Genomic DNA, 54,418 nt, shown 5'->3' on the forward strand with positions numbered 1-54,418 from the left:
CTGAAGTCACACACCGCTGTACGAGGTACCTGAAGGCGCACAAAAGAGACAGAGGGGTTTACAACGGCACCATAGGTGGCATGTCGAATTCGCCGACGTGCGAATCCCCGAGCGCACACTGAGCGAAAGGCCCTGGCGCTTATGAACACCACGGTCAGCTGCGAGCTGCACCTGCGCCTCGTTGTATCGAGCGAGTCCTCACTGCCTGTACCTGCGGGCCTGCGGTATGACACGGCCGATCCTTATGCCGTGCACGCCACCTTCCACACCGGAGCCGAGGAGACGGTCGAGTGGGTTTTCGCCCGCGACCTTCTCGCCGAGGGGCTGCACAGGCCCACCGGCACGGGCGACGTCCGGGTCTGGCCGTCCCGCAGTCACGGTCAGGGCGTCGTCTGCATTGCTCTGAGCTCCCCGGAGGGAGAAGCGTTGCTCGAGGCCCCGGCGCGGGCCCTGGAGTCGTTCCTCAAAAGGACCGACGCCGCGGTGCCGCCGGGCACCGAGCATCGTCATTTCGACCTCGATACGGAGCTCTCACACATCCTGGCCGAGAGCTGAGCCAGGCAGAGGGCTGCTCGGCGCCGTCCGACTCGGGGAGACGGCGCCGCGCGGACAATCGCATACAGGGAGGACACCGGCGCCGACGCCGCGGAACCCACCGCGACGCCGGCGCCGGTGCGTTCCGGCCGTGTTCCATCGCGTACACGCTCCATTGCCGTACAAGCTCCATTGCCGACACGTTCCCCGCCCGGCCGCCCGGGGCAGCGGCTAAAGTCAGCGGGATTCGGCGGGCACCGGCCCGCGGCAGGCCAGGGAGCGGATCGTGCTGATTCCCCACGACACCAGGATCGCCCTCGACACCGTGGTCGATCTGGTGAACACCGCGCCGGAGGACGGTACGGGCGGTGCGCGGAACGGCACACCCGACGGCCTCGCGGACATCGAGGCGCTGTACGGCTTCGTACGGAGCCACAGCCTCAGCGGAGTGGGCGACCTCGGCCGGCGCGATCTGCGGGCCGTGCTGGAGGTACGGGCGCGTTTCGCGGAGGTGTTCGCGGCACCGGACGCGCGCGCCGCGGCCGATCTGATCAACCGGCTGGTCGCCGCCGCGGGGACGACGCCGCAGCTCACCGACCACGACGGCTATGACTGGCATGTGCACTACTTCGCGCCCGGGGCCTCGGTCGCCGATCATCTCGCCGCCGACTGCGGGATGGCGCTGGCGTTCATGGTCGTGGCCGGTGAGCAGGAGCGGCTGCGCCGCTGCGAGGCCCCGGACTGCGGGCACGCGTTCGTCGACCTGTCGCGCAACCGCTCTCGCCGCTACTGCGACAGCCGCACCTGCGGCAACCGGCTGCATGTGGCCGCGTACCGGGCTCGCCGCAAGGAAGCGGCCGGCTGAGCCTCACAGCAGGAACAGATCGTGCACCGCTGCCATCAGCAGCAGCGAGCCGATCACCGTCAGAAAGATCATCAACGGCGGCTGAGACAGCGCGAAAAGGCAACCGCGCTGCTCATCGGTGGGTACGGGGGTCTCACCCCGGGAGGTATCGAGCATCTCGGGGCGATCATGACGTACCCCGGACCATGCCAATGACCAACACGCGTTTTCGGCGCGGGAGTTCATCATATTCCGTGGACAAATCACTGGAACCGCCGCCGGAACGGCGCTCACCTGCGATCCTTCCGCGAATACGCGATGGGAAGCCGGTCAGATGCCGTGCTTCTTGAGGATGGCCTCGATGTCGCTGAAGTCGTCGGCGGGCTGTGCCGCGCGCTCCTTGGCCTTCGGCTGTACGGCCGGAGCGCTGCCGGGACCGAGCGAGGGCACGGACGCCGCGGGCTCCACCGCTCCCTGCCGTGCCGCCTTGGCGGCCTCCTTGCGCTGCTTACGGGTCCGGCCGCCGCGCCGCTCGATCGCGCGTGTCGTCATGAAGAGCAGCCACGCCACGGCGAGCACGCCGAAGCCCAGCCAGGCCATCGGGCTGAAGGCCGTGTTGGCGGCCCATTTCACGATGCCCGTCATCACCAGGGCCACCGGGACCAGCGCGTACGCCAGAATCCGCGTCGCGGCGAGGAACCGCTTGCGGTAGGCCGTGATCGCGGCGATGCCCACGCCCGCCGCTGACACCGCAGAGCAAATGGTCTCGGCAATCATCGGTTCCTCCAGGCTGAGCGCGTCGTCGGCCGAACACCTTTCCGTACTCCATCCTGCACCTGACCACCTGCTCGGGGCCACGGTGGAGAACGGCGTCCGGCGGATCTCGGGGAGAACTGGGGGACGTCATCCTCCCCAGGTCCCGGTTTTGGGCCCGGGTGCCGCGTCCGGGAGACTGGCCTCCATGAGCGACTTCACCAGCGCCGGATCCGTCGGACCCGTCGTCCTCGATGTCTGGTTCGATCTCCAGTGCCCGGACTGCCACACCGCCCTGGCGGATCTGAGCGCGCTGCGTGCCCGCTACGGCGACCGGCTGGAGACACGGCTGCGGCACTTCCCGCTGGAGCGGCACAAGCACGCGTACGCCGCCGCCCAGGCCATGGAGGAGGCCGCCGAGCAGAGCAAGGGCCGGGCCTACGCGGAAGCCCTGCTCGCCAGGACCGCGGAGCTGAGCGCCGGAGGCGAGCCCGTACTGCTGGAGATCGCGCGCGAGCTGGGCCTGGACGCGGAGGAGTTCGACACCGCCCTGATCGACGGCCGTCATCTGCTGGCCGTCGACGCCGACCAGGCCGAGGGCAAAGCGATCGGCGTGACCGGCACACCGACCTATGTCATCGACGGCGGCAAGAGCCAGGAGGGACTGCGCGCCCGGATCGAGGAGATCGCCGACCGGCTGCTGGCGCGCGAGAGCGCGTAGGCCCGGATCCGCCGCGCTGGCCCCGGCGCGGGCGCGCTGGCCCCGGCGCGGCGACGGGAGCGCTGGGAGCAGGCGGGCGCTCAGAGGAGTGGCTTGAAGAAGTTGCGCTGGGTCGTCCTGTATCCGAGCGATTCATACAGCCGGATCGCCGGTGTGTTGCCCGCGAAGACATGGAGCCCGAGCAGTTCGGAACCGGCTTCCAGGGCGATCCGCTCGGCGTGCAGCATCAGCGCCCTGCCGTATCCCTTGCCGCGCAGGTCCGCCTGCACGGCCACGTCGTACACATACGATCCGGGCCTGCCGGCGCGTACCTCACGAGAGGCGACCCAGACATGGCCGACGGCGCTTCCGTCATGGACCAGGACATGCAGTGCGGCGCCGGGAGTGGCGAGCCCGTCGGGCAGCAGCTCCCGGTGGCTGGCCTCCGACTTGGCGCGGGCCTGCTCGGGCGGTGTGCCTCGGTCGATCCAGCTCTGGGCGTAGTTCTCGACGGCCTGCGCCTCCCACGCCGCGTACTCCGACTCGTTCATGGGACGGCCTGACACGCCCTCCGAGAGTACGGGCGGTTCCGGCGGGAGTTCTTTGTCCATGTTGCGCCCGCGTTCGACATAGCCGAGGGACTCCAGCATGCGCAGCGCGGCCACGGCGTCGGGCGGTACGGAGGCCATCACCTGGCCGCAGCCCCAGCCGCGCAGCACCTCTTCGGCCGCGAGCGCGGCGACGGTGGCCCGGCCGCGCCGCCGGTCGGGTTCGTCGATATGGAGCGCGCGGATGGTCCCGGCCTTGTGGCCGAAGCCGGGATCCGTGGCGATCTCTACCGTTCCGACGGGACGGCTGTTCACGCAGACCTCGTAGGAGCGTGACTTTCCGCCGTCGTCGGTCTGCCGGAGCGGCCCGGTCGGCCGCAGGGTGGTGGTCATCAGGGGAGTTGTACCCGTCGCGCGCGGTGGAGTCATCCGGTTTACGGACCGGAACGGCCCGAGAGTGTCCAGGCCCTGTCCGGCCGGCCGGACGGACCTAGGGATCCAGGTCCGCAGCGGCGCGCTCCTCGAAGAGGCGCATCGCCTTGCTGGTCACCGGGCCCGGCGCGGTGGGGAGTTGGCGGTCGTCCACGCGGTGGACGGCCTGTACATCGCGCAGCGTCGAGGTCAGGAAGATCTCGTCCGCGCGCTCCAGGACGTCCAGCGGCAGATCGGTCTCCCGGGCGCCCGCCCACTCGGCGGCCAGGGCGCGGGTGATACCGGCGAGACAGCCGGAGGCGAGAGGCGGAGTGTGCAGCTCACCGTCGAGTACGACGAAGACATTGGAGCCCGTGCCCTCGCAGAGCGCTCCGACGGTGTTGGCGAAGAGCGCCTCGGAGGCTCCGTGTTCGTGCGCGCGGGCGAGCGCGACGACATTCTCGGCGTACGAGGTGGTCTTGAGCCCGGTCACCGCGCCGCGTTCGTTCCGTGTCCAGGGAACGGTGATGACGGCGGTGGTGTCGGGACGGCGCTTTGTCGCGCTCGCCGCGACGACCAGGGTCGGGCCCTCGTCGCCGCGGTCGGAGCCGAGCGGGGAGAGCCCGCCGGTATAGGTGATCCTGAGCCGTCCCAGCTCCATGGGATTGGCGTCGAGCACGGCCGTACAGGCGTGCCGTATCTCGTCCAGGTCTGGTTCCGCCAGCCCGAGACCACGGGCCGAGCGGGCCAGCCGGCCGAGATGGCGGGTGAGGGCGAAGGGCCTGCCCTGGACGGCCTTGACCGTCTCGAAGATTCCGTCGCCCACGGTCAGGCCGTGATCGAACACGGACACCCGGGCGGCTTCGGCCGTCAGCAGTCCGCCGTTGACCCAGATCCTCATGACGCGGTCCTTCCGGTCGCCTCGTGCCCGCCCGACTCGTACACGCCCGACGCTATCGCGAGCAGTCTGGACGCCTTCAGTTCGGTCTCCTCCCATTCCCCCTCGGGATCCGAGCCCCAGGTGATCCCGGCGCCCGCGCCGAAGCGCAGCACGGGTCCCGCCTCGGTGGCGCGGTCGATCCAGAACGTACGGATCCCGACGGCCAGGGCGCCGGTGCCGCGGTCCGCGTCGACCCAGCCGATGCCTCCGCAGTAGGGACCGCGCGGTGCCGTCTCCAGCTCCTCGATGATCTTCAGGGCGCTGGACTTGGGCGCGCCGGTGACCGAGCCGGGCGGGAAGGCGGCCGGAAGCAGATCCGGCCAGCCGGCCTTCTCGGTGAGTTCGCCGCTCACGGTCGAGACGAGATGGACCAGTCCCGGGTGGGACTCCACCGCGCAGAGCGCCGGGACGGTGACGGAGCCGGTGGCGCAGACACGGCCGAGGTCGTTGCGGACGAGGTCCACGATCATCACATTCTCGGCGTAGTCCTTCGCCAGCAGATCGGCGGCGGTACGGCCGGTGCCCTTGATCGGGCCCGACTCGACGGTACGGCCGTCACGCCGCAGAAACAGCTCGGGCGAGGCGGTGGCGATCTCCACACCGTGGCCGGGCAGCCGGATCGTTCCGGCGTAGGGAGCCGGATTGTCGCGCGCGAGCAGCGACGTCAGCGCGTCGACGTCGGAGGCGGCCGGGTCGGGCAGCGGCGCGGAGAGGACGCGGCAGAGATTGACCTGATAGACATCGCCGGCCGCGATGTGCTCACGGATGCGCCGTACGCCCTCCGTGTACGCGGTGCGATCGAGGGACGACGTCCAGTCACCGGGACCAGGTCCGAGCCACTGGCCCGGTACGGGGATGGGCACGGGCTCGGCCCGTACATCATCGAACCTGGCACAGGTGAGCCGGCCCTCGAAGTCCGCGGCGACGGCCCAAAAGCCGGCGGATTCGAGCGCCTCCGGATCATGGGTGACATCCCGCAGGTCGGTGGCGACGAGGGCGCCGAAGCGGGCCAAAGGAGCGAGATCGTGCACGGTTGCGAGTCTAGAACAGCCTCTGTTGGGCCGCTCCGGGCTGAACGCACGGCGAACGCACCGCAGCACGCTGCGCAAACGCGTTTTTGTGCTGGCCCCGGAATCCGCTAGAGTTCAACACGTCGCCGGGCCGTCCAGACGGGCCGGGAAACGACAGGCGGACGTGGCTCAGTTGGTAGAGCATCACCTTGCCAAGGTGAGGGTCGCGAGTTCGAATCTCGTCGTCCGCTCGATATGGGGGATCCATCCCGTCCCCATGCTCCTGGTGGAGTGGCCGAGAGGCGAGGCAACGGCCTGCAAAGCCGTCTACACGGGTTCAAATCCCGTCTCCACCTCCAAGGACGATTAGCTCAGCGGGAGAGCGCTTCCCTGACACGGAAGAGGTCACTGGTTCAATCCCAGTATCGTCCACTGGATCCTTCTGGATTCCCGCGCGATTAGCTCAGCGGGAGAGCGCTTCCCTGACACGGAAGAGGTCACTGGTTCAATCCCAGTATCGCGCACGCAGTTCGCACGCGGCAGGACCGCAAGATCGCGGGAAATGTCGCGGCATCGCAGGAAACGCAGGTTGACCTGCGCGATTAGCTCAGCGGGAGAGCGCTTCCCTGACACGGAAGAGGTCACTGGTTCAATCCCAGTATCGCGCACCGTCCAAAGCCCCCGGTTGTCTTGACGACCGGGGGCTTTGTCATGGTGTCTCCGGGTCATGGTGTCTCCGGAGGGCTCCAAGCCTTCCGGAGGGCTCCGGGCCTCAGGAGGAGAAGAGCATCCGTCCGAAGCTCTTCTGGCGGTGGTGCCCGCCGTGGTGCGGAGCGCCCCAGGCGGGCGCGGGAGCGGCCGGATAGGCCTGCGGGGCCGGCGGCACGGGCGGCGCCGGCTGCGCCCACTGGGACTCCAGACGGGTCAGGGACTCCAGCTCGCCGTAGTCGAGGAAGATCCCCCGGCAGCCGCTGCACTGCTCTATCTGAACACCGTTGCGGTTGTACGTATGCATCGCTGCGTGGCACTTGGGACACTGCATCGTCGGCTCAGCTCCTCGCCGTTCGTCCGGCATCGCCGGAACATATGCCCGGCGACGGTCGGTTCAGCCTACGACGAGCGCGGGGGCTCCAACTCGGGCGGGAGCGAAGCTATTCGGCCACAGGCGTCGATCATCAGCTGCTCGACCTCGTCGGGATCCCGGTTCTCCGCAACGGACTTGGCGATCGCGAGGGCGGCGGTCTGGACGGTGAGGGCACGGGCCGGGACATCGAGCCGGGGCCAGGGATCGGGGTACGCGGCGGGGTCCGGACCGGGATCCAGGCCGGCGGTGGTGGGTACGGCCGGGCCGCGCGCGGTGCGGTAGGCGCCGAGGAAGCGCTGCCAGATCTCCGGCGGCAGCAACCCGGCCGCGTACCAGGCGGCAGGGCGGGCCAAGTCCCAGGCCGGGTCGCCGATTCCGAGATCGTCCACATCGATGAGCAGCCAGGGACCGTCGGGTGCGGGATGGCGTACGAGCTGGCCGAGGTGCAGGTCGCCGTGGCAGAGAGCGCCCGGCCCCGGCGCGGGCGCCTCGTCACGTGCCCAGGCGGGCAGCCGCTCCCAGGCGCGCAGGACGAGACCGGCGGCGGGATGCGGTCCGGCGGCCCGCATCCGCGCGACGGCGCGGGCGGCCTTGGCAGGCCCGCGCATGGGCGGCAGCCCTCCGGCCGTCCCTCCGGCCGTACGGACGGCCGCGCGGACGGTCTCCAGCGGTACGGAGTGCAGCCGGGCGACCAGGGTGCCCGCCTGCTCCCAGGGCGCGCCGTCGGGATCGGCGGGATCGACAGGGCTTCCGTAGGGCCATGCGGTGACCGGGCGTCCGTGTACCGTCCCGGCTGTCTCGAGCGTCCTGGCCGTCCCGGCGTCTGTCCCGGCGTCCGCGGGAAGCGGCAGCGAGGGCGGCAACGGAGGCAGCGGCGGCAGCAGAATCCCGGCGAGGCGCGGGTGCGCGGCGACGGCGAGCCTGGCGCGGTGGCCCGCCAGGTCCGTACCGTCCGCGTGCGCCTTGGCGACGGCCTTTCCGTGCCGTACGACAACGCCTTCGCCGCGCTCGGCGAGCACGGTCTCCGTATGCCCGCAGGCCCGGCAGCGCGCCAGGTCTGCCAACGGATCCGGCACCGGATCCGCCGCGTGGGCGGCCCGGCGGGCGACGAGCCCGAGCGCACGGACGACGGATACGGTCATGGCCCCCCTGTGCGGTGAATTCCCACGATGCGGCGAATTCCCACGAGAACCTTACGATCCGTACGATCCGCGCGGACAGCGGTCCGGAAGGGCTGACGCGGCGCGCGTGGTGGGCGTACCGTGGGCCGGACAGCGCGATGGCCGGTCAGCTCCCCAGCTGACCGGCCAAACGCTGCCGTCCGCCGCACCCCCGTCCCCACGGGGTTGTTGGCCGGATGTCCCCGACCCGGGCCGCTCTCCCGGGTCCGGGGCGCCGCTCAGCGCCCCAGCATCACGCCCACGGACGACGCTTGTGTGACCACCGCGTCCCAGCCGCCGAAGACGACCACGAGCAGTGTCGCCAGAGGAAGGACCATGGCCGTCGCCACCAGCGGGTGGCGCGGGCCGGACCGGTGTCCGCCGAACGCGGCGAACGCCCTGCGTCCCTGCGTGCGGATCATTGCCCGCGGTGCCGTGCCCGCCATGGTCCCTCTCCTGTCTGTCCGACAGCGGCGAGTGTCGACCTCGGGGGACGAGTGCTGCACCCGCCGCTTGATCTCAACATTAGGGACGCGACAAGCCCGGGTCGTCATGCCCGCGTACCCATTACCGGGCCTCCCGGAGGATGAGCCTCCTGCCGCTGGAGTACTCCCCTGGGTGGAGAGGACGCTTCAGGACTGGGGGTCTTCCCGGAGAGCGCGCTCCGAGGAGTCCTGCCGTGGCATCGGCTGCTCGACCAGCGCGAGCACGCGCGTGGCCATGAACCGGGCCGTCCGCACCACCGAGCCGTTCCGGGTGACTTCGCTCACTTCCACCACGCCCCGGCGTACCGCCGTCTCCACCCGACGGCCCGCTCTGCTCGCCACCACTTCATACGTACGAGTCGTGTCGCCCGCGTCCACGACTATCTCCACCCGGTCACCCTTCACGATCCAATCCCCCTTCTGCGACGGACCTTTGGGATCTCGCACGGGCCAGGAGGACTTGGGATCCGCCGTCCTCTGACCACTCCTCAAGTTTCCCACCCCGCACTGACAATCGGTCGGTCCACGAGGGCGCGGCCTATGAGCGCGCCGGGGCGCGGGTACGTAAGCTGTGCCACGTCACACGGACGACCGGGCAGCGGGGATGGACATGGCGATGATGCGGCTCCGGCGCGAGGACCCGCGTGTCGTCGGTTCGTTCCGGCTCCACCGGCGGCTGGGCGCCGGCGGGATGGGCGTCGTCTATCTGGGTTCCGACCGGCGCGGCCAGCGGGTCGCGCTGAAGGTGATCCGGCCGGATCTGGCGGAGGATCAGGAGTTCCGGTCGCGGTTCGCCCGCGAGGTCTCGGCGGCGCGCCGGATCCGCGGCGGCTGTACGGCCCGGCTGGTGGCCGCGGACCTGGAGGCGGACCGGCCGTGGTTCGCCACGCAGTATGTGCCTGGGCCCTCGCTGCACGACAAGGTCGCCGAGGAGGGCCCGCTGCCGGCCGCCGAGGTGGCCTCCGTCGGCGCCGCGCTCTCCGAGGGCCTGGTGGCCGTGCACGAGGCCGGAGTCGTCCACCGCGATCTCAAGCCGTCGAACATCCTGCTCTCGCCCAAGGGCCCTCGCATCATCGACTTCGGTATCGCCTGGGCGACCGGTGCGAGCACGCTGACGCATGTCGGTACGGCGGTCGGTTCGCCCGGCTTCCTCGCGCCGGAACAGGTGCGTGGCGCGGCGGTGACTCCGGCGACGGACGTGTTCTCGCTGGGTGCGACGCTCGCGTACGCCTCGACCTCCGACTCGCCCTTCGGGCACGGCAGTTCGGAGGTCATGCTCTACCGGGTGGTCCATGAGGAGGCGCATCTCCACGGAGTGCCCGACGCGCTCGCGCCGCTGCTGCGCGCCTGTCTGGCCAAGGACCCGGACGAGCGTCCCAGTACGCTCCAACTGTCGATGCGGCTCAAGGAGATCGCGGCCAGGGAGGCCCAGGGACTCTCGGACAGCCGGCCGCCCGTGCAGCGGGTGCGCGAGCGTGAGGCGCGGGAGCTGCCGACGGGACGGCTGACGGAGCGGTACACGGAGCGCCTGGTCGAGCGCGGCTCCGTGGGCGAGCGCGGTTCGCAGGGCCGTACGGCGAGTGGCTCCGGTGTCGGTTCAGGTGCTGGTTCAGGCGGCGGTTCCGGTTCGTCCGCGTCCCGTTCCGGATCCCCGAGATCCACGGGATCGTCGTCGCGTACGGGCGGCTCCTCGTCCCGTAACGGGAGCTCTCCGTCCCGTACCGGCGGCTCGCGCCCGCAGCAGTCGCGCGGCACCGGGCGTACGGGCGGCGGCAGCCGTCAGCCGACCGGCGGGCGCACGACCTCGGCCGGGCGGCGGCCCGCGAATCCGCGGCTGCTGCGGCAGCGGCTGATCGTCTTTGTCGTCGTGACGCTGATCGTCGCGCTCGGGATCGCGGCGGCGCAGCAGCTCTGAGGCGGCGCGGTGGCTGTGACGCGGCGCGCGGCAGCCGTGATCCGGTGGGTCGCGTGCTTCGGTCCCGCGTCAGTTCGCCGGGCGGCCCGTCGTCACCGCGTAGAACGCGACCGCCGCCGCGGCGCCGACATTCAGCGAGTCCACGCCATGCGCCATCGGGATACGGACCCACTCGTCGGCGGTGTCGAGCGCACGCGCGGAGAGTCCTTCGCCCTCCGCGCCGAGCATCAGCGCGACACGTTCCAGCCGGTGCGGTGCGGCCTCGTCCATCGCGGAGGCCCGCTCGTCGGGAGTGAGCGCCAGCAGCCTGAAGCCCGCTTCCCGTACGGTGTCCAGCGCCCGGGGCCAGCCGTCGAGCCGGGCGTACGGCACGGAGAACACCGCTCCCATGGAGACCTTCACCGAGCGCCGGTAGAGCGGATCGGCGCAGTCCGGCGAGAGCAGTACGGCGTCCATGCCGAGAGCCGCCGCGCTGCGGAAGATCGCGCCGATGTTGGTGTGGTCGTTGACCGCCTCCATGACGGCGACGCGACGGGCCGTACGCAGGACCTCGGCCACGGCCGGCAGCGGCTTGCGCGCCATGGAGGCGAGGGCGCCGCGGTGGACGTGGTAGCCGGTGACGCGCTCGGCGAGGTCCGGGCTCACCGTGTACACCGGAGCGGTGGTCTGCTCGATGACGTCCCGCATGGTGTCGAGCCACTTGGCCGACAGCAGCATCGACCGCATCGTGTATCCGGCCTGCGCGGCCCGGCGGATGACCTTCTCGCCCTCGGCGATGAAGAGACCTTCGGCGGGCTCGCGTCTGCGGCGCAGTTCGACGTCGGTCAGATCGGTGTAGTCGTGCAGGCGCGGGTCGTCGGGATCGTCGATGGTGATGGGTTCAGCCACGGGATGACACTGCCTTGTCCGATCGGGTCCGGGCGGGATGACGGGGCGCTGCGCTGCCGGGGCAGGGGGCTGCGCGCCGCCGAGGGCGGCGGGCCGCGCCACCGGCGGCGGGTGGCCTGGGCGACAGCCTTCAGCGGCCGTCGCCGAGGGCCACAGCCTCGCCGAGGGCCACGACCTCGCCGATGACGATGACGGCGGGAGGCCGTACCTGTTCGGCCCGTACGGCGTCCGCCACGGTCGCGAGCGTGGCGTCCACCCGTCGCTGGGCGGCCGTGGTGCCCTCCTGGATCAGGGCGACGGGTGTGTCGGGTGCCTTGCCGTGTGCGACGAGCGCCTCGGCGATGGCGCCGATCTTGTCGACGGCCATCAGCAGCACGAGCGTGCCGTGGAGCCGGGCGAGCGCGGCCCAGTCGACCAGTGAACGGTCGTCGTCGGGAGCGACATGGCCGCTGACGACGGTGAACTCATGGGCGACGCCACGGTGGGTGACAGGGATGCCCACGGCGCTGGGCACGCTGATGGAGCTGGAGATCCCGGGCACGACCGTGCACGGGATGCCGGCCTCGGCGAGCGCCTGGACCTCCTCCATGCCACGGCCGAAGACGAACGGGTCGCCGCCCTTGAGCCGGACCACGGCCTTGCCCGCCTTGGCGTGCTCGATCAGCGCGTCGTTGATGGCCTCCTGGGCCATGGCGCGGCCGTACGGGATCTTCGCCGCGTCTATCACCTCGACGTGCGGCGGGAGTTCGTTCAGCAGGTCGCGAGGGCCGAGGCGGTCGGCGATGACCACGTCCGCCTCGGCGAGCAGTCTGCGTCCGCGCACGGTGATCAGATCGGGGTCGCCGGGACCGCCGCCGACGAGGGCGACGCCGGGCGTACGGCTGCGGTGGTGAGGCGCGGCGAGGGTGCCGTCGCGCAGGCCCTCGACGATGGCGTCCCGTACGGCGGCGGAACGGCGCGGATCGCGTCCGGTCAGCACGGCGACGGTGACGCCCTCGCTGCGGCCGGTGGCGGGCGTCCAGGCGGTGGCGGCCTCGGCGTCGTCGCTGCGTACGCACCAGACGCGGTGGCGTTCGGCCTCGGCGGAGGCGGTGCGGTTGGCGACGGGATCGCTGGAGGCGATGAGGGCGTACCACGCTCCGGTGAGATCGCCCTCCTCGTAGCGGCGGCGCTCCCAGCGGATCTCGCCGGCCTCGGCCATGGCCTCGACGGACGCCTTCGCGGAGGGCGAGACGAGCACGATGTCGGCGCCGGCCGCGATGAGCGCGGGCAGCCGGCGCTGCGCGACCTGCCCGCCGCCGACGACAACGACGCGCCGCCCGGACAGGCGGAGTCCGACGGGATAGGCGGGGTGCTCGGCGTGCGGCTCGACGTGCGGCGCGTGCTCGGCCATGTCGGTAGGGACTCCTCGGGCGGGCGGGGCGGTGCTGTACTGCCACGGTGGCAGTGGCGGGTGAAGCGGCTGGTGGGACGGGGTACGGTCCCGGCGACCACCTTACGGGGAGGGGACGCGTGGGTCACGGTCGGAGCGGGCCCGCGACAACGGGACCTGTCCCCCACCCCGCCCCTTCCCGAAACCGGGGCAAGCCCCGGACCCCGGGCCTGCGTCGACTGCGCGGCACGAGCAACTCCGGCAGAAGCCACCACACGCCACCGGGCCGCTCACGGCCCGAACCTCCGGCCCCATGGCGGCGGCCACGCCGGCCGCACGGCACAAAAAGCTGAAACACCCCAGCGGGCAGCTCCGGTACGAGCAGTGGGAACGCCCGGAAGGCCGGTACGCACCGCCAGGCGCCACCGCACGGCGCCGGGCCGTTCCACCCGAGCCACCGGCCCCGTGGCGGTGGCCGCGTCCGCTGCGCGGCGCGAGAAGCTCAAACGCCCCTTCGGGACAGCTCCGGCAGAAGCCGCCACACATCGCCGGGCCGCTCACAGCCCGAACCTCCGGCCCCATGGCGGCGGCCACGCCGGCCGCGCGCCACAAGAGGCTGAAACACCCCGTCGGACAGCTCCGGTACGAACGATGGGAACGCCCGGAAGACCGGTACGCACCGCCAGGCAGTCCGGTCGGTCTCTGTCGCCGACGTGGCCGCCCGGCTGGGCTGGAGGCCCGGTTACGGACAGCCTCCGCGCCGACGCCGGCCGCAGCGGCTGGTGCCTCGGGATACGCAGCCTCGTGTCGGCCGTGCGGCACCGTTTTCCCGGAGTGTCCGGCGCGGGGATCCGGGTCGCCCGGTCGGGTGGCCTTCTGCGCCGAGACGGCCACCGCTGCGGGCCTGGCCCGGAACGTGGACGGGCTGCGCCGCGCGCCCGTGCCCGTTGGGCCCCTGGGCCTGGGGGCAATCCGGTCGGATGGGCTCCGGTGCCGACGTGGCCACCGCTGCGGGGTTGGTGGCCCGGGGCGCGAACCCACACCGAGCACCCGACCCAGCGGCGCGCGGCACAGGGCCCGCGTCCCGGGCGAGACCGGCCGACCAGGCACGCACAAGCAGGAGCTGACGCCCGCTGGGCGCCCGGCCCAGGCAGCGCGCGCCGAAGCGCGCGTACCAGCGGCGTCGCCGACGGGCGGCAGCCCCTACCGGGCCCCGGCGCCGACGTGGCTACCGCCACAGGGCCGGTGGCTCGGGTGGAACGGCCCGTCGCCGTACGGCGACGCCTGTCCCCGGGCTGGAGGCCCGATGCGTGGCGCAGCCCGTCCGAGTTCCGGGCCGTAGGCTCGCAGCGGTGGCCGTCTCGGCGCAGAAGGCCGCCCGACCGGGCGGCCCGGATACCCGCGCCGGACAGTCTGGGAAAACGGTGCCGCACGGCGCGAGGCTGCGCGTATCCCGAGCCACCAGCCCAGCAACTCCGTGCCGGATGTACCCGACGCGCGCGGAGGCTGTTCGTAACCCGGGCCTCAGCCGGGCGGCCACGTCGGCGCCGGAGACCGACCGACCGGACTGCCCTGCCCCCGGGCCGGAGGCTCGATGCGTGGCGCAAGCCGTCTGCGTGCCGGGGCACCGGGCCCCACCGGACCGGCGAAGCCGTACGCCGGCCCGGCGCTACTTCTCTGTTACTCCCGCCGAGTCGAACGTCGCCACCTCGTGCATCGCCCGGGCCGCGCTCTGTACCACCGGGAGGGCCAGGAGGGCGCCTGTGCCCTCGCCCAGGCGGAGGTCCAGGTCGACCAGCGGGCGGAGGCCGAGTTTGTTGAGGGCTGCCACATGGCCCGGTTCGGCGCTGCGGTGGCCGGCGATGCAGGCGGCCAGGGCCTCCGGGGCGATCGCTCGGGCGACCAGGGCCGCCGCGCCCGCGCTGACGCCGTCGAGGATCACCGGCGTACGCAGGGACGCGCCGCCGAGCAGGAAACCGACCAGTGCCGCGTGCTCCAGGCCGCCCACCGCGGCGAGGACGCCGACCGGGTCGGCCGGGTCCGGGCGGTGGAGTTCGAGGCCACGGCGTACGACATCGACCTTGCGCGCGTGCATCTCGTCGTTGATGCCCGTGCCACGCCCGGTGACCTCCATCGGGTCCTGGCCGGTGTAGACACAGATCAGCGCGGCGGACACCGTCGTATTGGCGATGCCCATCTCACCGGTGAGCAGCGCCTTGTTGCCCGCCGCCACCAGATCACGCGCCGTCTCGATACCGACCTCGATCGCGGCCAGCACATCCTCACGGCTGAGCGCCGGTCCCGTCGTGAAGTCCGCCGTACCGGCCCGGACCTTACGGGGCAACAGCCCCGGCGTCGCCGGGAGTTCGCCCGCGACGCCCACGTCGATCACACACACCTCCGCGCCCACCTGGTTCGCGAACGCGTTGCACACCGCGCCGCCGCCCAGGAAGTTGGCCACCATCTGGCCGGTGACCTCCTGCGGCCAGGGAGTCACGCCCTGCGCGTGCACACCGTGGTCGCCCGCGAAGATCGCCACCGCCGCCGGCTCCGGGATCGGCGGCGGGCACAGCCGCGACAGACCGCTGAGCTGTGCCGCGATGATCTCCAGCATGCCGAGCGCGCCCGCGGGCTTCGTCATCCGCTTCTGCCGCTCCCACGCCTCCCCCAGCGCCTTGGCGTCCAGCGGACGGATGCTCGCGATGGTCTCCTGGAGGAGATCGTGCGGCTCCTCGCCGGGCAGCGCCCTGCGGCCGTACGTCTCCTCGTGGACGACCCATGACAGCGGCCGGCGCTTCGACCAGCCCGCCTGCATCAGCTCGGGCTCCTCGGGAAACTCGTCGACGTATCCCACGCACAGATACGACACGACTTCGAGATGCTCGGGCAGGCCCAGCGCGCGGACCATCTCGCGCTCGTCGAAGAAGCTGACCCAGCCGACGCCGAGCCCTTCCGCGCGGGCGGCGAGCCACAGATTCTCGACGGCGAGCGCCGAGGAGTACGGCGCCATCTGCGGCTGGGTGTGCCGACCGAGAGTGTGCCGGCCGCCGCGCGTCGGATCGGCGGTGACGACGATGTTCACCGGCGTTTCGAGGATGGCCTCGATCTTCAGTTCCTTGAACTGCTTCGCCCGGCCCTTGGGCAGCGACTTGGCGTACGCGTCACGCTGACGCTGCGCCAGCTCGTGCATGGAACGACGGGTCTCGGCGGAGCGGATGACGACGAAGTCCCAGGGCTGCGAGTGGCCGACGCTGGGCGCGGTGTGCGCGGCTTCCAGGACGCGGAGCAGTACCTCGTGCGGGATGGGATCGGAACGGAAGCCGTTCCTGATGTCGCGCCGTTCGCGCATCACCCGGAGCACGGCCTCGCGCTCGGCGTCGTCGTAGCCGGAGGGTGCGGCGGTGCCTTCCTGCGGGACGGGCGCGGCTTCGGGCACAGCCTGGGCCTCGGGTGCGGCTTCAGCTTCGGCCTCGGGCTCGGGTGCGAGTACGGGTACGGGTACGGCTTCAGCCTCGGGCGCAGGTACGGGCGCGCGGTCGGGCTCCGGTGCGTGTACGACTTCGGGCACGGGCTCCGGCTCGGGCGCTGCCGCGAGCTCGGGCGCCTGTACAGGCACAGGCTCGGGCTCCGGTGCGGGCTCGGCTACGGCCAACAGCTCTTCCGGCGCCTGGACCGGCTCCTCGGCCGTCGGCGGCTCCATCACCGGCGTCGGCTCGGGCTCAGGTGCGGGAACAGGTTCCGGTACGGGCTCGACGGCGACAGCCTCGGCCTGCCGGACGGCCTCGACCGGCTCAGGTTCCGGCACGGGCTGTGGCTCCATCACGGGCTCCGGCTCCGGTCGCGCCGGGGCCTCGGGCACGACCGTTTCTGCTCGCACCTCGGGTGCTTCCGGTGCCGCCGGTGCCGTTGTCGGCGGCTCGGCGCCCCATGGCGCGCCCGGCTGCGGCGGAATCTCGCCGAGCTGCGGCCCCGGCAGTACGGCCGGCTCCTCGCGCGGGACGTCCAGATACTCCGGACCCGTGGTGGGCGGTCCCTGCGTCTGGGCCCGGACGCGGACGGACTGCGTGGGCGTACCCGCCGGGCCACGGTCCGCGAGCGAACGCACCACACCGCCCGTCGGGTCGGGCACGGGCGGGCCCATGTGCAACGGGCGGCGCGGTGGAGTCGGGGCCGGTACGGGCGGAGCGGTCGCCATGGGCGAGGGAATCCGTACACCGTTGAGGTCCACCGAACCGGAATCCCGGCCACCGGCCTCATGCGCGCCCGGCCGGTGCAGATTCCGTCCACGCCCGATGGAACCTTGCTGCGACTCCTGTACTGGCTCCTGCTGGAGTGCCTGCTCCGCTTCCTGCGGAGCGGCCGGCGCCACGGCAACCGCCTCCGGCTCGACGGCAGGAACGGCCGGAACCTCCTGGACCGGCATGACGAACTCGCCCGAGGCAGAGCCATCGGCAGAGACAGAGACAGAGGCATTGGCGGAAGCCTCGGCCACCGTGACCGGGCCCTGCTGCGCCTGCGCCTGCGCCTGCACCTGCACCTGCTCCTGTACCTGTACCTGCGCCTGGAACTCGGGCTGCCCCACGAACTCCGCCTGGGCCAGGACCGCGGGCTGCGCCGGGACTTCGGCCTGGATCTGTGACACCGGCTCCACCATCGGCGCCGGCTGTTCTATGGGCGGCGCCTGCTGCTGAACCGGCATCGGCTCGGGAACGGCATATCCCTCAGGACCGGCGAACTGCTCCGGAGCGAACCTCTCGGACACGTCGGACACCGCGAACCCATCAGGCACCGCGAATCCCTCGTGCCCGGTGAAGCCTTCGGGCCCGGCGAAGCCTTCCGGTCCGGGATACCCCGCAGGCGCGGCGTACCCGTCCGGCGCGGCATAGACGGCGGGCGCCTCCGCCGGTACCACCTGGGGATCGCTCCACCCCCCTTGCGCGCTCGGCATCAGCAGCAGATCTTCTTCCTCGGTGACGGTCTCGGAGGGGTCCAGGTAGGTGTACGCGCCGGGAGCGGGGATGCCCGGCTGCTCCACCATGCCTGCGTTCTCCGGCAGTCCCTCGCCCAGGACCTGGCCGGTGTCAGTCATGCGTACCCCTCGCCCATAGGTTGTGCTCCTTCGGCCCGTCACCCGGGGCGCCCGATCCGCGGCGCTTCCGGCGCCCGTCAGGAACAACGAGCGTGAGCGCCGCGCGGCACGAACGGCGCGCGGTCACCCCGAAGTCTCGCGGCTTCGCGCGGCCTTTCGCAGCCGGGACAGTGGATCTGTCCCGGCCCGCTGTGGGCTGCGCCACGTCGCGCGTCCCCCCGGTGTCGCCGTACCACATGAGGGCCCAAAACGGGCCCCTTTTCCGGACATTGACTAACGAAGTGACGAACGCCCGGCTGCGGTACAACGATCGGCCAGCCTACCGCGCGCGGCGCCGGAACAGGGTCAGGGGGCGCTCTCCGGACGCTGTCCGGAGACCAGGAAAACGACGGAACGCTCCCGCTCCGTCCATGCGCCGGTGTCGAGGTCGACGGACTGGAGGAGCACGCACTCCACCTCATATCCGCCTCCCGCCAAGGCCGTTCCGACGGCCTCGGCCTCGTCGCGGGTGGCCGCGTGGGTGACGATGCGCTCGGGCCTGCGGTCGGCGCAGGCGGTGACCACATCGATACCGCCGCCGCCGATCCGTACGACATCCGGTTCAGGCAGCCGTTCGAGCACCTGCGGCGCCCGGCCCTGGACGACCTGCATCTGGACGCCCGCGCGGCGGGCGGCGGCGGCCGTACTGGCGCAGGCTCCCGGCTCGTCGTCCACGGCGATCACGGCCGCGCCGAAGCGGGCTGCCTCGGCGGCGAGCGCTCCGCTGCCGGAGCCGATGTCCCAGATCAGATCGCCGGTACGGGCTCCCAGCCGGGCCAGTTGGGCGGCGCGCAGCCAGGTCGACTCGCCCTCGTCGAGTTCGATGCCGTACTCCGCGGTCGGCAGGGCCCAGCCACGGCCGGCCGGCGGATAGCCGGGATCGCGTCCGGCGATCCAGCCGCCGGTCGGCGAGACGGCCGTGCCGACGCCGCCGATGACGATCACCACATTGGGGTCGCGCCAGACATGGTCGGCGGCCTTGTCGGAGGTGAGGACGCTGACCTGTTCCCGCTCGGTGCCCAGTTCCTCGCAGATGACGAAGGTGCGGTGGACGCCGTCGAGGAGCAGGGCCAGTTCGGCCGGCCCGGCGCCCGGCGAGGTGAGGACGGCGACCTTGGTGTGCGCCCGGCAGACATTGACGGCGCGGCGGAGCGTACGGCGGTGGGCGACGACGATCTGGGCGTCGTCCCAGGCCATCCCGGCGCGCGCGAAGGCACCGGCCACGGCGGAGACCGCGGGGACGACTTCGACCTCCAGACCGTGTTCGGGCGCGCGGAGCGTCCGTACGACACCGAAGAAGCCCGGGTCCCCGTCGGCGAGCACCACGGCGCTCCCACGGTGACCGGCGATCCGTCGGGCCGCGAGATCGATGGAGCCGAGCCGGATGCGTTCGGCGTCGGGCGGCACCTCGGGAAGAGCAAGATGGTGGGCGGCTCCGGCCACCAGGGTGGCGGCCGAGAGGGCGGCTCCGGCAGCAGCGGTGAGCGGCGAGCCGTCCCAGCCGATCACCGTGACGCGGTCGGCCATCGTCGTCAGTCTCCCGAGAGTCGTCGCTTACGTCGAGTGGTCGCGTGGTCGTGCGTGAAACCGATGGAACCGATGGAACCGATACGGGCACTTCGTCGCCGGTGGCTGCGGGCAGCACAAGGCACGGTGAGAGTACCTGGCCAGGCACGGAGAACGTCGGGCGGTGGGTCGGGACGGCCCGTGGTGGCAGGACGCCGCCGTCGGTGCCGTCCACTCCGATTGGTGCCGTCCGTTCCAGCCGGTGCGGTCCGCTCCAGCCGGTGCCGTACGTTCCAGCCGGTGCGGTCCGTTCCGGTCGCCGCCGTCAGTTCCAGTCGGTGAAGGACGCGTAGCCGCCCGCGTCGGCCATCTGCTCGGCCACGCCTTCGAGATCCTCGGGCAGCAGGCCCCAGACGATCAGATCGGTGCGGATATCGGTCCAGCCGCCGTCCTCGGTCTGCGTTCGCGCTATCCAGGCATTGCGCAGCACACCCTCGCTGATGCAGCCGATCTTCTGCGCGACCTGCTGCGAGGCGGTGTTGTCGGCCGGTGTCCGCACTTCGATGCGCTCGAACTTCTGGTCCCGGAAGAGCCACTGCGCGACCGCGAGCGCCGATTCCGTGGCGTATCCCTCACCGCGCGCCCAGGGAGCGGTCACATAGGCCATCTCGGTGGAGAGCGCGTGCCAATTGGTTCTCCGCAGCCGCACGATGCCGACGAGCCGCTGGGTGAGGAACTCGGTGACGGCGAAGGCGATTCCGCGGCCTGCCACACGCTCGGCGGGCGCGATACTGGCGACCCACTGGTCGGCGTCCTCGCGCGTATACGGATGAGGCACGGGCGTCCAGGCCGTGATCAGTTCGTCGTTCATCATTTCGATGTGCGCCGGGATGTCCGCCGTCTCGAAGGCGCGCAGCACCAACCGCTCCGTGCTGATGGAAACGTCCGGAAAGGTGGTAGTCATGCGCAGCTCCATGCCTCAGTCCGTCGTAAATGCACAGCATGCAGCATCGGACGGTGATGCGCATGGCCGGGTCCGGGTGGATGCGTGGGCCCCGCGTACGGAAGACATACGCGGGGCCCACACCGAAGGACTCGGAGACAAGAACGTTACTGCTCCGGCCACTTGAGCGACACACTGACCGCCCGGAAGCCGCCGGAGGCTACTGGACGGTGCCGAAGACGGGCACGACCGAGCCGTCGTAGGTGTCCTCGATGTACTTCTTGACCTCGGGCGAGTTGAGAAGCGTCGCGAGCTTCTCCACTCGGGCGTCCTTCTCATTGCCGCGCTTGACGGCGAGGAAGTTGGCGTACGGGTTGCCCTCGGACTTCTCCAGCGCGAGCGATTCCTGAGCGGGCTTCAGGCCGGCCTCAAGGGCGTAGTTGCCGTTGATGATGGCGGCGTCGACATCATTGAGGGCGCGGGGCAGGGTGGCGGCCTCCAGCTCCTTGAACTCGATGCCCTTGGCGTCCTTGATGTCGGAGAGATTGGCGTCGATTCCCGCGCCGTCCTTGAGCGTGATCACACCGTTGTCCGCGAGCAGCTTCAGCGCGCGGCCCTCATTGGTGGTGTCATTCGGAATGGCGATGCTCTGACCGGACTTGATGCCCTTGAGATCGTCGATCTTCTTGGAGTAGAGACCGAGCGGTTCCAGATGGACATTGACGACGGGCACGATGTCGGTGCCGTTCTTCTTGTTGAAGTCGTCCAGATAGGGCTTGTGCTGGAAGAAGTTGGCGTCGACCTCGCCGCTCTGGGTCGCGGTGTTCGGCAGGACGTAGTCCGTGAACTCCTTGACCTCCAGCTTGAGTCCGGCCTTCGCCGCCAGATTGTCCTTGACGAAGTTCAGGATGTCGGCGTGCGGTACGGGAGACGCGGCGACGAGCAGCGGCTTGGACGTGTCGGCCGAGGCACCGGAGCCCGCCTTGTCCGAGGCGCCCGGATCGGAGGACGTGCCGCAGGCGCTGAGGCCCAGGCTGAGGACGACGGTGGCGGCGGCAGCCGCGGTGAACTTGACGGTGGTACGCACGAAGAGTGCCTCTTTCCACTGATGCGGGTGACGGAGCCCGGACAAGGAGTGCGGGCTGTGTGGGAGGTGGGGCGTGGGGGAACTTTGGGGCGCGGCGGCTCAGGAGGCCGTACGGCCGCGGCGCGCCAGCAGGCGCCCGACACCGTCGCCGAGGAGCTGTACGGCGGTGACGATCATGATCAGGACCACGACCGTGGCCACCATGAAGCCGTTCTCGAAGCGCTGGAATCCGTAGGTGACGGCCTTGGATCCCAGGCCCTCGCCGCCGACCGCGCCGGCCATGGCCGAGTAGCCGATAAGGGCGATGACGGTGGTGGTGACGCCGGAGACCAGCGACGGCAGGGCCTGCGGCAGCAGCACCTTGCGGACGATGGTCGGGACGGAGCCGCCCATCGCCTGCACGGCCTCGACCAGTCCGTGGTCGACCTCACGGATCGAGGTCTCCACGAGGCGCGCGAAGAACGGGATGGCACCGACCGCGAGCGGCACGATCATCGCTGTGGGCCCGATGAAGGTGCCGACGACCAGCGTGGTGAACGGGATCAGTGCGATCAGCAGGATGATGAACGGCAGTGAGCGGCCGATGTTCACGATCACACCGACGGTCTTGTTCACCGGCGCGTTCTGGAGCAGTCCGCCCTTGTCGGTGAGGACCAGCAGAACACCGAGTGGCAGTCCGCCGACGACGGTGACGAGCGCGGACCACAGCACCATATAGAGGGTGTCGAGAGTCCCTTGGGCCAGCAGCGGCTGCATCTCCGACCAGGTCATTTGGCATCTTCCTTCACCAGTACGGGCGTCTCGCCCTCGGCGGACCCCGCGTCTGCGGACTGTTCGGGGACGGAGCCTTCGGCGGCGGGCTCGTCGTCCACCACCTCGGCCTGGAGTCCCTGCTCCCGCAGAAAGCCGATCGGCACGACGTTCTCCTCGTAACCGCCGGGCAGTTCGATCCGCATCCGGCCGATCTGCCGACCCGCGACGGTGTCCATCGAGGCGCCCAGGATCGAGATGTCGATGTTGTACGTACGGGAGAGCTGCGAGATCACCGGCCGGGTGGCGGCCTCGCCCTGGAACGTGACGTCGATGACCGTACGGCCCGGGCCCGACGGCGCTCCGCCCACCGGGAACAGCTCCTGTGCGAGCTGCGAGCCGGGCGTGGCGAGCAGTTCGCCGACCGTGCCCGACTCGACGATCCTGCCCTTCTGCATCAGCGCGGCCGAGTCGCAGATCGTCTTGACGACTTCCATCTCGTGGGTGATGAGCAGCACGGTCAGTCCGAGCTGCTGGTTGAGATCGCGCAGCAGTTGGAGGATCGAGCGGGTGGTCTCGGGATCGAGGGCGCTGGTCGCCTCGTCGGAGAGCAGCACCTTGGGATCGCCGGCCAGGGCGCGGGCGATACCGACCCGCTGCTTCTGGCCGCCCGAGAGCTGGGCCGGATACGAGGTGGCCTTGTCGGCGAGTCCCACCAGGTCGAGCAGCTCCAAAGCGCGGCGGGCGCGCTCCTGGCGGGTGATGCCGAGGATCTCCAGCGGCAGTTCGACATTGTCCTTGACCGTGCGGGAGGACAGCAGATTGAAGTGCTGGAAAACCATGCCGATCGCACTGCGCGCCCGCCGCAGCTCCTTGCCCGCGCGCCTGCCGCGACCGGCGAGCGCGGTGAGGTCCTGGCCGTTGACGATCACCCGGCCCGCGGTGGGACGTTCGAGGAGATTGACGCAGCGGATGAGCGAGGACTTGCCGGCGCCGCTCTGTCCGACGACGCCGAAGACCTCGCCCTCGCGGACATGGAGGTCCACGGAGTCGAGAGCGGTGACTTCGCGGCCTCGTGATGTGGCGGACCGGTAGATCTTCGTCAGGCCCGTGGTAGTGATCACTGGGGTATCCATCACTGTCGAGTGCGCGGCGAGGTGTCCGCCGGCACGGGGCATTCGTCATTCGGACGCTTCACGCCGAGACGGTGGGTGAACCGGGAGCAGGCGCGTGCGAGGCAGACCGGGCCGCTCCCGCCGACAGTCCGGACCATGGCGGGCATGGCGTACGGAATCGGCGCGGCGGCGCGGCTGTCAGGTCCCGCTTCGGGGCGCGGGACTCAGGCAGGGGCCCTCAGTTGGCGCACATTCGACACAGACAACGAGCACCGGGCGTCGTGATCGCCTCGGTCGCGGGAACGCGGTAGCTCATCGTGGTCATGCGATAAGTAAAGCAGACATCAAGAGAGCCCTCGGGGGCTTGTCCGTATATCGGACGCCTTTGTCTCACCGTTGTGGCCAACGCCACGGTCCACCGCTCCTCGTGGGCCCGGGGGCGCGCGGCGGGTGCATTTCGGGCCGTAATACGCTCGGGCCATGCTCGTCGCCCTGACGGTCGCGGTCTCCGTGGCCGCGCTCGCCCTCGCCGCCTGGTGCGGTTTCGCCGCCTACCGCGACCAGCCCACCAAGGACTGGCACTTCATCGGCATGGCCGTGGTGGCCGCGCTGACGCTCGTCCAACTGGTGATCGGGATCGTGCAGCTCGCGCGCGGGGAGAAGGCCGACCAGGGCTCGGTGATTTTCGTCTCGTATCTGATCGGCGCGCTGCTGGCGGTGCCGGCGGCCGGCTTTCTGTCGCTGGCCGAGCGGACGCGGTGGGGTTCGACGACGGTGGCCGCGGGAGCGGTCGTCCTGGCCGTGCTGGAAGTACGGCTCCATGACATCTGGGGAGGCTGACGATGGGCGAGCCCACCACCGGCGCGAGAACCACGGGAACGGAACAGAAGGAAGGCCGGGTGAACGAGCCGACGCCGGCGGGTGAGGAGTCCGCGGCCCGGCTGGTCCGTGGGCCCGGTCTGCTGCTGGTCTGGCTGTACGGCGTGATGTCCGTCGGCGCGGTCTCCCGGTCCGTCTACCAGATCGCGACCGAGTTCGAGCACGCGCCGCTCGCCTACTCGCTCTCCGCCGTGGCGGCTCTGGTCTACGCGTTCATCACCTACACGCTCGTACGCGGCGGGGAGACCGCCCGGAAGGCGGCGCTGGTGTGCTGCGCCGCCGAGCTCGCGGGTGTACTGACCGTCGGGACCTGGACGCTGGCCGAGCCCTCGGCCTTCCCGGACGCCACGGTCTGGTCGGACTACGGCATGGGCTATCTCTTCATCCCGGTGCTGCTGCCGGTCACCGGCATCCTGTGGCTGCGGAAGGCCCGCCGCTAGGTCGTGTCTGACAAATAGCGTCGTCCGCCCGCAGGGCGGGGCTCGCGGCGTCTGGTGCGTGCGATCGCAAGGCGGAGGATCGCCCGTGTACTGGACGTACTCGGGCGACTCCGACAACGCGGCGAGCGTGCGTGCCAGGCGTCGTGAGCCAGACGGGATGTGGCAGACACGGCCTAACGCGGCGGACGGGATCCGCGTCAGCGTCAGGCACTGGCCGCGTACACGTTCGCGCCGGCCGGCTTCTCCAGGGTGACGAGCCGCAGACGCGGGCCTATCTGTTCCGTCGACACGGGCAGGTAGCCGCGGCTGCGGTAGAGCCGCAGATTGCCCTCGCTGCGATGCCCGGTGAAGAGCTGGAAGCGCTTGGCCGCCGGCTCGCCCGTGAAGTGGTTCTCTATGGCGTCGAGCAGCCGGCCGCCGAGGCCGTGGTGGCGCAGCCGGGGATGGACGATGAGCTTGGCGATCCGGGCGGTGCCCGTCTCCTCGACATATCCCCTGACGGACGCGACCACTTCATCACCGAGACGCGCCACCAGGCAGTGCCCACGGCCGAGTTCGGCCTTGAGATCGTCGAGCGTCTGGGTCAGCGGCTCGATGGTGTAGTCGCCGTACAGCTCGGCCTCGTTCTGGTAACACAAGTACTGCAACTTCAGAATGTGCTCCGCGTCCTGTGCGCTCGCCGCTGAGATGGTCACGCTCATGCCCATGTGTGCATGCCTCCCGCTCACCTGATCCGCCGGTTGTTTACCGCTCCCTTCCCCGTGGTTCAGGAGCCGCAACCTCCGTCATCAGCATTCTGCGCAGGCATCCCACACATCTCGATCGCAAAGGGCCCAAACTGCCCTGTGACATACCCAACTCGCCCGCGATTTCGCGGTAGGTCGGGTCTTTCGGCGACAGCATCGCGGTCAGCAGCCGGGGACAGTGCCCGGGTGTACGGCCGACCGCCGCGCGGAGCGTACGCCTCCGGTCGGTGCGCAGCGCGGCGTGCTCGGGATCGGATTCGGGACCGGCGGGCGGTTCGTCGCGGTACAGGTGCTCGTCGGCGGCGGTACGGCGGGCGCGGTGCGCTTCCTCGCGTACGGCGTCCCGTACCCAGTGCGCGGGATCGGCGGGCGGGCCCTCGCCGTCGAGCCGCTCCAACAGCCGTACCCAGACGTTCTGTTCGAGATCGCCGGCCTCGATGCCGGTGCCCGGCGACTCGGCCGCGGCCTCCGCGCTCACCAGCGGGCGCAGCGTACGGACGAGATCCGGCACATGCGGTGGCGGCACATGCGGCGGCTCGGGCCACGTGGGCGGTGGAGACGGGCGGCAGGGAGTAATGGCGACTGGGCGTGGCGCGGTGGCTCGCATGGGCGTCATGCCCGGCGTGACGTTCCGGCGGTGCCGGACGGTTGCTCCCCGGCCGGGCGGTCACCCGACCGGGGAACGCGCGGTCAGCGGCTGACGAAGTCCGCCCGCGCCAGCAGGCCCGTGTCCGGGTTGTCGGTGAAGATCCCGTCGATACCGGTCGCGAAGTAGGCCCGGAAGGCGCCGAAGGCGTCGCCGTACGCGTTCGGGTCCGTGCCACGGCGGAACTCGGCGGGCAGGAAGGAGTTCTCGTTGCGCATCGTGTACGGGTGGAGGACGAGGCCCTTGGCGTGCGCGTCCCGTACCAGCGTGGTGGGCGTGGTGAGCCGGCCCGCGGAGTCCTTCGGGATGATCAGGTCGAGCGTCGGGCCGAGGCCCTGCGCGAAGGACGCGATCCACTTCAGGCCCTCGGGCTTGACCAGGTCGTCGACCTTGCGCGGGTCGCCCGTCACCTGGAAGTCCCACGGGCGCGTCCCGGCACCGGAGAGCAGCACGACGCCGGGCGAGTCGACCAGCTTGGCCAGCCGCTGGATGCTGGTGGGCTCGAAGGACTGGAGGAAGATCGCGGAGTCCTTGCGGTCACGTCCGTAGCGGCGGAGCAGCTTCGCGAGGCGCTCCTCCAGGCCGAGGCCGATGCCACGGAAGTAGGTGGGGTGCTTGGTCTCGGTGTAGAGCCAGACCCGGCGGCCGAGCTTGCGGCCCTGCTCGTCCGCCCAGCGCAGCACCTCTTCGAAGGTCGGGATCTCCCAGCGGCCGTCGTAGACCGTGCTGTGCTGGCGGGTGCCCGGGATGCGCTCCTTGGCGCGCAGCGTCTTCAGCTCGGCGAGCGTGAAGTCCTCGGTGAACCAGCCCGTGATGCTGACACCGTCGACGGACTTGGTGGTCTTGCGGCTCGCGAACTCCGGGTGGTCCGCGACATCGGTGGTGCCGGTGATGTCGTTCTCGTGACGGCACACCAGGTGTCCGTCCTTGGTGGGCACCAGGTCCTGCTCGATCACATGCGCGCCGAGGTCCAGGGCGTGCTGGTAGGAACCCAGGGTGTGCTCCGGGCGATAGCCGCTGGCCCCGCGGTGACCGACGATCGTGGGCACGGGCAGCTCCGGGCGGGACGGGTGGTGGCCACCGTTCCGTCCGCGCTCCGTGGCCTGCGCCGCGGCGGGCAGTGCCATGGCGGCGGCCGAGCCGAGCACCGCCGCTCCCAGTACGGTCCGCCTGCCGGGCGTGTTGCGCGCACCCTGTGTCATGAACGCTCCTTGTTGTGGTGTTCTGTGCCTGTCAAGCGAGGCCGAGCGTAGGCGGCGCCGTCTTCCGCGTGGGAGACCTTGGACGAACGTGACGGAAACACACGTCAACACTGCGTATCCAGCCAGTGAACCCGATGTGCGAACCCAGTGAGCCGCGAGTAACGTGCTCACCTGCGGAGATGTTCGCCTCCGTCCACCACCGTCCCACGACACCGGAGGAACCGTTGTCCCGCTTCGCGCTCATCAAGGCAGCGCTCGGACCGATCATGCGCCTGATGTTCCGCATCCGTGTGGAGGGCGCCGAGAACATTCCGGGGAGCGGGCCGGTGATCCTCGCCGGCAACCATCTGACCTTCATCGACTCGATGATCCTGCCGCTGGTCTGCGACCGTCAGGTCTTCTTCATCGGCAAGGACGAGTACGTCACGGGCAAGGGACTCAAGGGCCGGATGATGGCCTGGTTCTTCACCGGTGTCGGCATGATCCCGGTGGACCGCGACGGCGGGCGCGGCGGTGTGGCGGCGCTGATGACGGGCCGTCGGGTGCTGGAGGAGGGCAATGTCTTCGGTATCTATCCGGAGGGCACCCGCTCTCCCGACGGCCGGCTCTACCGGGGCCGTACGGGCATCGCGCGGCTGACGCTGATGACGGGCGCGCCGGTGGTGCCCTTCGCGATGATCGGTACGGACAAGCTCCAGCCGAACGGCACGGGCATGCCGCGCACGGGCAAGGTGACGGTGCGCTTCGGCGAGCCGATGGAGTTCTCGCGGTACGAGGGCATGGACCGCGACCGGTATGTGCTGCGGGCGGTGACGGACTCGGTGATGGCCGAGGTCATGGAGCTGTCGGGACAGGAGTACGTGGACATGTACGCCACGAAGGCGAAGGCGGCGTAGCCGCCCTGTCGGGCGGCGGGAAGCCGTACGTACGGGCCCGGCGTACCGGGCCCGGGCTGCGGCCCGAAGGTCCGGCACCGCTCCGGGCCTGCCGTCAGCGAGAGCGGTGGCGGGCCGTCAGCAGCCCGCGCAGCAGGCCGACGGTCGACTCCAGCCGGGCACGGGCGCCGGACGCCACGGTCCGGTCGTAGGCGGCGGCTGCCCGCGCCCACACCCGTCCGGCCGTACGGTCCGACCCGAAGGCACGGCACCTCCGCCGCCGTCGGCTTCCATCTCTGTCTGACGGCCCAGCCTCCCGGTCCGCCCGAGCGGACGTCACCTGCGGGCACTTCATGCCGGAGGAAGCACCCGCCGATATCGCCAAGGCCCTCCGCGACCTGCTGGCGCGCTGAGCCGGGAGCCTTCCGTCCGTGCGGACGGAAGGCTCGGAAGGCTCCCGGTCAGTGTTCGACGGACTCCTCCAGTTTCTGGCCCCGCAGCAGGAACCAGGCCGCCGCCGATGTCGCCAGCAGGACCGCCGCGCCCACGCCCGACGCGAGGCGGAGGCCGTCGACAAAGGCGTCCTGCGCCATGGCCATCAGGGCCGGCCCCGACGGTCCTGGCAGGCCCGCCGCCACCTCCACCGCGCCGCCCAGCGACTCATGGGCGGCCGAGACGGCGGGCGCGGGCACTCCGGCGGGCGCGGGAAAGCCTCGGTACACACCGGTGACCACGGATCCCAGCAGCGCGATACCGAGCGCCGCGCCCAGTTCGTACGCCGTCTCCGAGACCGCGGAGGCCGAACCGGCCTGCTCCTTGGGAACACTGGAGAGGATCACATCGGCCGTGACGGTGAACGAGAAGCCCGCGCCGACGCCGACGATCAGCAGCACCGCGCCCAGCAGCGGATAGCCGGTCGACCGGCTGAGTACGGTGAGCACGGCCAGCGCCAGCCCGATGGCCGCCAGCCCGCCCGCCACCACCGCCCGTACGGAGTACCGCCGTGCGACCGTTCCCGCGATCAGCCCGGCCGCCACCGCGCCCACCGCCGCGGGCAGTTCGGCGAGACCGGCCTCCAGAGGTCCGCGTCCCTGGACCAGTTGGAGGAACTGCGACAGGAAGAAGACCAGTCCCGACAGACCGAGGATGGTCAGCAGATCGGCCAGCACCGCGCCCGAGAAGCCCCGGTGGTGGAAGAGCCGCATGTCCAGCAGCGGTGCGGGCAGCGTGAGCTGACGCCGTACGAACCGGTGGAGCGCCACCGCACCGGCCACTCCCGCCACCACGGCGTCCCAGCCCGGCCCGTGCGCCGCCGCCTCCTTCACCGCGTACACGATGCCGACGACGCCGACGAGGGACAGCAGCACGCTGGTCATGTCCCAGGGACCGGGCGCCGGATTCCTCGACTCGGGCAGCATCCTCGCGCCGACGAGCACCAGTACCGCCATCACCGGCAGATTGATCAAAAAGACCGAGCCCCACCAGAAGTGCTCCAGCAGAAAGCCGCCGACGACAGGGCCGACCGCCGCGCCCGCCGAGGCCATCGCTCCCCAGATACCGATGGCGAGGCTGCGCTCCTTCGGATCGTGGAAGATATTGCGGATCAGGGCGAGCGTGGCGGGCATCAGCGTCGCGCCCGCGACTCCGAGCAGCGCCCTGGCCAGGATCATCATCTCCGGGCTGGACGCGTAGGCGTTCAGTACGGAGATTCCGCCGAACGCGACAGCGCCCGTCAGCAGCAGCTTCTTACGGCCGATACGGTCGCCGAGGCTGCCCATGGAGACCAGCAGCCCGGCGATGACGAAGGAGTAGATGTCGCCGATCCAGAGGAGCTGTGTGCCGGTCGGCCTGAGGTCCTCGCTGAGGAACGGCGTGGCGAGACCGAGTACGGTCGCGTCGACGGCCACCAGCAGTACGGCCAGGACGAGCACACCGAGCGCCAGCCACCGCCCAGGGCCGGGTACGGGCCTCGTCTCCGTCGCCGTCCCGTGGATGGTGGTCATGTCCTCACGCTCCGTTGTGCGCCGCCGAGCAGCAACTCGACGATCATGTACTGGAAGTCCTTGGTGGCGACCCGGCCGTCCTGCGTCGCCCAGGCACCCGCGCTGAGCAGTCCGTAGAGCGCCTCGGTCAGCCACACATGGCTGAGGTCGATCCGGAACTCGCCCTGCTCCTGGCCGCGCCGGAAGAGCGCCGAGCAGCGGGCGTCGATCCGCGCCCAGCCGTCGGAGACCTCGCCCTCGAAGAGCTGGTTCTCGGTGAGCAGAAAGGCGAGCAGTCCGGCCGAGGGCTCGATACGGGCGACGAGTCTGCGCAGCGCCTCGGCCGCCGTGTCCTCGTCCAGCCGCGCGGCGTCGAGCGCCGTCTCCAGCTCCTGGATACCGAGCTGTTCCAGCGCCTTGACCAGCGCGTCACGCCCGGCGAAGTGCCGGTGCAGTGTCGCGCGCCCGATGCCGGAGGCCCTGGCGACCTCGTCCATGGTGGCGGTCGCCTTACGGGTGAGAAGGGCGGCGGCGGTGCGCAGCACCTGGTCACGATCGACTGTCATGAGTCAACCATAACCCACATGAGACATGAGAGTCTCATTCAATACATCATCGCACCGCATCACACCCGGCCCCAGGCCCGGACTCACGCCCGGACTCACGCCCGCCAGGGCGGGAAGGAACACCTGTATGAAGCCACCCCGGAACTCCCGGAAGCCGCTCCTGCTGATCGACATCGACGGTCCGCTCAATCCGTACGCCGCACTGGCGGCGCCCGAGGCTCCGTACGGATACGAGAGACATCTGATGCGGCCCTCGCTCTGGGCACGGACACAGCCGGGTCCGCTTCCCGTGCTCCTCAATCCATGGCACGGCACGGAGCTGCTGGCGCTCACCGGGCTCTACGAGCTGGTCTGGGCGACCACCTGGGAGGACGACGCCAACGAGTGGATAGGACCGCTGCTCGGGCTGCCGGAGCTGCCGTACATCGCATGGCCCGAGACACACGGATGGGCCCCTCGCGGGACCCTGTGGAAGACGCAGTACGTGCTGGAGTACGCGGCCGGGCGGCCGTTCGCCTGGGTCGACGACGAGATCACGTCGTACGACCGTGAGTGGGTGGACCGGCAGCACCTCGCCGCCGCCCTGCTCCTGTACATCGATCCCGGCACCGGGCTGACCCGGCCGGACTTCGACGCGCTCGCGGAGTGGGCGGCGGCGCTGTAGCCGCCTGCATGACTGCTGTTGGCTATCGCTTGGCGGTGGCCCAGGCGTGCTGTATCACCAGATCGGCCTTGACCTCGGCGAGCTGTACGGCCACGGCCGACGGAGCCGTACCGCCTCGGCCGTTACGGGACGCCAGCGCGCCCGGCACATTGAGCACCGACCGCACCTCGGGAGTGAGATGCGGCGAGATCTTCGCGAACTGCTCGTCCGTCAGCCCGTCCAGCTCGATGCCCAGCGCCTCGCACTCCTTGACGCACTCCCCCGCGACCTCGTGCGCCACCCGGAACGGCACGCCCTGCCGGACCAGCCACTCGGCGATGTCCGTGGCGAGCGAGAAACCGGCCGGCGCCAGCTCCTCCATCCGTGCCCGGTTGACGGTCAGCGTCGCCATCATCCCGGTGAAGGCCGGCAGCAGGACCTCCAACTGGTCGCAGGAGTCGAAGACGGGCTCCTTGTCCTCCTGGAGATCGCGGTTGTACGCGAGCGGCAGCGCCTTCAGCGTGGCCAGCAGACCGGTGAGATTGCCGATGAGCCGACCCGACTTGCCGCGCGCCAGCTCCGCGATGTCCGGGTTCTTCTTCTGCGGCATGATCGAAGAACCGGTGGAGAAGGCGTCGTGCAGGGTGACGAAGGAGAACTCCTTCGTGTTCCAGAGGATGACCTCCTCGGCGATCCGCGACAGATTGACACCGATCATCGCGGTGATGAACGCGAACTCGGCGACGAAGTCGCGCGAGGCCGTGCCGTCGATGGAGTTGCCGACGGAGCCGCGCTCGAAGCCGAGGTCCGCGGCGACCGCCTCCGGATCGAGCCCGAGCGACGAGCCGGCCAGGGCACCGGAGCCGTACGGCGAGACCGCCGTGCGCTTGTCCCACTGACGCAGCCGCTCCGCGTCCCGCGACAGCGACTGCACATGCGCCAGCACATGGTGGGCGAAGAGCACGGGCTGGGCGTGCTGGAGGTGTGTACGGCCCGGCATCGCGACGGCCGGATGCGCCTCGGCCAGTCCGACCAGCGCGTCCTGGAGACCGGCGATCAGCCCGCCGATGATCCGGGCGTGGTCGCGCAGATACATCCGGAAGAGCGTGGCGACCTGGTCGTTGCGGGACCGTCCGGCGCGCAGCTTGCCGCCGAGGTCCGGGCCGAGGCGCTCCAGCAGCCCGCGCTCCAGGGCGGTGTGGACGTCCTCGTCGGCGATGGTGCCGGTGAACGAGCCGTCGGCGACATCCGCTTCGAGCCGGTCGAGTCCGGCAAGCATCCGGGTCAGTTCGTCGGCGGTGAGCAGTCCGGCCTTGTGGAGGACACGGGCATGGGCGCGGGAGCCGGCGATGTCGTACGGCGCGAGCCGCCAGTCGAAGTGGACCGACGCGGAGAGCTTGGCCAGGGCCTCGGCGGGTCCGTCGGCGAAACGGCCGCCCCAGAGCCGGACATCACCGTTGTTGCTGCTCACTGCTGCTCCTTGGAGGGATCGGGAAGTACGACCGCCTCCCCGCCGCGGAGGAACGGGGAGGCGGATGGTTCGCGCAAGGCGGGACGAGGCTACGCCTGGAGGTCGCGGCGCGCGGCGATCTTCGCGGAGAGGCCGAAGATCTCGATGAAGCCCTGCGCCTTGGATTGGTCGAAGGTGTCGCCCGAGTCATAGGTGGCGAGGTTGAAGTCGTACAGCGACTCCTGCGACCTGCGCCCGGTCACCACGGCCCGGCCGCCGTGCATCGTCATCCGGATGTCGCCGGTCACATGCTGGTTCGCCTCGTTGATGAAGCCGTCCAGGGCACGCTTGAGCGGCGAGAACCACAGGCCGTCGTAGACCAGCTCGCCCCAGCGCTGCTCGACCTGCCGCTTGTAGCGGGCCAGCTCGCGCTCGACGGTGACATTCTCCAGCTCCTGGTGCGCGGTGATCAGCGCGATCGCGCCGGGCGCCTCGTACACCTCACGGGACTTGATGCCCACGAGCCGGTCCTCGACCATGTCGATCCGGCCGATGCCCTGGGCGCCGGCCCGCTCGTTGAGCTGCTGGATCGCCTGGAGGACGGTGACGGGCCTGCCGTCGACGGCGACCGGCACGCCCTCCTTGAAGGAGATGGTGACCTCGTCGGCCTCGCGGGCGACGGCGGGATTCTGCGTGTACTCGTAGATGTCCTCGATCGGCGCGTTCCAGATGTCCTCCAGGAAGCCCGTCTCGACGGCCCGTCCGAAGACGTTCTGGTCGATGGAGTACGGCGACTTCTTGGTGGTCGCGATCGGGAGGTTCTTCTCCTCGCAGAAGGCGATCGCCTTGTCCCGGGTCATCGCGTAGTCACGGACCGGAGCGATGCACTTCAGATCCGGGCCGAGAGCGGTGATGCCGGCCTCGAAGCGCACCTGGTCGTTGCCCTTGCCGGTGCAGCCATGGGCGACGATTCCGGCGCCGTGCTTCTGCGCGGCGGCGACGAGATGCTTGACGATCGTCGGCCGGGAGAGGGCGGAGACCAGCGGATAGCGGTCCATGTAGAGGGCGTTGGCCTTGATCGCCGGGAGGCAGTACTCCTCGGCGAACTCGTCCTTGGCGTCCGCGACCTCGGCCTCGACGGCACCGCAGGCGAGCGCGCGCTTGCGGATGACATCCATGTCCTCGCCGCCCTGGCCGACATCCACGGCGACGGCGATGACCTCGGCGCCCGTCTCCTCGGCGATCCATCCGATGGCGACGGAGGTGTCCAGGCCGCCCGAGTAGGCGAGTACGACGCGCTCGGTCACGGGTATCTCCTTACGGTGCATTCACTGATGGGTATAACTATGCGCTGCACCGTATTGTTTTGTCAACGCGCGCCCTGTCGACGTGGTCACCGCACCCCCTGGCGCACCTCCGCGGCCAGCAGCGGAGCATGGCTGTACCGCAGGTCCTTGGTGGCCGTGAGCAGGGTGAGCGTGTCCTCGGCGGCCAGCTCGCGCAGCCGGCCGAGCGCCTCCGCGTGATCCGGTGCGGCCAGCTCCGCGCCGTACCGTCCGGCGAACTCCTCGAACCGCCCGGGATCGTGCCCGTACCACGTACGCAGCTCCGCCGAGGGCGCGGCGTCCTTCAGCCACTCGTCCAGCGCGGCGGCCTCCTTCGCCAGACCGCGCGGCCACAGCCGGTCGACCAGGACACGGGTGCCGTCCTCAGGCTCCGGCGCCTCGTACGCCCGGCGGACGCGTACCTCGTGCTTCTGCCTTTTCGTCGTCCTCGTCGTCCTCGTCATAGCTCCATGGTCGGTCGGGCGCGGCGGTCCCACGAGCCGAAAACATCCTCGCCGCCCGGGCGCGGGCGCGGATAATCGAGGGCATGGGAAAGCGCTACGAACGGATCGACGGCCGGATACGCACCTTCATCGAGGAACAGCCCGTCTTCTTCACCGCCACCGCTCCACTGGCGGACGACGGCCATGTCAATCTCTCGCCCAAGGGACGGGCCGGCACTCTTGTCGTGATCGACGAGCTGACGCTGGCGTATCTCGACTTCGGCGGCAGCGGCGCCGAGACCATCGCGCATCTGCGGGAGAACGGCCGGATCACGCTGATGTGGTGCGCGTTCACCGGACCGCCCAAGGTGCTGCGGGTGCACGGCCGGGGCGAGCCGGTCTTCCGTGACGATCCGCGCTGGGCCGAGTACATCCCGTACTTCAAGGACACCGACGGGCCCTCCGCCCGCGCGATCATCGTGATCCACGCCGTACGCATCGGTGACGCGTGCGGTTTCGCGGTGCCCTTCATGGACTACCGGGAGGAACGGACGCAGCACGCCGAGCACTTCGGCCGTAAGTCGGACGAGGAGTTCGCCGCGTACTGCGCGAAGAAGGACCATGTCGGAGTGAGCCTGGACGGGCTGCCCGCGCTGCCGCTGCCACTGCCCGCGCGGACGGACTGAGGGCGCGGGACGGACCGAGGGCGTAGGACAGACCGAGGGCGCGGCACCGCCGTACGGAGTAACGCGACGGCAGCCCGGGAGGCCGTGTCACGGTGGGCGGCATACGGTCCGAACCATGCGTACCGCTCTCGTGCTCGCCGCCGCACTGCTCGCCGTCGTCGCCTCCGCGCCTGCCGCCGCTCCGGCATCCGCCGCCGCGTACGCCGGGATGACGCTTCCCGAACGGATGACGGACACCGGCGGCGGCAGCCAGCTCATCACCGCGCAGGCGTCCCGTCCCGGAGTGACCAAGGGCAAACTGACCTGGTGGGACCGGCGCGACGGGCGCTGGGTGAAGGCCGGATCCGTCGCCGCGCGCTTCGGGGCGGGCGGTCTGGTGAACGGTGCCCAGCGCAAACAAGGGACATCGACCACTCCGACCGGGTTGTACGACCTGCCGTACGCCTTCGGGATCGCTCCGGCACCGGCCGGGACGAAGACCGGCTACCGCCGGGTGACGAACGCCTCCTGGTGGTGCCAGGACAACGGTTCGCGCTCGTACAACCGCTGGGTGGAGGGCCTGCCCGCGGACTGCCGGGCGAACGAGTCCGAGCGGATGGCCTTCTTCCGCAAGCAGTACGACCACGGTCTGGTGATCGGTTACAACTACGACCGGCCGGTGCGCGGCCGAGGCGCCGGGATCTTCCTCCATGTCAACGGCCAGGGCCCGACGGCAGGTTGTGTGTCCGTACCGGCCGGTGCCATGAAGCGCATCCTGACCTGGGCAGATCCGCGCCGGGCGCCGCATATCGCAATCGGTACGCCCTCCGGCCGGACCGCCATCACCGCTGTGCGGCCGTAGTGCGGCCGTAGTGCGGCCGTAGTTTCCTTCCGGCTCTTTCCAGCTCTTTCGGTCTCTTTCCAGCTCTTTCCGGCCGAAGAGCGAACTCCTCGCCGTCCCACGCCACTTCGTTGAACCCTCCGTCGCTCAAATCCGTATCGGCGGGCACGGCGGAAGGTGAGGAGCGGTCCCGTGGCGAGGAGCAGTCCCGTGGCGATGATGCACAACGGTCGGGCCGCCAGACGGCAGACCATGCGGGCGATACGCCCGCGGCGGTCGGGCGCGCTGCCGCTGCTCGTGCTGTGCTGGGCGGGCGCGGCGGCCGTCATGGCGCTGTGGTGGCAGAACACTCCGGTCGTCCATGTGGATATGGCCGAGTGGCTGCTCGGAGCCGGCCGGCTGACCGGGCTGCTCGGCGGTTACGCGATCGCCCTCGTGGTGGTGCTGATGGCACGGGTGCCCGCGCTGGAGCGGCGGGTGGGATCCGACCGGGTGACGCGCTGGCACTCGACGGGCGGACGGTACGCGGTCGGTCTGGTGATCGCCCATGTCCCGCTGACCGTCGGCGGTTACGCGGTCCAGGCGAACTCCGCGCTGGTGGCGCAGACGGTCACCGTCGTCACCGAATTCCCGCAGATGATCGAGGCGACGGCGGGCACCGTGCTTCTTCTGGTGATCGGCTTCGTCTCGGCGGGCGCGGTACGGCGCAGAATGCGGTACGAGACCTGGTACTACCTCCATCTGCTCACCTATCTCGCGGTCTATCTGTCCTTCTGGCACCAACTCGCCACCGGTGCCGAGTTCGTCGGCAACTCGGCGGCCCGCACCGCCTGGTACGTGCTGTACGGCGCGGCCGGCGCGCTGCTCGTCCGGTACCGCGTACTGGATCCGGTCCTGCTCAACCGGCGCCATCGGATGCGTGTCGAGCGGACCGTGTACGAGGCGCCCGGCGTCGTCTCCGTACTGATCACCGGACGGCGTCTGCACCGGCTGGGCGCCCAGCCCGGCCAGTTCTTCCGCTGGCGGTTCCTCACCGACGGGCTGCGCTGGAGCTCCAATCCGTACTCGCTGTCGGCGCCGCCGCGGCCGGATCTGCTGCGGATCACGGTGAAGGCGAACGGCGAGCACAGCGAGGCCCTGGCCCGGCTGGAGCCGGGCACCCGGGTCTGGGCGGAGGGCCCGTACGGCGCGCTGACGGCGGCCCGGCGCAGCAAGGAGAAGGTGCTGATGATCGCGGGTGGCGCCGGGATCACACCGATGCGGGCGCTGTTCGAGACGCTGCCCGGCGGTCCTGGCGATCTGACCTTGCTCTACCGGGCGAGCAAGACCGAGGATCTGGCGCTCTGGGCCGAGCTGCGGGCGATCGCGTCGGCGCGCGGCGCGCGGCTGCTGTACGCCGTCAACGGTCCGGACGGCGTCCGGCCCGAGATCACTCCACGGCGGCTGCGGGAGCTGCTTCCCGACATCGACGACCACGATGTCTTCCTCTGCGGACCGGACGGGCTGGCCCGTCAGTCGTACGAGGCACTGCGCGAGGCGGGCGTACCGACCCGTCGTATCCATCACGAGTCCTTCGAAATGTGAGGTGAGGCAGCCGGTGAAGAGGAAACATCCGCTCCGGCGGATCATGATCGGTGTCGCCGCGACCGCGTCGGGCGTGGTGCTGCTGCTCGCGCTGAAGCAGCCGGGCGGCTCGTCGGTGGCGGGCGCGACGGACACGGCCAGGGCCGGAGGCGGAGTGTCCGCCTCGGCGGGAGCGTCCGTACCCGATGGCGCATCTCCGGCGGGCGCGGGCGCGCCGTCAGGTACGGCGACGGACGCGGCGACGGGTGCGGGAACACAGCCGGAAACGGATGCTGGTACGGGTGCCGACAGCGGCGCGGGCTCGGGCGCGCGGACCGTGCTCGGGGACGCTGTGGACACCCAGTACGGTCCGGTCCAGGTACAGATCACCGTCAGCGGCGGCAGGATCACCAAGGCCGAGACGGTCCAGATCCCAGGCGGCAGCATTTCCGCCAACGCCGTCCCTCGTCTCAACGAGGCCGCCGTCACCGCGCAGAACGCCCGGATCGACGCCGTGTCCGGCGCCAGTTACACCAGCCAGGGATACCAGGACTCGCTTCAGAGCGCCCTCGACAAGGCAGGTGTCTGATGCCGTCGGAGGGCGGACGGCTGCGTCATGTCGAGGAGTCGATGGGCACGGTCTTCTCGTTCGACATCCGCGGTGTACGGGACGAGGACCGCGTCCGTGCCGGGCTGCGGGCGGCCGTGGCCTCGCTGCACCGCGTGGACGAGATCTTCTCGCCGTTCCGCGCGGACAGCCAGATCACCCGGCTGGGCCGCGGCGAGCTGGCGCTGTCCGAGTGCGCGGGCGAGGTCCGTGAGGTGCTGGAGCTGTGCGCGCAGGCGGAGCGGGAGAGCGAGGGCTGGTTCACGGCCCGGTACGCGGGCGGGCTCGATCCGACCGGTCTGGTGAAGGGCTGGGCGGTGGAGCGTGCGGCACGGATGCTCGTCTCGGCCGGAGCCTCCGCCGTATGTCTCAACGGCGGCGGCGACATCCAACTGGTGGGCGGGCCCTGGCGGGTGGGCATCACCGATCCGCTGCGCCCGGGCGGACTGGCCACGGTGATCGAGAGCGAGGGCACCTTGGGCGTGGCCACCTCGGGCCCTGCCGAGCGCGGCTGCCATGTGCTCGATCCTCGTACGGGCCGGCCACCGGTCCATGGACCGGCCTCGCTCACCGTGATCTGCCGAGGCGGACTGACCGTGGCCGACAGCCGGGCGACGGCCGCGTACGCCATGGGCCGACGGGCCCAGGAGTGGCTGGAGGGACTGGCGAACACCGAGGGCTTCGGCGTCACGGCCGACGGCGGCCGGTGGATGACCAGCGGCTTCGGCCGCTACACCGACTCCGTGGCCGAGGTGAACGCCTGACCCGACCGGCGCGCGCTTCCGGCTCCCCGGCCCCCGGTTCCTCGGATGCCGGCGCTGAACTGCCCGGCCCTCAGCGGTCGTTCTCGGCCAGTTTCAGCAGATGGTCCGCCAGCGCCTGGCCTCCGGCCGGATCGCGGCTGATCAGCATCAAGGTGTCGTCGCCCGCGATGGTGCCGAGGACGTCGTTCAACTCGGCCTGATCGATGGCCGAGGCGAGGAACTGGGCCGCGCCCGGAGGTGTGCGCAGGACGACGAGATTGGCCGAGGCCTCGGCGGAGATGAGCAGTTCACCGGCGAGTCGGCGCATCCGCTCCTCCTTCGCCGACTCGCCGAGCGGCGCGTGCGGAGTGCGGAAGCCGCCCTCGCTGGGGACCGCGTAGATCAGTTCGCCACCGGTGTTACGGATCTTCACCGCGCCCAGTTCGTCCAGGTCGCGGGAGAGCGTCGCCTGAGTGACGCTCAGCCCGTCGTCCCCGAGCAGTTTCGCCAACTGGCTCTGGGAGCGCACCGGCTGCCGGTTGAGAATGTCAACGATCCGGCGGTGGCGGGCGGTTCTGGTCTGCGGCACGGACGGCCCGCCGTGCTCGGTCCCCTGGGCCTCGGTCATCGTCGTCTCATTCCCCGGATCGTCCGTCCCCGTAAGCGCTGTCGAGGATGCCGGGCAGCGCCCGCAGCAGCGTGTCCACCTCGGCGTCGCCGATGATCAGCGGTGGCATCAGCCGTACGACGTCGGGAGCGGGCACGTTCACCAGGAATCCGGCATCCTGAGCCGCCTGCCGCGCCTGCGGCGCGAGCGGCTCGGTGAGCACGATACCCAGGAGCAGTCCGGAGCCGCGGACATGGGAGACCAGTGGATGGCCGAGCGCCTCGATTCCGTCGCGCAGCTTCTCGCCCAGCCGCTTCACCTGGTCGAGCAGACCGTCGGCCGCGAGCGTGTCCAGTACGGCGAGTCCGGCGGCGCAGGCGACCGGATTGCCGCCGAACGTCGTGCCGTGGTGGCCCGGCTTGAGCAGCTCGGCCGTCGGCCCGAAGGCGATCGTCGCGCCGAGCGGCAAACCGCCGCCGAGTCCCTTGGCGAGGGTGACGACATCGGGTTCGACGCCCTGGTGGGCCTGGTACTCGAACCAGTGGCCCGTACGGCCGACGCCCGTCTGCACCTCGTCCAGGACGAGCAGTGTGCCGGTGGCGCGGGTGATCTCGCGGGCCGCCTCCAGATAGCCCTTGGGCGGGACGACCACACCGTTCTCGCCCTGGATCGGCTCGATGATCACGAACGCCGTCTCCTCGGTCACCGCGGCACGGAGCGCGGCGGCATCTCCATACGGGACATGTGTCACGTCACCGGGCAGCGGCAGGAAGGGCTGCCGCTTGGGAGGCTGACCGGTGAGGGCGAGCGCGCCCATGGTGCGGCCGTGGAAGCCCCCGTCGGTGGCGACCATGTGCGGGCGGCCCGTCAACCGGCCGATCTTGAAGGCGGCTTCGTTCGCCTCGGCGCCGGAGTTGCAGAAGAACACCCGGCCCGGGCGGCCGAAGAGCTGGATCAGCCGCTCGGCGAGGGCGACGGGCTGCTCGGCGACGAAGAGGTTGGAGACATGGCCGAGGGAGGCGATCTGCCGGGAGACGGCCTCGACGACGGCGGGATGCGCGTGGCCCAGCGCGTTGACCGCGATACCGCCGACGAAGTCGGTGTACTCGGTGCCGTCCGCGTCCCAGACCTTGGCGCCCTCGCCTCGTACGAGAGACAGCCTCGGCGTGCCGTAGTTGTCCGCCATGACGCTCTGCCAGCGCTGCGAGAGCTCCTGGTTGCCGGTCATTTCGCTTCCTTTTCGCTCGCGTTGACTCCGTCGGGCACGTTGGCTCGCTCGGGCACGACGACCGGTGCGTCGGGCACGACCATCGTGCCGATGCCCGAGTCGGTGAAGATCTCCAGCAGGATCGAGTGCGGGACGCGGCCGTCGAGCACTCGCGCGGTCCTGACACCGTTGCGTACGGCGTGCAGACAGCCCTCCATCTTCGGCACCATGCCGCTGGAGAGCTCGGGCAGCAGCTTCTCCAGCTCGGTGGCGGTGAGTCGGCTGATCACGTCGTCGCTGTTGGGCCAGTCCTCGTAGAGCCCTTCGACATCGGTGAGGACCATCAGCGTCTCGGCGCCCAGTGCGGCGGCGAGCGCGGCGGCTGCGGTGTCGGCGTTGACGTTGTAGACATGTCCGTCGTCGGCGCTGCGCGCGATGGAGGAGATGACCGGGATCCGGCCGTCGCCGAGCAGCGCCTCTATGGCGCCGGTGTCGATCGCGGTGATCTCGCCGACCCGGCCGATGTCGACCAGCTCTCCGTCGATCCGCGGCCGGTGCCGGGTCGCGGACATGGTGTGCGCGTCCTCGCCGGTCATACCGACGGCGAGCGGGCCGTGCTGGTTGAGCAGTCCGACCAGCTCGCGCTGGACCTGACCGGCCAGCACCATCCGTACGACGTCCATCGCCTCCGGTGTGGTGACGCGCAGTCCGGCCTTGAACTCGCTGACCAGACCGTGCCGGTCGAGCTGGGCGTTGATCTGGGGCCCGCCGCCGTGCACGACGACGGGCTTGAGGCCGGCCTGCCGCAGAAAGACGACGTCCTGGGCGAAGGCGGCCTTGAGATCCTCGTCGACCATGGCGTTGCCGCCGAACTTGATGACGACGGTCTTGCCGTTGTGCCGTGTGAGCCAGGGCAGCGCCTCGATGAGGATCTGCGCCTTGGGCAGCGCGGTGTGCTTACGGGCGGGCGCGGTCATGAGCTGTACGCGCTGTTCTCGTGGACGTACTCGGCGGTGAGGTCGTTGGTCCAGATGACCGCGGAGTCCGTGCCGGCGGCGAGATCGGCGGTGATCTGTACCTCGCGGTAGCGCATGTCGACCAGATCCCGGTTCTGGCCGACGGCGCCGTTGCGGCAGACCCAGATGCCGTTGATGGCGACATTGAGCTCGTCGGGCTCGAAGGCGGCGCCGGTGGTGCCGATGGCGGAGAGCACCCGGCCCCAGTTGGGATCCTCGCCGTGGAGGGCGCACTTGAGGAGGTTGTTACGGGCGATGGAGCGGCCCACCTCGACGGCGTCGTCCTCGGTCGCGGCGTTGATCACCTCGATCCGGATGTCCTTGGAGGCGCCCTCGGCGTCGCCGATGAGCTGACGTGCCAGATCGGCGCAGACCGTACGGACGGCCTCGGCGAACTCCTCGTACGCGGGCGTCACGGCGGACGCGCCCGAGGCGAGCAGCAGCACGGTGTCGTTGGTGGACATACAGCCGTCGGAGTCGACGCGGTCGAAGGTGGTGCGGGTGGCCGCGCGCAGCGCGCTGTCCAGGGCGGGCGCCTCGATGTCGGCGTCGGTGGTGAGGACGACGAGCATGGTGGCGAGGCCCGGTGCGAGCATGCCCGCGCCCTTGGCCATACCGCCCACGGTCCAGCCGTCGCCGCCCACGACGGCGGTCTTGTGGACGGTGTCGGTGGTCTTGATGGCGATGGCGGCCTTCTCGCCGCCGTGCTCGGACAGCTCGGCGGCGGCCTTCTCGATGCCGGGCAGCAGCTTGTCCATGGGGAGCGGCAGACCGATGAGACCGGTGGAGGCGACGGCGATCTCACCGGCGCTGTGTTCGCCGTTCCCGGGCGTGCCGATGCCGCTGTTGAGGACCTCGGCGACTTTCTCGGCGGTGGCGTGGGTGTCCTGGAAGCCCTGCGGGCCCGTACAGGCGTTGGCGCCACCGGAGTTGAGGACGACGGCGCCGACCTCGCCGCTCTTGAGGACCTGCTCGGACCAGAGGACGGGCGCGGCCTTGACGCGGTTGGAGGTGAAGACACCGGCGGCGGCGCGGCGCGGACCGTTGTTGACCACGAGGGCCAGGTCCGGGTTGCCGTTCTCCTTGATTCCGGCGGCGATGCCCGCTGCCGTGAATCCCTGCGCTGCGGTGACGCTCAAGGTGCCACTCCGATCGTGGAAAGTCCGGTGTCCTCGGGGAGTCCGAGGGCGATGTTCATGCTCTGCACCGCGCCACCGGCGGTGCCCTTGGTCAGGTTGTCGATGGCGCTGATCGCGATGATGCGGCCCGCGGCCTCGTCGTGGGCGACCTGGATCTGTACGGCGTTGGAACCGTAGACGGACGCCGTGGCGGGCCACTGTCCTTCGGGCAGCAGATGGACGAAGGGCTCGTCGGCGAAGGCCTTCTCGTAGGCGTCCCGTACGTCCTGCGGCGTCGTGCCCGGCTTCGCCTTGACGGAGCAGGTGGCGAGGATGCCGCGGGGCATGGGGGCGAGGGTGGGCGTGAAGGAGACGGTGACCGGCTCTCCCGCGGCCTCGCTGAGGTTCTGGATCATCTCCGGGGTGTGCCGGTGGCCGCCGCCGACGCCGTACGGGCTCATGGAGCCCATCACCTCGGAGCCGAGGAGATGCGGCTTGGCCGTCCGGCCGGCGCCGGAGGTGCCGGAGGCGGCGGTGATCACGGCCTCGGGCTCGGCCAGGCCCGCCGTATACGCCGGGAAGAGCGCGAGCGAGACAGCGGTGGGATAGCAGCCGGGCACCGCGACACGCCTGGACCCCTCCAGCGCGGCGCGGGCGCCCGGCAGTTCGGGAAGCCCGTAGGGCCAGGTCCCGGCATGGGCGGAACCGTAGAACCGCTCCCAGTCGGCGGCGTCCTTCAGCCGGAAGTCGGCGCCCATGTCGATGACGAGCACCTCGTCCCCGAGCTGCTCGGCGACGGCGGCGGACTGCCCGTGCGGCAGCGCGAGAAACACCACATCATGCCCCGCGAGCACCTCGGCACCGGTCGCCTCCAGCACCCGCTCCCCGAGCGGCACCAGATGCGGCTGAAGCCCTCCGAGCCGCTGCCCGGCATTGGAATTCCCGGTGAGAGCCCCGATCTCCACCCCGGGATGACCGAGCAGCAGCCGCAGCAGTTCCCCGCCGGCGTACCCACTCGCTCCTGCCACTGCCGCGCGTACAGTCATGGAAAGTCCTCCTCAGCGATGGCATGACTATACGTTCCTCCGCAGCTTTATGCAATGACAGGGCCGTGCTCTGACCGAGTCGGCTGCCTGATCAGCCGGAGTGCGCACCGCGCCGGGACCAGACCTGCTGGACGGCCCGGTAGTCGATCACGGTAATTCCCTCCTGCCGGAGCAGATCGCGGGCCGATGGCGAGGTGAGGAACTCGAAGTCGGACCGGCGCACGCGCCAACCGTCAGGTTCGATCACTCGCGCCTCCTCACCTCCCAGACCTGGATGCACCGCCCACTCGCTGAGGCCGGCCGGCAGGTCGCGGAGCAGCTCGGCATAGCGGTCCGCCTTGCCGTCGAGGCCGAGCGAGAAGCTGTCCAGGAAGTCGTGGTCAGTGACCGGCAGGCCCTGCCGGCGGGCCTTCCGACGTCCTGGTTCGAGCCAGACCCGCACCGCCAGGCCGTATTCCCCGGCCAGCGCCATGGTCAGGTCGAGGATGTCATCGCGTCCGCCGTCCGCCAGGCAGTGGAAATCCAGGTGGAACGGTGTCAGACCGACGTCGGCCACAGCGTCTATCTGAGCGCGGAACTCCAGCTCGACCTCGTCAAGACGGGCCTGACCGAGGAGTTGGGCCCGCTGGTCGGGCACAGGGAGGAACAGTTCGCCCGCCTTGTCCAGCAGCGAGGGCACCTTGTCCTTCGCGGCCACCGGCGCCCACCGGTAGTGGGCCGTGTCGCAGACCAGTGTCAGATGGATCCCGAACTGGATCTCCGGCCGTCGGCGCAGCAAGTCCATGGCTTGTGACGCCCCCGGACACGGCACCATCAGGCTGCATGAACTGGCGATCCCTTCCTCGATCGAGTCGATGATCGCCGCGTTGATCGAGTGGTGCATCCCGAAGTCGTCGCAGTTGAGGATGAGCACTCGGGCGTCAGGAGGAAAACCCAGCAGCTCGCTCGACAGAACCGGGGAAGCAGCGACCGCAGGATCTGAGCGAGGTTCATTCATGCCCTCAGTCTGCCCACCCACCATCGGCCGGCCATCCATAGGTCGTGGTCACAGTGACTGAGTGGCCGGGTAGCAGGTCAGGCGCGGTAGTGGTCGGCCAGCACGGTGAACGCGGCCTTCGGTTCCCAGGGCATGTCGGGATAGGTGTCGCCCTGGCGGTTGCCGTCGAGGACCCTGACGATGCCGGGGCTGGCCAGGTCGAGGTCGTCGCGGGGATCGCCGTCGGGGCGGTGAGGGAAGTTGCCGAGCGCGAAGAGGAACGCGAAGGTGCTGTCGACGCCGCAGGCGTCGAAGATCTCCAGCAGCTCGCGCAGATAGGTGGCCTGGCCGGCCTCGTCGCGGGCGTATTCACCGTTGAGCCGGATCGGCGCGCCGGTATTCTTGTCGTACTCGACGATCTCCATAAAGCGACCGCCCAGATCGCCCGCGCCGCGATAGGCGGCGGTGCCGAACTCGGTGATCGCGACCGGCTTTCCCTGTGCGACGAGGGTGCGCACGCCCTCGGCGAACCGGTCGGCGACCTCGGCCGACCGGTACAGGTCCATGGACACGATGTCGAACATCGTCCAGTCGACGCGTTCGAGCGGCATGGCGGCGTAGGTGATCCTGCCGCCGAAGTGCTCACGTACGAGGAACACGGCCCTGCCGAGGAAGTCATTGACCTGTGCGCTGAGTTCGCCGACCCGCAGGTGCAGGCGATCCCGCTGGTTCAGCAGGAGCTCAAGCCGGTCTTCCTGGGTGTCGCCGGGCAGGAATCCCTTGTTCATCAGGCTCAGCTCGGCCCCGGTGACAAACACTACGTCGACTCCCCGCTGCCGCAGCCGCTCCGCCCGCTCGGCACAGTCGGCGAACAGCGCGAGCATCTGCTCGGTGGTCAGCTCAAGCGGGTAGGGCGAGAACCAGACCTCCAGGCCGAGGTCGGCGGCGCAGGCCGCGGCCAGCTCCAGCCGCTCCGGATCACCGCCGATGACGCGGACGGCGGTGCAGTGCAGGTCGTCACGGATGATGCCCAGCTCACGCCTGACCACGTCCAGGTCGAAGCGTTCACGGGAGATCTCTCCGCCGCGGACGAAGCCGGTGTCGTAGCTGATGCCCTTGGCACGCATAGGTCTGAACCTTCCTGCCGGGTACGAGGGTTCGAGAGTAAAAGCAAAAAATGCGTGCACGCAAGTTTGCGTGCACGCATGTGAGGTGGGATGCTGGCGCGGTGACGACACGACGAACCGGGTTGCGCGAGCGGAAGAAGCAGGCCACCCGGGTGGCGTTGCGGGAGGCGGCGCTGCGGTTGGCCCTGGAGCGTGGGCCGGACAACGTCCGCGTTGACGACATCGCGGAGGCCGCCGGGGTCTCGCCACGCACCTACAACAACTACTTCTCCAGTCGTGAGCAGGCGATCGTCGCCGCCGTCACCGCCGAACGGGAATCCCGGGTGGCGGCAGCGGTGGCCGCCCGGCCCGCCGGCGTCCGCCTCGCCGATGCCGTCATCGACGCGATCGTGGAGCAGTACACCGACCCGGGTGAACGCGATGGCGACGTGCTGCTGCTGATCACCACCACTCCGGCGCTGCGCGACACGTTCGTCGACACCGCCACCGCGATAGAACATCCGCTCACCGACGCGATCGCCGACCGCCTCGGCGATACCGGCCCGTACACCGCCCGCGTGCTCGCGGCGAGCGTGGCCGCCGCGGTTCATGTCGCACTCGAACGATGGGTACAGCCGGCCGCCGCGTCCCCCGTCGCCACGGCGCTCGTCGTCCCGGCCGGCTCACTGCCCGACCTGCTCCGCACCGCGCTCGCACCACTCACACCCGCCCTCGACGCGGCCGAAGGCGGCGGTGACTCCGCTTAGTTCCCTACGCCGAGGCCGGACATGAACGCGGACGGGTATCGGTCGCCGCGCGCCGCGCCCGGCGGGACTGCTTTCTCGATCTCGGCGAGGTCGTCCGCGGTGAGGTTCACCTCCATCGCGGGCAGCGCCTCGGCCAGCCGCTCGCGGGTGCGGGCGCCGACCAGCGGCACGATGTCCTCGCCCTGTGCGGCCACCCAAGCGATGGCCAGTTGGGCGACGGTGCAGCCCTTCGCCTCGGCGATCCGGCGCAGAGCTTCCACGAGGGCGAGGTTGTGTTCGACGTTTCCAGAAGAGAATCGGGGACTGTGGCTGCGGCCGTCGCCGGGGCCGGCGGTGTGCCCAAGCGTCCAGTGCCCGGAGATGAGACCGCGGCTGAGGACGCCGTACGCGGTCAGCCCGATGCCGAGCTCACGCAGCGTGGGCAGGACCTCCGCCTCGACCGCGCGAGAGATCAGCGAGTACTCGATCTGGAGGTCGGCGACGGGCTGCACGGCGTGCGCCCGGCGGATCGTCGCGGCGTCGACCTCCGAGAGGCCGAGGTGCCGTACGTATCCGGCGTCGATCATCTCCTTGACCGCGCCCACCGTCTCCTCGACCGGGACCGCCGGGTCCAGCCGGGCGGGACGGTAGATGTCGATATGGTCGGTGCCCAGCCGGTTCAGCGAGTAGGCCAGGAAGTTCTTCACCGCCTCGGGACGGGCGTCCATCCCGCCGAACTCGGCGCCCGGCCCCCGCAGCATGCCGAACTTGACGCTCAGCCGGTAGCTGTCCCGGTCCCGGCCGCGCAGCGCCTCGGCGAGCAGCAGCTCGTTGTGGCCCATCGCGTAGAAATCGCCGGTGTCGATCAGCGTGACGCCGGCCTCCAGCGCGGCGTGCACGGTGGCAATACTCTCCGCGCGGTCGGCCTCACCGTAGGCGCCCGACATTCCCATCGCGCCCAGGCCCAGCGCGGAAACGGCCGGGCCGGTGCTGCCCAGGGTTCGTGTCTGCATCACGTTCTCCTTCGTCGTCGGTCTGTCGCCCACTGTGTCTGTCACCCACTGTGTGTCCGCGGCGCGCCCTGCGGGAGCGGAGCGTTCATCATGGGAGAGCCGCTCCCTGGATCGGCCCGCCCGCCGCGAGGGACCATGGAGCCATGCAACGTGAGCAGCTCGCGGACTTCCTGCGCCGCCGTCGGGAGGCGATCCGCCCGGCCGAGGTCGGCATCACCGACGGCCCCCGCCGCCGCACCACCGGCCTGCGCCGGGAAGAGGTGGCCATGCTCGCCGGCATGTCGGTGGACTATGTCGTACGCCTGGAGCAGGGCCGCAGCAGCCAGCCCTCGACCCAGCTCCTGGGCGCGCTGGCCCGGGCGATGCGTCTCTCCGACGACGAGCGCGACCACTTGTTCCACCTGGCCGGCCACCAGCCACCGCCCGCCGACGGGCCGGCCCGCCTGGCCCGCGCCGGCCTGATCCGCATGCTCGATCTGCTCGGTGACACCCCGGCCCTGGTCCTGTCCGACCTGGGCGAGATCCTCGCCCAGAACCGGGCCGCCCTCCTGCTCACGGGCGACCACGCCGGCTTCACCGGCGACCGGCGCTATGTCGTGTACCGCTGGTTCACCGATCCCGCCGACCGCGCCGCCAGCCCGCCCGAGGAGCAGGAACGCCACGCCCGCCAGCTCGTGGCCGATCTGCGTGCGGCTGTCGGCCGCCGGTCCGGCGATCCCACGGTCACCGGACTCGTCGACCGGTTGCAGGCCGCGAGCACCGACTTCCGCCGGCTCTGGGCCGAGCACGAGGTCGCGGTCCGGCGCGCCGACCGCAAGACCCTGCTGCATCCGCAGGTCGGCAGCCTGCTGCTGGACTGCGAGACTCTGGTCACTCCCGACCAGGGCCAGCAGCTGCTGGTGCTCACCCCGGCGGACGCCGAGACCCGCGAGCGGCTGGAACTGCTGCGCGTACTCGGCACCCAGGAATTTCCCACCGGCGCGACGGACACGCCGCCACGGTGAAGCCGTAGAGCCGTGGAGCGGTAAAGCCGTAGAGCACTGACACCGTGACCGTGGCCCGCCGAGCCGAGGTGCGCGAAAAAACTTCGGGGAATTTCGGAGGAGCTGTCGATTCGGCCGGTGCCCGTTCGACGCACAGGTGAGAGGCGGGGAAAGGCCCCGCCCCTTCGACCGAGGAGTCACCATGCCGCGTTTTCTGACGTTGGTCCGCATCGATGAGCAGAACGTGTCCCCCGATGCGGCAGGCCCCGAGTTCGAGCAGCGGATGGGCGCGCTGTTCGAGGAGATCACCAAGGCCGGAGTCATGCTGGACACGGCCGGGCTCACGCCGACCGCCGACGGCACCCGGGTCACCTGGTCCGGCGGCAAGTTCAGCTACACCGACGGGCCCTTCACCGAGAGCAAGGAAGTCATCGGGGGCTACTCCATCACCCAGTGCAAGGACAAGGCCGAGGCGCTGGAGTGGGCCAAGCGGTTCCTGGAGATCCATCCGGAGCACTGGGAGATCACCGTCGAGGTCCGCGAGATCGTCGGGGGCTGATCCGAAGGCCGATCCGAGCGCTGGTCTGGGCGCTGGTCTGGGCGCTGATCTGGGCCGCGCTTGCTCCGTCGCCGTACGGCTGTTCTGATGGGTGGCTGTGACGGCGGCAAGCGCGACCGAGACGGTCGAAGCGGTGTTCAGGATCGAGTCCGCGCGGATCATCGCCGGTGTCGCCCGCATCGTACGGGACGTGGGCATCGCCGAGGAGCTCGCGCAGGACGCTCTGGTCGCCGCACTGGAGCAGTGGCCGGAGTCGGGCGTCCCGGACAGACCGGGCGCCTGGCTCATGGCCACCGCCAAGCACCGCGCCATCGATCTCGTCCGCCGCAAGGAGACATACGCGCGCAAGCTCGCCGAGGTCGGACGCGCCCTGGAGGACGTACCTCCGCCCGAGCCGCAGGACTCCGACGACATCGACGACGATCTGCTGCGGCTGATCTTCACCGCGTGCCATCCCGTGCTGTCCACGGAGGCCCGGATCGCTCTCACGCTGCGGTTGCTGGGCGGACTGACGACGGAGGAGATCGCCCGCGCCTTTCTGGCCTCGGAGCCGACGGTCGCCCAGCGCATCGTCCGCGCGAAACGGGCGCTCGCCAAGGCCGGGGTGCCCTTCGAGGTCCCGTACGGCTCCGACCGCGCCGCCCGGCTCTCGTCGGTCCTCGAAGTCATCTACCTGATCTTCAACGAGGGCTACTCCGCAACGGCCGGTGACGACCTCGTACGCCCGGCCCTGTGCGAGGACGCGCTGCGGCTGGCCCGTGTCCTGGCCGGTCTGATGCCCAGGGAGCCCGAGGTCCACGGTCTGGCGGCGCTGCTGGAGTTCCAGGCGTCCCGTATCGCGGCCCGCACGGGCCCCGACGGCCAGCCCGTGCTGCTCGCCGACCAGAACCGCGCCAAGTGGAACCGGCTGCTCATCCTCCGTGGCGTCGAGGCCCTGCACCGGGCCGGCGACGGCCCGTACTCCGTCCAGGCCGCGATCGCCGCGTGCCACGCGCGTACGGTCCGTTACGAGGACACGGACTGGAGGGCGATCGCCGCGCTGTACGGGCGGCTGCTGGCCCTGATCCCCTCCCCCGTGGTGGAGCTGAACCGCACGGTCGCCGTCTCGATGTCGGAGGGCCCGGCGGCCGGTCTGAAGCTGGTGGACGCCCTCGCCGAGGAACCGGCCCTGAAGGGCTACCACCTGCTGCCGAGCGTCCGAGGAGATCTGCTGGAGCGCCTCGGACGTGAGGAGGAGGCGCGCGCGGAGTTCGAACGGGCGGCGTCGCTGACCCGTAACGCGCGCGAGCGGGAACTGCTTCTGGAACGAGCTTCGCGCCACCGGGCCTCGCGCCACCGCCCTACGACCGGTCGGTAGGCCGTCAGGTCTCCAGGTTGTCAGGCCGCCAGATCACCGGGTCGCTCGGACGCGGGCGGTGCCGGAGCCGGCCGGCCCGCTCAGTAACCGGCCGGACGCACCAGCCCCGACTCGTACGCAAAGACCGCGACCTGCGTACGGTCGCGCAGGCCCAGTTTGACCAGGATCCGGCCCACATGGGTCTTCACCGTCTGCTCCGCCACCACCAGGGACGCGGCGATCTCCGCGTTGGACAGGCCCTGTGCGATCAGGGACAGCACCTCGGTCTCACGCTCCGTCAGATCACCGACGCGGTCCTTGAGCGGCGCCCGGGGCGCGGCGCTCATACGTGAGAACTCGGCGATCAGCCGCTTGGTGATGTTCGGGGCGAGCAGGGCGTCGCCGGCCGCCACCACCCGTACCGCCTGCGCCAGTTCGGCGGCCGACGCGTCCTTCAGCAGAAAGCCGGACGCGCCCGCGCGCAGCGCCTCGTACACATACTCGTCGAGATCGAAGGTGGTCAGGACGAGCACCTTGACGGTCGCGCCGGCCGGGCCGGTGATACGGCGCGTCGCCTCGATACCGCCGATTCCGGGCATCCGTATGTCCATCAGCACCACGTCGGGAGTGAGGTCGGCGACCTTGGCGACGGCGTCGAGGCCGTCCACGGCCTGGCCGACGACCTCGATGCCGGGCTCTGCGTTGAGCAGCACGGTGAGGCCCTGGCGGACCATCATCTGATCGTCGGCGATCAGGACGCGGATGGCCGTCCTCGTCGTGGTCATACGGTGTCCTCGGTGTTGTCGGTGTTGTCGGTGCACTCAACAGCTTCGACAGGCCCGACAGGACCGACAGGCCCGGTCGGCGGGCTTGTGGGCAGCATCGCGGTCACTTCCCAGCCGCCCTCGGGCGTGGCCCCGGTCACCAGTTCGCCGCCCAGCATCGCGGTGCGCTCGCGCATACCGAGCAGACCGTGGCCGACCGGACCGTGGCCGGCTCCCGGTACGGGAGAAGGCGAAGGCCGAGCCGTGCGGCCGGGCGCGGTGTTCGTGATCCGGACCGTGATCCCCGACGTGTGATACCCGGTCTCCACCCGTACCTCCGCTCCCGGTGCGTGCCGCATCACATTGCTGAGCGCCTCCTGCACGATACGGAACGCCGACAGCCCGACGCCCGGCGGCAGCGGACGCGGTTCGCCGACCGTACGCGCCGTGACGGCGACTCCGGCGCCGCGCACATTGCCGACCAGCTCGTCCAGCCGGTCGAGGCTGGGCTGCGGCGCGTGCCGCGCGCCCTCGGCGAGGGCGTCCTCGGAGCGCAGTACGCCGAGCACCCGGCGCAGCTCGGTGAGCGCCTCGACCGCGTTCTCGCGGATGCCCGCGAGATTCTCCCGCAGCTCCTCGGACGGGTTCTCGGCCAGATGCGGGGCCGCCTGGGCCTGGATGGAGATCACCGACATATGGTGGGCGACCACATCGTGCAGCTCGCGCGCGATCCGGTTGCGCTCCTCCAGGAGGGTGCGCCGGGCCCGTTCCTCGGCGGTGATCTCCTCCTGTACGACCAGTTCCGTACGGGCCACCTGACGGCCGCGCAGCGCGGCTCCGACCACCACGGCGATCACCAGGACCGCGGTCACGGAGCCGGTGCCCAGGGGCCCGGGCGCGAGCGCGCCGCAGAGCACGACCGACAGCACACTGATCACCAGCACCTCGGCGGCGATCCGAGGGCGGGCCCGCAGCGCGACCAGGAACACGGCCAGGACCTGGACGGCGAATCCGCTGTCGATCCAGGACATCGAGGTGCTGTCGACGGGCTGCGCGAGCGACGCGACCACGACCATGGCGATCGTCGAGGCCCACCAGGCCAGCACCGGCAGGAACGGCGCGGTGACCAGCGACGCCGACTGGATCACCGCGAGCAGGATGCCGATGGGCACACCGATCCGGAAGTCGAAGGCGTACTGATTCGTGTTGAACAGGAGCAGGAGCGGCGTGAGCACCACGAGCGGCGACACGAGCGCGGGCCGCCACTCCAGCCAGCGGGACCGTCCTACGCTCGGTGGCGGAACGGCGGCCGTCGTCCACAGGTCCGCGCGCAGTGCGCGCGCCGCCGCCCGCGCGGTCCGCGCGGTCCGCGCCGGCCGCTGCCGCGTGTACCACCTCTTCACATTCACAGAAATCCCCGCTGGACTCGTCACGCGATTCAGCCTAAGCACGCCGTACCTCCGTCTCCGGGGCGGGACGCCCGTCGCCCATGACCTGACCGCCCATGACCTGACCGTTCACGACCCGACGGTTCACGTTCTGGCCACTCACGATCCGGGCCCGTGGGCTCCGCTGCGGCTCGGGCGCCCGCCGCCTCCCCTGCTCGTACGTACGGAACGCCGCCCAGCACACCAGCAGCGCCAGCGCGAACACCGGCAGCCAGCAGAGCCGGGCGAGCACCCAGCCGGTTCCGTCCGGCACGGTGTGCAGACCGGGCAGGGCGCCGCCCGCCCACAGACCGAGGGCGGTGACCGCGATCATCGCGGTCTGGTGCCAGAGGAAGACCGTCATCGCGGACAGATTCAGCAGCGCCACCGACGCCCAGGCCCTGGGCCGTACCAGCCACCGGCGCAGCGGGCCGAGCAGCAGAAGGGCCGCTCCGCACTGGGCCAGACCGAAGGTGACGGCCGCCAGGGTCGGCGGGTCGAGATTGGAGATCGCGGCGCCCGGCACACCGACCATGGACGCCGGATAGCCGGCGAACAGGACCAGTACGGCCGTGGCGGTGGCGCCACCGACCAGCAGCGTCCACCCCGTCGTCCGTCCCGGCATACCGCGCCGTGCCCACAGCGCGCCGAGGCAGTACGGCACGAGCCAGCCGGCGGCCACATTGAGCCAGCCCAGGCCGCCGAGCCACTCCGGCCAGTCCAGGCGGCCGGAGCCGCCGGAACCGCCGGATCCGGCCGGGCCGAACCGGAACAGGTCGACGTACAGCACGACGGCGAGCGGCCACAGCGGATGCAACCGCGCGACCAGCGGCGTCGCCGCGGTCAGGGCCGCGAAGACCAGCAGAAACCAGAGCGGCGAGAGAATCAGCCGGTAGAGCGTCTGTACGGTCTCGAAGCCGGTGCCCGAGGCCAGCATCGCGCCCGTCGCCACCGCCCACACCACCAGCACGGCGGCGACCGGCCTGAACAGCCGTACCATCCGGGTGCCGAGCCACTTCCCGTATGTCGTGCCCCGGGCGCGGGCCGACGCGTAACTCTTCGCGCCCACCTGCCCGCCGACCAGGAAGAAGACGGCGAGAGTCTGGAACACCCAGGATATCGGCGCCAGTTGGGGCATGTACCGGAGCGGGCTGCTGCCGTGTACGGTGCCGCTGTCGGCGACGAGGGCGGTCACCAGCCAGTGACCGAGCACCACGCCGAGGATGGCGAAGGCACGCAGCGCGTCGACGGCACGGTCGCGGTCGGGCGGAGTGGCGGCGTCGATCCGCCGGACGAGAGGCCCTAGGTCACGCATGACGGCCGTCCTCGGGCGGGAGTTGGCCGACGGGCCCGGGAGGAGTACGGCCGGTGGGTGTCTCTCCCGAGACGATCCGGGCGAGGTTCCGCAGCGATACGGAACCGGGCCTCAGATAGTCGCTGTGCCCGCCCGCTCCCGCGTCAAAAATCCGCGCGCCGAACTCCTTCGACAGCGGATCGGTCCCGAATCCCAGGGTGGTGAAGGGCAGTTGGAGCCGTGCATGCGGTACGCCGGCGATCCAGTCGTCGGCGCCACGGCCCGCCCAGACGGCGGCCGTGGTGCGCAGATCTCCGACGCTGTCGACACCGGTGCCGGGACTGCCATACAGGACGATGCCGTGCAGGGCGATGCCGACCGCCCGCAGGCCCGGGGCGGCCAGCGCGCAGACCGCCGAACCGTACGAGTGA

The 54,418-nt window shown here is 70.6% G+C and carries 54 protein-coding genes and 5 tRNA genes (1 of these 59 running past the window's edge); 22 read left to right on the forward strand and 37 right to left on the reverse strand.

From position 1 onward, the window contains the following. The first annotated feature begins 141 nt into the window (after positions 1–141). Positions 142–555 carry an SsgA family sporulation/cell division regulator gene (locus tag ACFV6H_RS08940; RefSeq protein ID WP_003959770.1) on the forward strand — a complete coding sequence of 138 codons (414 nt, stop codon included), beginning with the start codon at positions 142–144 and terminating at the stop codon, positions 553–555. 265 nt (positions 556–820) lie between these two features. Then, on the forward strand, positions 821–1,399 hold the full coding sequence (locus ACFV6H_RS08945) for a CGNR zinc finger domain-containing protein (RefSeq protein WP_385540001.1): 579 nt from the start codon (positions 821–823) through the stop codon (positions 1,397–1,399). Between the two features lie 3 nt (positions 1,400–1,402). On the opposite strand, the gene ACFV6H_RS08950 is transcribed toward ACFV6H_RS08945, so the two are convergent. Together ACFV6H_RS08950 and ACFV6H_RS08955 are read right to left on the reverse strand one after the other, a co-directional pair. After that, positions 1,403–1,672 (reverse strand): hypothetical protein, encoded by a 270-nt coding sequence (locus ACFV6H_RS08950; RefSeq protein WP_141716766.1) that lies wholly within the window; start codon positions 1,670–1,672, stop codon positions 1,403–1,405. A gap of 36 nt (positions 1,673–1,708) precedes the next feature. Then, positions 1,709–2,155, reverse strand: coding sequence for a hypothetical protein (locus ACFV6H_RS08955; RefSeq protein WP_385540003.1), 447 nt, complete (start codon positions 2,153–2,155; stop codon positions 1,709–1,711). 184 nt (positions 2,156–2,339) lie between these two features. Here ACFV6H_RS08955 and ACFV6H_RS08960 point away from each other — a divergent pair, with 184 nt between their 5' ends. Beyond that, entirely contained in the window at positions 2,340–2,852 is a 513-nt protein-coding gene (locus ACFV6H_RS08960) for a DsbA family protein (RefSeq protein WP_385540005.1), read from the forward strand. An 80-nt stretch (positions 2,853–2,932) separates the two neighbouring features. On the opposite strand, the gene ACFV6H_RS08965 is transcribed toward ACFV6H_RS08960, so the two are convergent. The 3 genes from ACFV6H_RS08965 to ACFV6H_RS08975 all read right to left on the reverse strand — a co-directional run bounded on the left by ACFV6H_RS08965 (position 2,933) and on the right by ACFV6H_RS08975 (position 5,761). Beyond that, entirely contained in the window at positions 2,933–3,772 is an 840-nt protein-coding gene (locus ACFV6H_RS08965; protein WP_385540006.1) for a GNAT family N-acetyltransferase, read from the reverse strand. A gap of 97 nt (positions 3,773–3,869) precedes the next feature. Further along, a complete protein-coding gene (locus tag ACFV6H_RS08970; protein ID WP_384777246.1) occupies positions 3,870–4,691 on the reverse strand; it encodes an aminotransferase class IV in 822 nt (273 codons plus the stop codon). Then, positions 4,688–5,761, reverse strand: a complete 1,074-nt coding sequence (locus ACFV6H_RS08975; protein WP_385540008.1) for a chorismate-binding protein — start codon at positions 5,759–5,761, stop codon at positions 4,688–4,690. The genes ACFV6H_RS08970 and ACFV6H_RS08975 overlap by 4 nt, the downstream gene beginning before the upstream one ends. A 157-nt stretch (positions 5,762–5,918) precedes the next feature. Here ACFV6H_RS08975 and ACFV6H_RS08980 point away from each other — a divergent pair. From ACFV6H_RS08980 to ACFV6H_RS09000, 5 genes are all read left to right on the forward strand, one after another. After that, positions 5,919–5,991 (forward strand) — tRNA-Gly (locus tag ACFV6H_RS08980). Positions 5,992–6,025: 34 nt separating this feature from the next. Beyond that, positions 6,026–6,099, forward strand: a tRNA-Cys gene (locus tag ACFV6H_RS08985). A 1-nt stretch (position 6,100) separates the two neighbouring features. Next, positions 6,101–6,172: transfer RNA gene (locus ACFV6H_RS08990), tRNA-Val, on the forward strand. A 20-nt stretch (positions 6,173–6,192) separates the two neighbouring features. Beyond that, positions 6,193–6,264 (forward strand) — tRNA-Val (locus tag ACFV6H_RS08995). 72 nt (positions 6,265–6,336) lie between these two features. Continuing rightward, positions 6,337–6,408 (forward strand) — tRNA-Val (locus ACFV6H_RS09000). A 104-nt stretch (positions 6,409–6,512) separates the two neighbouring features. Here ACFV6H_RS09000 and ACFV6H_RS09005 read toward each other — a convergent pair. The 4 genes from ACFV6H_RS09005 to ACFV6H_RS09020 form a co-directional block, all read right to left on the reverse strand. Further along, positions 6,513–6,782, reverse strand: coding sequence for a zf-TFIIB domain-containing protein (locus ACFV6H_RS09005; RefSeq protein WP_385540010.1), 270 nt, complete (start codon positions 6,780–6,782; stop codon positions 6,513–6,515). 68 nt (positions 6,783–6,850) lie between these two features. Next, positions 6,851–7,966, reverse strand: a complete 1,116-nt coding sequence (locus ACFV6H_RS09010; protein ID WP_385540012.1) for a phosphotransferase family protein — start codon at positions 7,964–7,966, stop codon at positions 6,851–6,853. Between the two features lie 257 nt (positions 7,967–8,223). After that, the gene (locus tag ACFV6H_RS09015) at positions 8,224–8,430 is read right to left on the reverse strand and encodes a hypothetical protein (protein ID WP_093599442.1); all 207 of its coding nucleotides are present in this window, start codon (positions 8,428–8,430) and stop codon (positions 8,224–8,226) included. A 186-nt stretch (positions 8,431–8,616) separates the two neighbouring features. After that, positions 8,617–8,874, reverse strand: a complete 258-nt coding sequence (locus ACFV6H_RS09020) for a hypothetical protein (RefSeq protein ID WP_066956291.1) — start codon at positions 8,872–8,874, stop codon at positions 8,617–8,619. A 199-nt stretch (positions 8,875–9,073) separates the two neighbouring features. Between ACFV6H_RS09020 and ACFV6H_RS09025 the strand changes: the two genes are divergently transcribed. After that, positions 9,074–10,384, forward strand: a complete 1,311-nt coding sequence (locus tag ACFV6H_RS09025) for a serine/threonine-protein kinase (RefSeq protein WP_384976863.1) — start codon at positions 9,074–9,076, stop codon at positions 10,382–10,384. Positions 10,385–10,453: 69 nt separating this feature from the next. On the opposite strand, the gene ACFV6H_RS09030 is transcribed toward ACFV6H_RS09025, so the two are convergent. From ACFV6H_RS09030 to ACFV6H_RS09065, 8 genes are all read right to left on the reverse strand, one after another. Next, complete coding sequence (locus tag ACFV6H_RS09030) at positions 10,454–11,272, reverse strand: TrmH family RNA methyltransferase (RefSeq protein ID WP_384976473.1); 819 nt, start codon at positions 11,270–11,272, stop codon at positions 10,454–10,456. Positions 11,273–11,402: 130 nt separating this feature from the next. Beyond that, positions 11,403–12,665, reverse strand: a complete 1,263-nt coding sequence (gene cobA / locus ACFV6H_RS09035; RefSeq protein ID WP_385540015.1) for a uroporphyrinogen-III C-methyltransferase — start codon at positions 12,663–12,665, stop codon at positions 11,403–11,405. A gap of 1,648 nt (positions 12,666–14,313) precedes the next feature. Next, complete coding sequence (gene cobT, locus ACFV6H_RS09040) at positions 14,314–17,733, reverse strand: nicotinate-nucleotide--dimethylbenzimidazole phosphoribosyltransferase (protein ID WP_385540017.1); 3,420 nt, start codon at positions 17,731–17,733, stop codon at positions 14,314–14,316. A 345-nt stretch (positions 17,734–18,078) separates the two neighbouring features. Beyond that, positions 18,079–19,299, reverse strand: coding sequence for a precorrin-6y C5,15-methyltransferase (decarboxylating) subunit CbiE (gene cbiE, locus ACFV6H_RS09045; protein WP_093605164.1), 1,221 nt, complete (start codon positions 19,297–19,299; stop codon positions 18,079–18,081). A 304-nt stretch (positions 19,300–19,603) separates the two neighbouring features. Next, positions 19,604–20,242 carry a GNAT family N-acetyltransferase gene (locus ACFV6H_RS09050; RefSeq protein WP_093603713.1) on the reverse strand — a complete coding sequence of 213 codons (639 nt, stop codon included), beginning with the start codon at positions 20,240–20,242 and terminating at the stop codon, positions 19,604–19,606. Positions 20,243–20,441: 199 nt separating this feature from the next. Beyond that, on the reverse strand, positions 20,442–21,308 hold the full coding sequence (locus ACFV6H_RS09055) for a MetQ/NlpA family ABC transporter substrate-binding protein (RefSeq protein ID WP_385540021.1): 867 nt from the start codon (positions 21,306–21,308) through the stop codon (positions 20,442–20,444). Positions 21,309–21,407: 99 nt separating this feature from the next. Further along, a complete protein-coding gene (locus ACFV6H_RS09060; RefSeq protein WP_385540023.1) occupies positions 21,408–22,079 on the reverse strand; it encodes a methionine ABC transporter permease in 672 nt (223 codons plus the stop codon). Continuing rightward, positions 22,076–23,182, reverse strand: coding sequence for a methionine ABC transporter ATP-binding protein (locus ACFV6H_RS09065; protein ID WP_385540025.1), 1,107 nt, complete (start codon positions 23,180–23,182; stop codon positions 22,076–22,078). Before ACFV6H_RS09065 ends, ACFV6H_RS09060 begins: the two co-directional genes overlap by 4 nt. Positions 23,183–23,653: 471 nt before the next feature. Between ACFV6H_RS09065 and ACFV6H_RS09070 the strand changes: the two genes are divergently transcribed. After that, positions 23,654–24,013 carry a hypothetical protein gene (locus tag ACFV6H_RS09070; RefSeq protein WP_093603703.1) on the forward strand — a complete coding sequence of 120 codons (360 nt, stop codon included), beginning with the start codon at positions 23,654–23,656 and terminating at the stop codon, positions 24,011–24,013. Between the two features lie 2 nt (positions 24,014–24,015). Then, positions 24,016–24,492 carry a hypothetical protein gene (locus ACFV6H_RS09075; protein WP_385540027.1) on the forward strand — a complete coding sequence of 159 codons (477 nt, stop codon included), beginning with the start codon at positions 24,016–24,018 and terminating at the stop codon, positions 24,490–24,492. Positions 24,493–24,695: 203 nt separating this feature from the next. On the opposite strand, the gene ACFV6H_RS09080 is transcribed toward ACFV6H_RS09075, so the two are convergent. From ACFV6H_RS09080 to ACFV6H_RS09090, 3 genes are all read right to left on the reverse strand, one after another. Then, positions 24,696–25,199 (reverse strand): GNAT family N-acetyltransferase, encoded by a 504-nt coding sequence (locus ACFV6H_RS09080; protein ID WP_384976488.1) that lies wholly within the window; start codon positions 25,197–25,199, stop codon positions 24,696–24,698. A gap of 37 nt (positions 25,200–25,236) precedes the next feature. Further along, positions 25,237–25,764, reverse strand: a complete 528-nt coding sequence (locus tag ACFV6H_RS09085; protein ID WP_385540030.1) for a sigma-70 family RNA polymerase sigma factor — start codon at positions 25,762–25,764, stop codon at positions 25,237–25,239. Between the two features lie 164 nt (positions 25,765–25,928). After that, positions 25,929–27,086: a glycerophosphodiester phosphodiesterase gene (locus ACFV6H_RS09090; protein ID WP_385540032.1), complete on the reverse strand. Its 1,158-nt coding sequence runs from the start codon at positions 27,084–27,086 to the stop codon at positions 25,929–25,931. A 179-nt stretch (positions 27,087–27,265) separates the two neighbouring features. Here ACFV6H_RS09090 and ACFV6H_RS09095 point away from each other — a divergent pair, with 179 nt between their 5' ends. Next, on the forward strand, positions 27,266–27,982 hold the full coding sequence (locus ACFV6H_RS09095; RefSeq protein ID WP_176732506.1) for a 1-acyl-sn-glycerol-3-phosphate acyltransferase: 717 nt from the start codon (positions 27,266–27,268) through the stop codon (positions 27,980–27,982). 440 nt (positions 27,983–28,422) lie between these two features. Here ACFV6H_RS09095 and ACFV6H_RS09100 read toward each other — a convergent pair whose 3' ends face one another. Together ACFV6H_RS09100 and ACFV6H_RS09105 are read right to left on the reverse strand one after the other, a co-directional pair. Next, positions 28,423–29,964: an MFS transporter gene (locus ACFV6H_RS09100; protein ID WP_385540034.1), complete on the reverse strand. Its 1,542-nt coding sequence runs from the start codon at positions 29,962–29,964 to the stop codon at positions 28,423–28,425. Next, positions 29,961–30,509, reverse strand: a complete 549-nt coding sequence (locus tag ACFV6H_RS09105; RefSeq protein ID WP_384976493.1) for a TetR/AcrR family transcriptional regulator — start codon at positions 30,507–30,509, stop codon at positions 29,961–29,963. Before ACFV6H_RS09105 ends, ACFV6H_RS09100 begins: the two co-directional genes overlap by 4 nt. A 127-nt stretch (positions 30,510–30,636) precedes the next feature. On the opposite strand from ACFV6H_RS09105, the gene ACFV6H_RS09110 reads away from it, so the two are divergent. Continuing rightward, positions 30,637–31,173, forward strand: coding sequence for a hypothetical protein (locus tag ACFV6H_RS09110; RefSeq protein ID WP_384976495.1), 537 nt, complete (start codon positions 30,637–30,639; stop codon positions 31,171–31,173). Between the two features lie 22 nt (positions 31,174–31,195). Here the strand turns inward: ACFV6H_RS09110 and argH are convergent, their stop codons facing one another. The 3 genes from argH to ACFV6H_RS09125 all read right to left on the reverse strand — a co-directional run bounded on the left by argH (position 31,196) and on the right by ACFV6H_RS09125 (position 34,391). Further along, the gene (gene argH / locus ACFV6H_RS09115) at positions 31,196–32,623 is read right to left on the reverse strand and encodes an argininosuccinate lyase (RefSeq protein ID WP_093603290.1); all 1,428 of its coding nucleotides are present in this window, start codon (positions 32,621–32,623) and stop codon (positions 31,196–31,198) included. Positions 32,624–32,712: 89 nt separating this feature from the next. Beyond that, complete coding sequence (locus ACFV6H_RS09120; RefSeq protein WP_093603292.1) at positions 32,713–33,909, reverse strand: argininosuccinate synthase; 1,197 nt, start codon at positions 33,907–33,909, stop codon at positions 32,713–32,715. An 86-nt stretch (positions 33,910–33,995) separates the two neighbouring features. Further along, complete coding sequence (locus ACFV6H_RS09125; RefSeq protein ID WP_385540037.1) at positions 33,996–34,391, reverse strand: DUF488 domain-containing protein; 396 nt, start codon at positions 34,389–34,391, stop codon at positions 33,996–33,998. An 83-nt stretch (positions 34,392–34,474) separates the two neighbouring features. On the opposite strand from ACFV6H_RS09125, the gene ACFV6H_RS09130 reads away from it, so the two are divergent. The 5 genes from ACFV6H_RS09130 to ACFV6H_RS09150 all read left to right on the forward strand — a co-directional run bounded on the left by ACFV6H_RS09130 (position 34,475) and on the right by ACFV6H_RS09150 (position 38,810). Then, the gene (locus tag ACFV6H_RS09130) at positions 34,475–35,056 is read left to right on the forward strand and encodes a pyridoxamine 5'-phosphate oxidase family protein (protein WP_093603296.1); all 582 of its coding nucleotides are present in this window, start codon (positions 34,475–34,477) and stop codon (positions 35,054–35,056) included. A gap of 115 nt (positions 35,057–35,171) precedes the next feature. Further along, positions 35,172–35,897, forward strand: coding sequence for a L,D-transpeptidase (locus ACFV6H_RS09135; RefSeq protein ID WP_385540039.1), 726 nt, complete (start codon positions 35,172–35,174; stop codon positions 35,895–35,897). Positions 35,898–36,092: 195 nt separating this feature from the next. Then, the gene (locus tag ACFV6H_RS09140; protein WP_385540400.1) at positions 36,093–37,460 is read left to right on the forward strand and encodes a ferric reductase-like transmembrane domain-containing protein; all 1,368 of its coding nucleotides are present in this window, start codon (positions 36,093–36,095) and stop codon (positions 37,458–37,460) included. A 13-nt stretch (positions 37,461–37,473) separates the two neighbouring features. Continuing rightward, complete coding sequence (locus ACFV6H_RS09145) at positions 37,474–38,028, forward strand: FMN-binding protein (protein ID WP_385540041.1); 555 nt, start codon at positions 37,474–37,476, stop codon at positions 38,026–38,028. Continuing rightward, positions 38,028–38,810, forward strand: a complete 783-nt coding sequence (locus tag ACFV6H_RS09150) for an FAD:protein FMN transferase (protein ID WP_384976503.1) — start codon at positions 38,028–38,030, stop codon at positions 38,808–38,810. The genes ACFV6H_RS09145 and ACFV6H_RS09150 overlap by 1 nt, the downstream gene beginning before the upstream one ends. A 70-nt stretch (positions 38,811–38,880) precedes the next feature. Here the strand turns inward: ACFV6H_RS09150 and ACFV6H_RS09155 are convergent, their stop codons facing one another. The 7 genes from ACFV6H_RS09155 to ACFV6H_RS09185 form a co-directional block, all read right to left on the reverse strand. Next, complete coding sequence (locus tag ACFV6H_RS09155) at positions 38,881–39,417, reverse strand: arginine repressor (protein ID WP_093605035.1); 537 nt, start codon at positions 39,415–39,417, stop codon at positions 38,881–38,883. A gap of 7 nt (positions 39,418–39,424) precedes the next feature. Continuing rightward, a complete protein-coding gene (locus ACFV6H_RS09160; protein WP_385540044.1) occupies positions 39,425–40,624 on the reverse strand; it encodes an acetylornithine transaminase in 1,200 nt (399 codons plus the stop codon). Then, positions 40,621–41,580 carry an acetylglutamate kinase gene (gene argB, locus ACFV6H_RS09165; RefSeq protein WP_385540046.1) on the reverse strand — a complete coding sequence of 320 codons (960 nt, stop codon included), beginning with the start codon at positions 41,578–41,580 and terminating at the stop codon, positions 40,621–40,623. The genes ACFV6H_RS09160 and argB overlap by 4 nt, the downstream gene beginning before the upstream one ends. After that, a complete protein-coding gene (gene argJ / locus ACFV6H_RS09170; RefSeq protein ID WP_385540048.1) occupies positions 41,577–42,758 on the reverse strand; it encodes a bifunctional glutamate N-acetyltransferase/amino-acid acetyltransferase ArgJ in 1,182 nt (393 codons plus the stop codon). The genes argB and argJ overlap by 4 nt, the downstream gene beginning before the upstream one ends. Beyond that, positions 42,755–43,783 (reverse strand): N-acetyl-gamma-glutamyl-phosphate reductase, encoded by a 1,029-nt coding sequence (gene argC, locus ACFV6H_RS09175; protein WP_385540050.1) that lies wholly within the window; start codon positions 43,781–43,783, stop codon positions 42,755–42,757. The genes argJ and argC overlap by 4 nt, the downstream gene beginning before the upstream one ends. Positions 43,784–43,874: 91 nt before the next feature. Then, positions 43,875–44,780 (reverse strand): polysaccharide deacetylase family protein, encoded by a 906-nt coding sequence (locus ACFV6H_RS09180; protein ID WP_385540052.1) that lies wholly within the window; start codon positions 44,778–44,780, stop codon positions 43,875–43,877. A gap of 77 nt (positions 44,781–44,857) precedes the next feature. Further along, positions 44,858–45,886: a hypothetical protein gene (locus ACFV6H_RS09185; RefSeq protein WP_385540054.1), complete on the reverse strand. Its 1,029-nt coding sequence runs from the start codon at positions 45,884–45,886 to the stop codon at positions 44,858–44,860. A gap of 101 nt (positions 45,887–45,987) precedes the next feature. On the opposite strand from ACFV6H_RS09185, the gene ACFV6H_RS09190 reads away from it, so the two are divergent. After that, the gene (locus ACFV6H_RS09190) at positions 45,988–46,632 is read left to right on the forward strand and encodes a TetR/AcrR family transcriptional regulator (protein WP_385540056.1); all 645 of its coding nucleotides are present in this window, start codon (positions 45,988–45,990) and stop codon (positions 46,630–46,632) included. Here ACFV6H_RS09190 and ACFV6H_RS09195 read toward each other — a convergent pair. Then, a complete protein-coding gene (locus ACFV6H_RS09195; protein ID WP_385540058.1) occupies positions 46,629–47,624 on the reverse strand; it encodes an aldo/keto reductase in 996 nt (331 codons plus the stop codon). The two genes, ACFV6H_RS09190 and ACFV6H_RS09195, sit on opposite strands and share 4 nt — an antisense overlap. Before the next feature lie 143 nt (positions 47,625–47,767). On the opposite strand from ACFV6H_RS09195, the gene ACFV6H_RS09200 reads away from it, so the two are divergent. The 3 genes from ACFV6H_RS09200 (at position 47,768) to ACFV6H_RS09210 (ending at position 50,523) form a co-directional block, all read left to right on the forward strand. Continuing rightward, positions 47,768–48,628 carry a helix-turn-helix transcriptional regulator gene (locus tag ACFV6H_RS09200; RefSeq protein WP_385540060.1) on the forward strand — a complete coding sequence of 287 codons (861 nt, stop codon included), beginning with the start codon at positions 47,768–47,770 and terminating at the stop codon, positions 48,626–48,628. 181 nt (positions 48,629–48,809) lie between these two features. After that, positions 48,810–49,166, forward strand: a complete 357-nt coding sequence (locus tag ACFV6H_RS09205) for a YciI family protein (RefSeq protein ID WP_384777368.1) — start codon at positions 48,810–48,812, stop codon at positions 49,164–49,166. A 97-nt stretch (positions 49,167–49,263) separates the two neighbouring features. After that, on the forward strand, positions 49,264–50,523 hold the full coding sequence (locus ACFV6H_RS09210; RefSeq protein ID WP_385540062.1) for an RNA polymerase sigma factor: 1,260 nt from the start codon (positions 49,264–49,266) through the stop codon (positions 50,521–50,523). An 80-nt stretch (positions 50,524–50,603) separates the two neighbouring features. Here the strand turns inward: ACFV6H_RS09210 and ACFV6H_RS09215 are convergent, their stop codons facing one another. The 4 genes in view from ACFV6H_RS09215 to ACFV6H_RS09230 are tightly spaced (at most 40 nt apart) and all read right to left on the reverse strand, a layout consistent with a single transcriptional unit that may run on beyond the window. Next, positions 50,604–51,287 carry a response regulator gene (locus ACFV6H_RS09215; RefSeq protein ID WP_384976523.1) on the reverse strand — a complete coding sequence of 228 codons (684 nt, stop codon included), beginning with the start codon at positions 51,285–51,287 and terminating at the stop codon, positions 50,604–50,606. Then, complete coding sequence (locus ACFV6H_RS09220) at positions 51,284–52,669, reverse strand: sensor histidine kinase (RefSeq protein WP_385540402.1); 1,386 nt, start codon at positions 52,667–52,669, stop codon at positions 51,284–51,286. Before ACFV6H_RS09220 ends, ACFV6H_RS09215 begins: the two co-directional genes overlap by 4 nt. A 40-nt stretch (positions 52,670–52,709) precedes the next feature. Then, on the reverse strand, positions 52,710–54,008 hold the full coding sequence (locus ACFV6H_RS09225) for an acyltransferase (RefSeq protein WP_385540065.1): 1,299 nt from the start codon (positions 54,006–54,008) through the stop codon (positions 52,710–52,712). Beyond that, positions 54,001–54,418: the final stretch of an alpha/beta hydrolase gene (locus ACFV6H_RS09230; RefSeq protein ID WP_385540067.1), read on the reverse strand. 647 nt of this gene lie beyond the right edge of the window; only the last 418 of its 1,065 coding nucleotides appear in the window; its start codon lies off the right edge, out of view; the stop codon is at positions 54,001–54,003. Before ACFV6H_RS09230 ends, ACFV6H_RS09225 begins: the two co-directional genes overlap by 8 nt.

Source organism: Streptomyces sp. NPDC059743, from assembly GCF_042732975.1.
In the GTDB taxonomy this organism is placed as follows: Bacteria; Actinomycetota; Actinomycetes; order Streptomycetales; family Streptomycetaceae; genus Streptomyces.

Bases quoted from the DNA above. Each gene is read 5' to 3' on its own strand.
- ACFV6H_RS09060 (WP_385540023.1), bottom strand. From the start codon at position 22,079: ATGACCTGGTCGGAGATGCAGCCGCTGCTGGCCCAAGGGACTCTCGAC.
- ACFV6H_RS09130 (WP_093603296.1), top strand. From the start codon at position 34,475: ATGGGAAAGCGCTACGAACGGATCGACGGCCGGATACGCACCTTCATC.
- ACFV6H_RS08970 (WP_384777246.1), bottom strand. From the start codon at position 4,691: ATGAGGATCTGGGTCAACGGCGGACTGCTGACGGCCGAAGCCGCCCGG.
- ACFV6H_RS09195 (WP_385540058.1), bottom strand. From the start codon at position 47,624: ATGCAGACACGAACCCTGGGCAGCACCGGCCCGGCCGTTTCCGCGCTG.
- argB (WP_385540046.1), bottom strand. From the start codon at position 41,580: ATGACCGCGCCCGCCCGTAAGCACACCGCGCTGCCCAAGGCGCAGATC.
- ACFV6H_RS09005 (WP_385540010.1), bottom strand. From the start codon at position 6,782: ATGCAGTGTCCCAAGTGCCACGCAGCGATGCATACGTACAACCGCAAC.
- ACFV6H_RS09225 (WP_385540065.1), bottom strand. From the start codon at position 54,008: ATGCGTGACCTAGGGCCTCTCGTCCGGCGGATCGACGCCGCCACTCCG.
- cobA (WP_385540015.1), bottom strand. From the start codon at position 12,665: ATGGCCGAGCACGCGCCGCACGTCGAGCCGCACGCCGAGCACCCCGCC.
- ACFV6H_RS09090 (WP_385540032.1), bottom strand. From the start codon at position 27,086: ATGACACAGGGTGCGCGCAACACGCCCGGCAGGCGGACCGTACTGGGA.
- cbiE (WP_093605164.1), bottom strand. From the start codon at position 19,299: ATGGCCGACCGCGTCACGGTGATCGGCTGGGACGGCTCGCCGCTCACC.
- ACFV6H_RS09010 (WP_385540012.1), bottom strand. From the start codon at position 7,966: ATGACCGTATCCGTCGTCCGTGCGCTCGGGCTCGTCGCCCGCCGGGCC.
- ACFV6H_RS09140 (WP_385540400.1), top strand. From the start codon at position 36,093: ATGATGCACAACGGTCGGGCCGCCAGACGGCAGACCATGCGGGCGATA.
- ACFV6H_RS09205 (WP_384777368.1), top strand. From the start codon at position 48,810: ATGCCGCGTTTTCTGACGTTGGTCCGCATCGATGAGCAGAACGTGTCC.
- ACFV6H_RS09125 (WP_385540037.1), bottom strand. From the start codon at position 34,391: ATGACGAGGACGACGAGGACGACGAAAAGGCAGAAGCACGAGGTACGC.
- ACFV6H_RS09105 (WP_384976493.1), bottom strand. From the start codon at position 30,509: ATGACAGTCGATCGTGACCAGGTGCTGCGCACCGCCGCCGCCCTTCTC.
- ACFV6H_RS09075 (WP_385540027.1), top strand. From the start codon at position 24,016: ATGGGCGAGCCCACCACCGGCGCGAGAACCACGGGAACGGAACAGAAG.
- ACFV6H_RS09215 (WP_384976523.1), bottom strand. From the start codon at position 51,287: ATGACCACGACGAGGACGGCCATCCGCGTCCTGATCGCCGACGATCAG.
- cobT (WP_385540017.1), bottom strand. From the start codon at position 17,733: ATGACTGACACCGGCCAGGTCCTGGGCGAGGGACTGCCGGAGAACGCA.
- ACFV6H_RS09155 (WP_093605035.1), bottom strand. From the start codon at position 39,417: ATGACCGAGGCCCAGGGGACCGAGCACGGCGGGCCGTCCGTGCCGCAG.
- ACFV6H_RS08940 (WP_003959770.1), top strand. From the start codon at position 142: ATGAACACCACGGTCAGCTGCGAGCTGCACCTGCGCCTCGTTGTATCG.
- ACFV6H_RS09070 (WP_093603703.1), top strand. From the start codon at position 23,654: ATGCTCGTCGCCCTGACGGTCGCGGTCTCCGTGGCCGCGCTCGCCCTC.
- ACFV6H_RS09135 (WP_385540039.1), top strand. From the start codon at position 35,172: ATGCGTACCGCTCTCGTGCTCGCCGCCGCACTGCTCGCCGTCGTCGCC.
- argC (WP_385540050.1), bottom strand. From the start codon at position 43,783: ATGACTGTACGCGCGGCAGTGGCAGGAGCGAGTGGGTACGCCGGCGGG.
- ACFV6H_RS09200 (WP_385540060.1), top strand. From the start codon at position 47,768: ATGCAACGTGAGCAGCTCGCGGACTTCCTGCGCCGCCGTCGGGAGGCG.
- ACFV6H_RS09185 (WP_385540054.1), bottom strand. From the start codon at position 45,886: ATGCGTGCCAAGGGCATCAGCTACGACACCGGCTTCGTCCGCGGCGGA.
- ACFV6H_RS09180 (WP_385540052.1), bottom strand. From the start codon at position 44,780: ATGAATGAACCTCGCTCAGATCCTGCGGTCGCTGCTTCCCCGGTTCTG.
- ACFV6H_RS09160 (WP_385540044.1), bottom strand. From the start codon at position 40,624: ATGACCGGCAACCAGGAGCTCTCGCAGCGCTGGCAGAGCGTCATGGCG.
- ACFV6H_RS09015 (WP_093599442.1), bottom strand. From the start codon at position 8,430: ATGGCGGGCACGGCACCGCGGGCAATGATCCGCACGCAGGGACGCAGG.
- ACFV6H_RS09100 (WP_385540034.1), bottom strand. From the start codon at position 29,964: ATGACCACCATCCACGGGACGGCGACGGAGACGAGGCCCGTACCCGGC.
- ACFV6H_RS08965 (WP_385540006.1), bottom strand. From the start codon at position 3,772: ATGACCACCACCCTGCGGCCGACCGGGCCGCTCCGGCAGACCGACGAC.
- ACFV6H_RS08955 (WP_385540003.1), bottom strand. From the start codon at position 2,155: ATGATTGCCGAGACCATTTGCTCTGCGGTGTCAGCGGCGGGCGTGGGC.
- ACFV6H_RS09080 (WP_384976488.1), bottom strand. From the start codon at position 25,199: ATGGGCATGAGCGTGACCATCTCAGCGGCGAGCGCACAGGACGCGGAG.
- ACFV6H_RS08960 (WP_385540005.1), top strand. From the start codon at position 2,340: ATGAGCGACTTCACCAGCGCCGGATCCGTCGGACCCGTCGTCCTCGAT.
- ACFV6H_RS09095 (WP_176732506.1), top strand. From the start codon at position 27,266: ATGTTCGCCTCCGTCCACCACCGTCCCACGACACCGGAGGAACCGTTG.
- ACFV6H_RS09150 (WP_384976503.1), top strand. From the start codon at position 38,028: ATGCCGTCGGAGGGCGGACGGCTGCGTCATGTCGAGGAGTCGATGGGC.
- ACFV6H_RS09050 (WP_093603713.1), bottom strand. From the start codon at position 20,242: ATGACTACCACCTTTCCGGACGTTTCCATCAGCACGGAGCGGTTGGTG.
- ACFV6H_RS09025 (WP_384976863.1), top strand. From the start codon at position 9,074: ATGGACATGGCGATGATGCGGCTCCGGCGCGAGGACCCGCGTGTCGTC.
- ACFV6H_RS09110 (WP_384976495.1), top strand. From the start codon at position 30,637: ATGAAGCCACCCCGGAACTCCCGGAAGCCGCTCCTGCTGATCGACATC.